Annotated in this window: 44 protein-coding genes, 2 tRNA genes and 1 pseudogene (1 of these 47 running past the window's edge); 13 read left to right on the top strand and 34 right to left on the bottom strand. The window is 44.5% G+C overall.

Annotated elements, in window-relative coordinates; genetic code table 11:
* Positions 1 to 406: 406 nt before the first annotated feature.
* The 5 genes from HMPREF1640_RS06855 to feoB all read right to left on the bottom strand — a co-directional run bounded on the left by HMPREF1640_RS06855 (position 407) and on the right by feoB (position 9,544).
* Positions 407 to 1,042, bottom strand: coding sequence for a DedA family protein (locus tag HMPREF1640_RS06855; RefSeq protein ID WP_036893495.1), 636 nt, complete (start codon positions 1,040 to 1,042; stop codon positions 407 to 409).
* 168 nt (positions 1,043 to 1,210) lie between these two features.
* Positions 1,211 to 2,926 carry a glutamine--tRNA ligase/YqeY domain fusion protein gene (locus HMPREF1640_RS06860; RefSeq protein WP_036893496.1) on the bottom strand — a complete coding sequence of 572 codons (1,716 nt, stop codon included), beginning with the start codon at positions 2,924 to 2,926 and terminating at the stop codon, positions 1,211 to 1,213.
* A 276-nt stretch (positions 2,927 to 3,202) separates the two neighbouring features.
* Positions 3,203 to 4,249 carry an endolytic transglycosylase MltG gene (mltG, locus tag HMPREF1640_RS06865; protein ID WP_369699825.1) on the bottom strand — a complete coding sequence of 349 codons (1,047 nt, stop codon included), beginning with the start codon at positions 4,247 to 4,249 and terminating at the stop codon, positions 3,203 to 3,205.
* A 225-nt stretch (positions 4,250 to 4,474) separates the two neighbouring features.
* Entirely contained in the window at positions 4,475 to 6,763 is a 2,289-nt protein-coding gene (locus tag HMPREF1640_RS06870) for an NADP-dependent malic enzyme (protein ID WP_036893498.1), read from the bottom strand.
* Between the two features lie 273 nt (positions 6,764 to 7,036).
* The gene (feoB, locus tag HMPREF1640_RS06875; protein ID WP_036893499.1) at positions 7,037 to 9,544 is read right to left on the bottom strand and encodes a ferrous iron transport protein B; all 2,508 of its coding nucleotides are present in this window, start codon (positions 9,542 to 9,544) and stop codon (positions 7,037 to 7,039) included.
* A 182-nt stretch (positions 9,545 to 9,726) separates the two neighbouring features.
* Here feoB and HMPREF1640_RS06880 point away from each other — a divergent pair, with 182 nt between their 5' ends.
* Genes HMPREF1640_RS06880 through HMPREF1640_RS06890 form a run of 3 tightly spaced genes read left to right on the top strand, consistent with a single transcriptional unit; the run spans position 9,727 to position 12,683 of the window.
* Entirely contained in the window at positions 9,727 to 10,710 is a 984-nt protein-coding gene (locus HMPREF1640_RS06880) for a Gfo/Idh/MocA family protein (RefSeq protein ID WP_036893500.1), read from the top strand.
* An 11-nt stretch (positions 10,711 to 10,721) separates the two neighbouring features.
* Positions 10,722 to 11,822, top strand: a complete 1,101-nt coding sequence (locus HMPREF1640_RS06885) for a DUF4421 domain-containing protein (protein WP_231565858.1) — start codon at positions 10,722 to 10,724, stop codon at positions 11,820 to 11,822.
* Between the two features lie 3 nt (positions 11,823 to 11,825).
* Positions 11,826 to 12,683, top strand: a complete 858-nt coding sequence (locus HMPREF1640_RS06890; RefSeq protein ID WP_036893501.1) for an N-acetylmuramoyl-L-alanine amidase-like domain-containing protein — start codon at positions 11,826 to 11,828, stop codon at positions 12,681 to 12,683.
* A gap of 1,060 nt (positions 12,684 to 13,743) precedes the next feature.
* Here the strand turns inward: HMPREF1640_RS06890 and rpsA are convergent.
* The 6 genes from rpsA to HMPREF1640_RS06920 form a co-directional block, all read right to left on the bottom strand.
* Complete coding sequence (rpsA, locus tag HMPREF1640_RS06895) at positions 13,744 to 15,513, bottom strand: 30S ribosomal protein S1 (RefSeq protein ID WP_036893502.1); 1,770 nt, start codon at positions 15,511 to 15,513, stop codon at positions 13,744 to 13,746.
* Positions 15,514 to 15,905: 392 nt separating this feature from the next.
* Positions 15,906 to 18,227, bottom strand: coding sequence for a BamA/TamA family outer membrane protein (locus tag HMPREF1640_RS06900; protein ID WP_036893503.1), 2,322 nt, complete (start codon positions 18,225 to 18,227; stop codon positions 15,906 to 15,908).
* Positions 18,224 to 22,846, bottom strand: coding sequence for a translocation/assembly module TamB domain-containing protein (locus HMPREF1640_RS06905; RefSeq protein WP_036893504.1), 4,623 nt, complete (start codon positions 22,844 to 22,846; stop codon positions 18,224 to 18,226). The genes HMPREF1640_RS06900 and HMPREF1640_RS06905 overlap by 4 nt, the downstream gene beginning before the upstream one ends.
* A gap of 87 nt (positions 22,847 to 22,933) precedes the next feature.
* Positions 22,934 to 23,608 carry an RluA family pseudouridine synthase gene (locus HMPREF1640_RS06910; RefSeq protein ID WP_036893505.1) on the bottom strand — a complete coding sequence of 225 codons (675 nt, stop codon included), beginning with the start codon at positions 23,606 to 23,608 and terminating at the stop codon, positions 22,934 to 22,936.
* Positions 23,609 to 23,632: 24 nt separating this feature from the next.
* The gene (fabG, locus tag HMPREF1640_RS06915) at positions 23,633 to 24,385 is read right to left on the bottom strand and encodes a 3-oxoacyl-[acyl-carrier-protein] reductase (protein WP_036893552.1); all 753 of its coding nucleotides are present in this window, start codon (positions 24,383 to 24,385) and stop codon (positions 23,633 to 23,635) included.
* A gap of 54 nt (positions 24,386 to 24,439) precedes the next feature.
* Positions 24,440 to 25,048, bottom strand: a complete 609-nt coding sequence (locus tag HMPREF1640_RS06920; RefSeq protein ID WP_036893553.1) for a TetR/AcrR family transcriptional regulator — start codon at positions 25,046 to 25,048, stop codon at positions 24,440 to 24,442.
* An 808-nt stretch (positions 25,049 to 25,856) separates the two neighbouring features.
* Here HMPREF1640_RS06920 and HMPREF1640_RS06930 point away from each other — a divergent pair.
* Together HMPREF1640_RS06930 and HMPREF1640_RS06935 are read left to right on the top strand one after the other, a co-directional pair.
* Complete coding sequence (locus HMPREF1640_RS06930) at positions 25,857 to 26,735, top strand: urea transporter (protein ID WP_231565859.1); 879 nt, start codon at positions 25,857 to 25,859, stop codon at positions 26,733 to 26,735.
* Between the two features lie 223 nt (positions 26,736 to 26,958).
* The gene (locus HMPREF1640_RS06935) at positions 26,959 to 27,759 is read left to right on the top strand and encodes an ADP-ribosylglycohydrolase family protein (RefSeq protein WP_036893509.1); all 801 of its coding nucleotides are present in this window, start codon (positions 26,959 to 26,961) and stop codon (positions 27,757 to 27,759) included.
* A gap of 229 nt (positions 27,760 to 27,988) precedes the next feature.
* On the opposite strand, the gene HMPREF1640_RS06945 is transcribed toward HMPREF1640_RS06935, so the two are convergent.
* Complete coding sequence (locus HMPREF1640_RS06945; protein WP_036893513.1) at positions 27,989 to 28,627, bottom strand: DUF4230 domain-containing protein; 639 nt, start codon at positions 28,625 to 28,627, stop codon at positions 27,989 to 27,991.
* A 5-nt stretch (positions 28,628 to 28,632) separates the two neighbouring features.
* Positions 28,633 to 29,262 (bottom strand): DUF4230 domain-containing protein, encoded by a 630-nt coding sequence (locus HMPREF1640_RS06950; RefSeq protein WP_231565860.1) that lies wholly within the window; start codon positions 29,260 to 29,262, stop codon positions 28,633 to 28,635.
* A 365-nt stretch (positions 29,263 to 29,627) separates the two neighbouring features.
* Between HMPREF1640_RS06950 and HMPREF1640_RS13245 the strand changes: the two genes are divergently transcribed.
* Both HMPREF1640_RS13245 and HMPREF1640_RS13250 read left to right on the top strand, forming a co-directional pair.
* Positions 29,628 to 29,795, top strand: a complete 168-nt coding sequence (locus HMPREF1640_RS13245; RefSeq protein ID WP_156098743.1) for a hypothetical protein — start codon at positions 29,628 to 29,630, stop codon at positions 29,793 to 29,795.
* Positions 29,796 to 30,360: 565 nt separating this feature from the next.
* Positions 30,361 to 30,444, top strand: a pseudogene (locus tag HMPREF1640_RS13250) (6-phosphogluconolactonase); the annotation flags it as partial.
* Positions 30,445 to 30,609: 165 nt separating this feature from the next.
* Here the strand turns inward: HMPREF1640_RS13250 and guaA are convergent.
* The 6 genes from guaA to HMPREF1640_RS06985 all read right to left on the bottom strand — a co-directional run bounded on the left by guaA (position 30,610) and on the right by HMPREF1640_RS06985 (position 37,892).
* On the bottom strand, positions 30,610 to 32,154 hold the full coding sequence (gene guaA / locus HMPREF1640_RS06960) for a glutamine-hydrolyzing GMP synthase (RefSeq protein ID WP_036893516.1): 1,545 nt from the start codon (positions 32,152 to 32,154) through the stop codon (positions 30,610 to 30,612).
* A 53-nt stretch (positions 32,155 to 32,207) separates the two neighbouring features.
* Complete coding sequence (locus tag HMPREF1640_RS06965) at positions 32,208 to 33,062, bottom strand: sugar phosphate nucleotidyltransferase (RefSeq protein WP_036893517.1); 855 nt, start codon at positions 33,060 to 33,062, stop codon at positions 32,208 to 32,210.
* Between the two features lie 230 nt (positions 33,063 to 33,292).
* The gene (locus tag HMPREF1640_RS06970) at positions 33,293 to 34,846 is read right to left on the bottom strand and encodes an RNase adapter RapZ (RefSeq protein ID WP_036893518.1); all 1,554 of its coding nucleotides are present in this window, start codon (positions 34,844 to 34,846) and stop codon (positions 33,293 to 33,295) included.
* Positions 34,847 to 35,020: 174 nt separating this feature from the next.
* Positions 35,021 to 35,257, bottom strand: a complete 237-nt coding sequence (locus HMPREF1640_RS06975; protein WP_036893520.1) for a hypothetical protein — start codon at positions 35,255 to 35,257, stop codon at positions 35,021 to 35,023.
* Between the two features lie 549 nt (positions 35,258 to 35,806).
* Entirely contained in the window at positions 35,807 to 37,429 is a 1,623-nt protein-coding gene (gene groL, locus HMPREF1640_RS06980) for a chaperonin GroEL (protein ID WP_036893521.1), read from the bottom strand.
* A gap of 190 nt (positions 37,430 to 37,619) precedes the next feature.
* Positions 37,620 to 37,892: a co-chaperone GroES gene (locus tag HMPREF1640_RS06985; RefSeq protein WP_036893554.1), complete on the bottom strand. Its 273-nt coding sequence runs from the start codon at positions 37,890 to 37,892 to the stop codon at positions 37,620 to 37,622.
* A 572-nt stretch (positions 37,893 to 38,464) separates the two neighbouring features.
* Between HMPREF1640_RS06985 and HMPREF1640_RS06990 the strand changes: the two genes are divergently transcribed.
* Together HMPREF1640_RS06990 and HMPREF1640_RS06995 are read left to right on the top strand one after the other, a co-directional pair.
* Complete coding sequence (locus tag HMPREF1640_RS06990) at positions 38,465 to 39,037, top strand: DUF4738 domain-containing protein (RefSeq protein ID WP_036893555.1); 573 nt, start codon at positions 38,465 to 38,467, stop codon at positions 39,035 to 39,037.
* Between the two features lie 128 nt (positions 39,038 to 39,165).
* A complete protein-coding gene (locus HMPREF1640_RS06995; protein ID WP_036893523.1) occupies positions 39,166 to 39,612 on the top strand; it encodes a copper resistance protein NlpE N-terminal domain-containing protein in 447 nt (148 codons plus the stop codon).
* Between the two features lie 454 nt (positions 39,613 to 40,066).
* Here the strand turns inward: HMPREF1640_RS06995 and HMPREF1640_RS07000 are convergent, their stop codons facing one another.
* From HMPREF1640_RS07000 to HMPREF1640_RS07035, 7 genes are all read right to left on the bottom strand, one after another.
* Positions 40,067 to 40,378, bottom strand: coding sequence for a winged helix-turn-helix domain-containing protein (locus HMPREF1640_RS07000; protein WP_036893525.1), 312 nt, complete (start codon positions 40,376 to 40,378; stop codon positions 40,067 to 40,069).
* Between the two features lie 192 nt (positions 40,379 to 40,570).
* A tRNA-Asp gene (locus HMPREF1640_RS07005) sits at positions 40,571 to 40,644 on the bottom strand.
* A 24-nt stretch (positions 40,645 to 40,668) separates the two neighbouring features.
* A tRNA-Asp gene (locus tag HMPREF1640_RS07010) sits at positions 40,669 to 40,742 on the bottom strand.
* Between the two features lie 87 nt (positions 40,743 to 40,829).
* The gene (locus HMPREF1640_RS07015; protein WP_036893527.1) at positions 40,830 to 41,342 is read right to left on the bottom strand and encodes a GNAT family N-acetyltransferase; all 513 of its coding nucleotides are present in this window, start codon (positions 41,340 to 41,342) and stop codon (positions 40,830 to 40,832) included.
* A gap of 5 nt (positions 41,343 to 41,347) precedes the next feature.
* On the bottom strand, positions 41,348 to 42,547 hold the full coding sequence (locus tag HMPREF1640_RS07020; protein WP_036893529.1) for a glycosyltransferase family 2 protein: 1,200 nt from the start codon (positions 42,545 to 42,547) through the stop codon (positions 41,348 to 41,350).
* A gap of 499 nt (positions 42,548 to 43,046) precedes the next feature.
* The gene (recR, locus tag HMPREF1640_RS07030; protein ID WP_036893531.1) at positions 43,047 to 43,652 is read right to left on the bottom strand and encodes a recombination mediator RecR; all 606 of its coding nucleotides are present in this window, start codon (positions 43,650 to 43,652) and stop codon (positions 43,047 to 43,049) included.
* A gap of 26 nt (positions 43,653 to 43,678) precedes the next feature.
* Positions 43,679 to 44,161, bottom strand: coding sequence for an outer membrane beta-barrel protein (locus tag HMPREF1640_RS07035; RefSeq protein WP_036893532.1), 483 nt, complete (start codon positions 44,159 to 44,161; stop codon positions 43,679 to 43,681).
* Between the two features lie 184 nt (positions 44,162 to 44,345).
* Between HMPREF1640_RS07035 and HMPREF1640_RS07040 the strand changes: the two genes are divergently transcribed.
* On the top strand, positions 44,346 to 45,968 hold the full coding sequence (locus HMPREF1640_RS07040; protein ID WP_036893533.1) for a glycoside hydrolase family 10 protein: 1,623 nt from the start codon (positions 44,346 to 44,348) through the stop codon (positions 45,966 to 45,968).
* A 218-nt stretch (positions 45,969 to 46,186) separates the two neighbouring features.
* Here the strand turns inward: HMPREF1640_RS07040 and cdd are convergent, their stop codons facing one another.
* The 8 genes from cdd to HMPREF1640_RS07080 form a co-directional block, all read right to left on the bottom strand.
* Complete coding sequence (gene cdd, locus HMPREF1640_RS07045) at positions 46,187 to 46,666, bottom strand: cytidine deaminase (protein ID WP_036893535.1); 480 nt, start codon at positions 46,664 to 46,666, stop codon at positions 46,187 to 46,189.
* A gap of 26 nt (positions 46,667 to 46,692) precedes the next feature.
* A complete protein-coding gene (locus tag HMPREF1640_RS07050) occupies positions 46,693 to 48,081 on the bottom strand; it encodes a right-handed parallel beta-helix repeat-containing protein (protein ID WP_231565861.1) in 1,389 nt (462 codons plus the stop codon).
* 144 nt (positions 48,082 to 48,225) lie between these two features.
* Positions 48,226 to 48,606 carry a fluoride efflux transporter CrcB gene (gene crcB / locus HMPREF1640_RS07055; RefSeq protein WP_036893538.1) on the bottom strand — a complete coding sequence of 127 codons (381 nt, stop codon included), beginning with the start codon at positions 48,604 to 48,606 and terminating at the stop codon, positions 48,226 to 48,228.
* An 86-nt stretch (positions 48,607 to 48,692) separates the two neighbouring features.
* Positions 48,693 to 49,250: a hypothetical protein gene (locus HMPREF1640_RS07060; protein ID WP_036893539.1), complete on the bottom strand. Its 558-nt coding sequence runs from the start codon at positions 49,248 to 49,250 to the stop codon at positions 48,693 to 48,695.
* An 80-nt stretch (positions 49,251 to 49,330) separates the two neighbouring features.
* Entirely contained in the window at positions 49,331 to 50,590 is a 1,260-nt protein-coding gene (locus HMPREF1640_RS07065) for an aminoacetone oxidase family FAD-binding enzyme (protein WP_052051756.1), read from the bottom strand.
* Between the two features lie 522 nt (positions 50,591 to 51,112).
* Positions 51,113 to 51,760 (bottom strand): MBL fold metallo-hydrolase, encoded by a 648-nt coding sequence (locus HMPREF1640_RS07070; RefSeq protein ID WP_231565862.1) that lies wholly within the window; start codon positions 51,758 to 51,760, stop codon positions 51,113 to 51,115.
* A gap of 118 nt (positions 51,761 to 51,878) precedes the next feature.
* Positions 51,879 to 52,967 carry a UDP-N-acetylmuramate dehydrogenase gene (murB, locus tag HMPREF1640_RS07075; protein ID WP_036893540.1) on the bottom strand — a complete coding sequence of 363 codons (1,089 nt, stop codon included), beginning with the start codon at positions 52,965 to 52,967 and terminating at the stop codon, positions 51,879 to 51,881.
* A gap of 40 nt (positions 52,968 to 53,007) precedes the next feature.
* Complete coding sequence (locus HMPREF1640_RS07080) at positions 53,008 to 53,862, bottom strand: DUF4348 domain-containing protein (RefSeq protein ID WP_036893541.1); 855 nt, start codon at positions 53,860 to 53,862, stop codon at positions 53,008 to 53,010.
* A 109-nt stretch (positions 53,863 to 53,971) separates the two neighbouring features.
* Between HMPREF1640_RS07080 and pheS the strand changes: the two genes are divergently transcribed.
* From pheS to HMPREF1640_RS07095, 3 genes are all read left to right on the top strand, one after another.
* Positions 53,972 to 55,009: a phenylalanine--tRNA ligase subunit alpha gene (gene pheS, locus HMPREF1640_RS07085; RefSeq protein WP_036893542.1), complete on the top strand. Its 1,038-nt coding sequence runs from the start codon at positions 53,972 to 53,974 to the stop codon at positions 55,007 to 55,009.
* A gap of 718 nt (positions 55,010 to 55,727) precedes the next feature.
* The gene (locus HMPREF1640_RS07090; RefSeq protein ID WP_036893543.1) at positions 55,728 to 56,543 is read left to right on the top strand and encodes an AAA family ATPase; all 816 of its coding nucleotides are present in this window, start codon (positions 55,728 to 55,730) and stop codon (positions 56,541 to 56,543) included.
* Positions 56,544 to 56,665: 122 nt separating this feature from the next.
* Positions 56,666 to 57,671, top strand: the 5' portion of a protein-coding gene (locus tag HMPREF1640_RS07095) for a DUF4435 domain-containing protein (protein WP_036893545.1). 11 nt of this gene lie beyond the right edge of the window; the window shows 1,006 of its 1,017 coding nt (coding positions 1–1,006); it begins with the start codon at positions 56,666 to 56,668; the stop codon falls past the right edge of the window.

The following is a 57,671-nucleotide window of genomic DNA, read 5'->3' on the forward strand; positions in this document are numbered from 1 at the left end:
AGTTGTTTTACAGTAAAATATGGTATTGGGCAAGTAGAAAAGTCATCCTGCAAACAAAAGTTCAAAATGTGATAAACGTGTTTAAGCCCTAATCGGCTTGCGTTCAAGGTCAAATGAGGCGACGATTAAAGCTCAACGGCAACGCCATTGGTGCCCAAACGGTATGTGATTGGATAGCAAACGCAGCATGACAAACAAGCCACGGTATCAAATTTTGCGAGCGATTTGAAGCAAACCGTTGTTAAACAGCACAATACGAAATACGCTCATACTTCGCGTATTTGAAAAAATATAGCCCCGGTTTGGAAACACGCGAGATACGAGCGCGATTTTGTAAGAGAAATTCAAAAGATTAAACCGTGGCTCGCGCAGTTGCTTCCCTGAGCAAAAAAAGGCTTAAAATTGACTATTCAGCGGCTGTGCGTTTTCTTTTCAGCCACCACTTGACGGCAAAGTAGAGCGCGACGACGGCCACCAAGGCTATGATGACAATCTTGATATACTCGCCATATTCCATGATCTTGTCATTGAGTTGGTCTTCGGGCACGACGGCGTGGAGGTACCAACCGAGACCGGCGAGAATGGCATGCCAGCTGCCAGCCCCTGCCGTGGTGTAGAGCAGGAATTTCCAGTAGTTCATCTTTGACAACCCGGCTGGTATGGATATGAGGTGCCTGATGCCGGGGATGAGGCGCCCGGTGATGGTGGCCACCAAGCCATGGTTGTTGAAATATCGCTCGCTGTGCTCCACTTTTTGCTGGTTGAGCAGGCACATGCGCCCCCATTTGCTGTTTGCAAACCTATAGATGACTGGGCGCCCGAGATAGTAACCGGCCAAGTAGTTGATAGAAGCGCCGCAATCCGCGCCTATCGTTGCCATGAGCACGACCATCCATACGTCCAGATTGCCAGCGGCGGCATGGTATGCGGCTGGAGCCACGACAAGTTCGGAGGGCACGGGGATGACCGTGCTCTCCAAGAGCATGAGAAAGAAAACCGTGCCGTAGTTGAGATTGCCAAGAAGCGATGAGAAAATATCCATGATGAAGATGCGAAGCCGTTACAGAACTGTCAATGGCAAATTAAGATGAAAATGATAAATGAAATGTCTATGGAAGCGCGCGCGATTGTCCGCGAAGCCTCCATGTGATAAGCCCGGCCAATACGCGGCAACGCGCCTAAGCTGGCAGCGCGCCGCCAATCGGTCTTCTTACTTGTTCTTCTTGGCCCAAGTGTCTTTCAAACCTACGGTCTTGTTGAACACAGGTTTGTCATCTTGACTGTCAAAATCGGCCATGAAATAACCCAAACGAATGAACTGCAAGTACTCGCCGGGCTTGCGCTCGGCGGCGTATCGCTCCACGTAGCAATCTCGGTTCACGCGCAGCGACTCAGGATTGAGCAATTCATGGAAGTCTCGACCATCCGCGGCGGGGTTTTCCACAAAGAACAACCTGTCGTACTCGCGAACCTCGGCCTTGACGCAATGGTCGGCGCTCACCCAGTGGAGCGTGCCTTTCACCTTGCGGTTGGCGCCCTCAAGACCACTCTTGCTCAACGCGTCGTATTCGGCCTGAACCTCCGTGATGTTTCCGTCGGCATCCTTGACGCATCCAGTGCATTTCACGATGTAAGCGTTCTTTAGGCGCACCTCGCGTCCCGGTGTCATGCGGAAAAACTTCTTCGGCGCGTCTTCCATAAAGTCGTCGCGCTCCATCCATAGCGTGCGCGAGAAGGTAATGGTGTGGCTGCCGGCGTCTTCCCGCTCAGGATTGTTCTCGGCCACGAGCTCCTCGGTTTGCCCCTCGGGATAGTTGGTGATGACAAGACGCACGGGGTTTAGCACCGCTGATACGCGCGTGGCCTTCTTGTTGAGGTCTTCTCTAACGGCCGCTTCCAACAGGGCCATGTCGTTGAGGGCGTCAAACTTGGTGTATCCGATGCTCTTGATAAAGTTGCGCACCGACTCAGGCGAGTAGCCACGGCGACGCATGCCGCACAGGGTGGGCATACGCGGGTCGTCCCATCCGTTGACAAGATGTTCCTCGACGAGCTGGTGCAGCTTGCGTTTGGACATCACGGTGTAGGTGAGATTGAGGCGGTTGAACTCGATCTGCCTGGGCCGATTGTCGCCCAATCCTTGCGCCGCCGTGCCGTCATACTCCTTGAGATAGTCGACGAACTTGTCGTAAAGTGGGCGGTGAGGCACGAACTCGAGCGTGCAGATGGAGTGTGTCACGCCCTCGAAATAGTCGCTTTGGCCATGCGCGAAATCGTACATGGGATAGCAGTGCCACGTTGTTCCGGTGCGGTGGTGTGGCGTATGGATGACGCGATAGATTACAGGGTCGCGAAAATGCATATTGGGGTTGGCCATGTCCATCTTGGCGCGCAGCACCATTGAGCCTTCCTTGGCCTCGGCAGTGTTCATAAATTGGAATAGGCGCAAGTTCTCCTCGATGGGCCTGTCGCGATATGGACTGGCCTGTCCGGGCGTGGTGGGCGTGCCTTTCTGCTGGGCTATCTGCTCGGAGGTCTGCTCGTCCACATAGGCGCGGCCCTGCCGGATCATCCAAACGGCGAAGTCCCAAAGTTTCTGAAAATAATCAGAGGCATAGTAAATATTATTCCACTTGAACCCTAACCAAGATATATCGCTGAGGATATTTTCCACATACTCGTTGTTTTCTTTTGACGGGTTTGTATCGTCGAAACGCAGATTGCATACGCCATTATATTTCTCGGCTATCCCAAAATCTATACAAATGGCCTTGGCATGGCCTATGTGGAGATATCCGTTGGGCTCTGGGGGAAACCGGGTTTGTATGCGTCCGCCGTTTTTGCCCTCGGCCAAATCTTCCTCAACAAACTGCTCCACGAAGCTCAACCCTGTCTTTTTCTCGGTGATATTCTCTTTAGTGTCCATGTTTATATATTGTTACTTTTATAGTTACGTGCAAAGTTAGGTATTTTTCAAGAATTAATATCAGGAATGTTACAAAAGAAATACAAAAAGATTTGCACTTTTCATTAAATTGTTTTAACTTTGCAATCGTTATCCTGAATACAATCTTTTTACCTTAATGAAAAGGCTAATACCTATTGAGAATAATGGCGTTCACTGTGAAGTGAGCGCCATTTTTTTGTGTACGCAAATCGGATAACCGTATGGGCGTGCCACCACCCACCTCGCATGCTCATCTCATTTGATGCCACGCTCGTTCAACGCGGTGGCGTAACGGCGCGCGTTGGCGATGTGCTCCTCGTAAGTTGTCGCGAAATTGTGCGTGCCGCTAAGATCTTCTTTGGCACACATATACAGATAGTTGTGGCGCGTCATGTTCAGCACCGCGTCTATTCCTGCCACTGTTGGTATGCGGATGGGTCCCGGTGGCAATCCGGGATACCGGTAAGTGTTGTACGGACTGTCTATGTGAAGCAGCTTGTTATAGATGCGCTTGAGGTCGAACATGTGCCATGCGAACTTGATGGTAGGGTCGGCTTGAAGTGGCATGCCCTCCGGATATTTTTCGTCGCGCAGTGTCAGCCGATTGTAATACATGCCTGCCACCATGGGTTTTTCTTTGTCGTTAGCTGTCTCTTCGTCCACAATGCTGGCCAATGTGGTGACCTCTATGGGCGTGAGTTTAAGGTGTTGGGCTTTGGACAAGCGGTCTTCGTTCCAAAATTTTTTGTTCTCCTTGCTCATGTATTCCAGCAGTTGGTCCACAGATACATTCCAATACACCTCGTAAGTGTTGGGTATGAACATCGCGGCGATGGTGAGCGTGTCGTAACCCAGCTTGCGACACACCGTTGGGTCTTTTAGCGCGTGGGCAAGCTCCACACTGTCGACCATCAGTTTGCCAGCCAATTTTCCGGCCAGGTCGTTCAAGGTTCGCACGCTTGGAACTGTGAGCTTAAGGGGCTTTTGCATGCCATTTTTGAAATGGCGAAACAAAAAGAGCGTTCCTATTTTGGGCGTTATCTCATAGCGACCGGGATGCACCTTTTGTTGCAAACTGCTATGGCGAGCCAGCGTGCAGAAAGCGTGGAAACAACGCTTGTCGGCCACAGGCTCAAGTTTTGCGAGCAAGGAGTCGTAGGTGTCGTCCGAGTCAATGTAGACATAACTTGTCTCTTTCAAGCGCGAAAAGGGCGTGAAGAAGTAATAATAGCTCATTCCGGCCAGTACCATGACGCACAACAATATTGGCACAAGGTACCGTTTCTTGATTTCTTGATTAATTTTCATATCCTACAAAATTCGGTGCAAAGATACGTTTAAATAGCAAACACAGCAAGAAATTTGTGTTTTATCTTGATGACAAAAACAATATATGAATGGAATACGGTTTTGTCGCGATATAAATGGTCTACGCGAGAGCGTGGCAACATAATGGAAATACCCAGCGAAAACATGGTTGTCATTCGCTGGGAATTGATGAAATATGCCTGTTTAATGGTGTGTCGATTACTTTTTGCGTGTCATTTTCTCCACATAAGCGTCTACCACAGCCACGGCAGTGACATTGACTACGCTCTGAACGGAGGCCTCGAAATCGGTGAAATGGATGGGCTTGTTCAGCCCCATCTGTATCGGCCCGATAATCTCCACGTCGGGATCCAACGCCTGCAACAATTTGTAGCTGCCATTGGCCGAGCTCATGTTGGGGAAAACCAACGTGTTGACGTTGCGTCCTTTCAATTTGTTAAAAGGATATTTGTCGTCGCGCAGACTTTGGTCTAACGCGAAATTGACCTGCATCTCACCATCAATGGCCAAATGCGGATATTTTTCCTGCATGCGCTCAACAGCATGATGCACCGCCAAAGGCGACCCCACGCTATCGGTCCCAAAGTTGGAGTAGCTAATCATGGCAATCACGGGCTCGGTGTTGAAGAACCTGACCGTATGAGCCGAGAGCCGCGCCACGTCGTACAAGACGTTTTGGTCGGGATGCCGATTGATAAGGGTGTCGGCTAAAAAGAAGATGCCTTTCTTGGTGTTCAAGATATGCATTGTCCCGAAAGTTTCGTACGCAGGGCGTATGCCTACGACCTCCTTGGCCACCTTGATGGTATTGCTGTATTTGGTATAGAGACCTGTAACAAAAGCGTCTGCGTCGCCCTGCTCCACCATCGACATGCCAAAATAGTTGCGTTCGTACATTTTGTCGTAGGCCTCCTCGAACGTGTAGCCTTGACGGGCGAGCCTTTCTGACAGGTGCTTGGCATAGGTGGCGCGTCGCCCTTGCTCCTTGTCGGCGCGCATGTCTATTATCTCCACGCCTGTCAAATCTATTTTCAATCGGTTGGCGATACGGCGCAATCTGTCCGGGTTGCCTAACAGGATGGGGTAGCAAATGCCCTCTTGCCGCGCTTGCACGGCGGCTTGCATCATCGTGGCATGGCCGCCTTCGGCAAACACCACACGTTGCGGATGCAATGCCGCGGTGGCGTGTAGCGCGCGCGTGAACTTGGTCTCCTGTCCCAACAACTGACGCAAACGATCTTTGTAAGCAGCCCAATCGGTGATGGTTGAACGTGCCACGCCGCTCTCGATAGCCGCTCGTGCCACCGCTGATGACACCTCGGTGATGAGCCTTGGGTCAACAGGCTTCGGTATAAAATAGTCGGGGCCAAACGTCAAGTTGTTCACGTGATAGGTTTGGTTGACAATGTCGGGTATGGGTTGCTTGGCCAAGTCGGCTATGGCATGCACGGCCGCGAGTTTCATCTCCTCATTGATGGCGCGGGCGTGGACGTCAAGCGCACCCCTGAAAATGTAGGGGAAACCAATGACATTGTTTATCTGGTTGGGATAATCGGAGCGCCCCGTGGCCATGATCACATCCGGGCGACTGGCGACGGCGTCATCGTAGCTAATCTCCGGGATGGGATTGGCGAGCGCGAAGACAATGGGCTTGTCGGCCATGGACCGCACCATGTCTTGAGTGAGAATGTTGCCTTTGGAGAGGCCCACGAACACGTCGGCTCCCTTGATGGCCTCTTCCAACGTGTGAACGTCACGGCGCGAAGTGGCAAACTCTTTCTTTTGCTCCGTGAGATTGGCCCGGTCTGAGGTGATGACGCCCTTGGAATCTAACATCACGACGTTTTCCTTGTTCACGCCCAAAGCCACATAGAGCTTCGTGCAGCTAATGGCCGCGGCGCCCGCTCCGTTCACCACAATCTTCACTTTGGCTATATCCTTGCCGGCAACCTCCAGCGCGTTTTTCAAACCGGCGGCCGAAATGATAGCCGTGCCGTGCTGGTCGTCGTGCATGACTGGTATGTCAAGCGTCTTCCTGAGTCGTTGTTCTATATAAAAACACTCTGGCGCCTTGATATCCTCGAGGTTGATGCCTCCAAAAGACGGAGCGATACGCTCCACGGCCTCGCAAAACTTCTCGGGGTCTTGCTCGTCCACTTCTATATCAAAGACATCCACTCCACCATAAATCTTAAACAGCAAGCCCTTGCCTTCCATCACCGGCTTGCCACTCATGGCGCCGATATTGCCCAATCCCAAAACAGCCGTGCCGTTGGAAATGACGGCCACCAAGTTGCCTTTGTTGGTGTATCTGTAAGCGTCGTCAGGGTTCTGTTGTATTTCAATACAAGGATAAGCCACTCCCGGCGAGTAGGCCAAACTAAGGTCTGTCTGTGTTCTGTGAGGTTTGGTTGGCTTGACCTCGATTTTCCCGGGCCTACCCTTCTCATGGTATTCGAGGGCCGCCTCTTTTGTTATCTTTACCATTGTACTACATTTTTAAAGTCTTCCACGCTGGTCATCCATCAAGCGAGGGCCGCGCGTTGCTTATAAATATATGAACAAAGTTAAAACATTTATTTATGAATAGGAAAGATTAGTGAAGGAAAATACAAGCCTTTGTACTTTTTAAACAATCGGTTAAAAGCGCAATGGCCCACTTGTTGCCACATTGTTATCCGCACATGGCAAAACATAGCTCTATACGCTTTTTTGTTTTTTCGCGTCAGATAAAGGCCACTGCGGCAGGGAATGTCCGCGCTATTGGATAAACAGGCAACCTACTTGATACACCGCGGCAGACACCACCCAAGCCAAAAGCGTGGTGTAAACAGCCCCGAAGATAGCCCATTTCCACGTTCCTGTTTCCTCCTTGATGGCGGCGATGGTGGCTACGCAGGGGAAATAGAGCAGCACAAAGAGCAAGAAGCAATAAGCCGTGAGCATGGCGAGAGGTTCCACTTCGGTCTCTGTCATACCGTGCATCCTCGCCAAGTCGGTTGTGATCTGATGGCGCAACTTGTAATATTTGTCTCTGTTGACACCGTCGGCCGCATCGGAAAAATCATCGTCGTTTACATAGAGCACGCCCAACGTGGACGCAACGATCTCTTTGGCCCCCACGCCAGCCAGAAGCCCCACGTCCAATCGCCAGTTGAAACCCTGCGCCTCGAAAACAGGCTGAATGGCCTTGCCTATCCGGCCGATGTAGCTCTGCTCCTGTTGTTGGCGAGCAGAGAGGCTGTCATCGTGTGGAAAATAGCCCAAAGCCCATACTATAACGCTGGCCACCAAGATGATGCCACCCATCTTCTTGAGGTACTGGCGACCTTTCTCCCACGTGTGCCTGAGCACAGCTTTGGTCGTGGGAAAACGGTAAGGTGGCAGCTCCATGACAAAAGGTGTGTCTTCGCCTTTCATAAAAACGCCCGTGAACAGCTTGCTGACAACGATGGCCATGAGGATGCCCAGCATATAAAGAGACAGCATGATGAGCCATTGGAATTTCAGGGCGAAAAATGTACCTATAATCATTATATAAATAGGTATGCGCGCCTCGCAACTCATGAGGGGCAAGATGAGCATCGTGACCAATCGCGAGCGGTAACTCTCAATGGTGCGCGTGGCCATGATGGCAGGAACATTGCAACCAAACCCCATGATGAGAGGGATGAATGATTTGCCATGCAAGCCTATCCGGTGCATGAGCTTGTCCATGATAAACGCCGCGCGCGACATGTAGCCGGAGTCTTCCATGAACGAGATGAAAAGGTAAAGGATAAGAATTTGGGGCAAAAAAACGATAACGGCGCCCACGCCTCCAAGTATGCCATCCACAAGCATGGCTTTGACCGGACCATCTGGCAAGACCTCGCTGATCGTGCCACCAAGCCATGCCACGCCACTTTCTATCAAGTCTTTGGGATAGGCACCAAGCGTGAACGTCACGAAAAACATTAGGCAAAGCACCGCTACGAATATAGGAAAACCTATGACTCGATGCGTCAAAATATGGTCGAGCAGATGCGTCATCCTGTATGTATCCTCCTTGGTCCCAGTGTAATAATTGGCCTCTTTGAGCGCGCCATGTATAAAACCGTACTTGGCATCGGTAATGGTGGTTTCCAAATCTTCATTGGTTTCCTCCATGACTCGGCGAGCAGTCTTGTCTCGATGGCGAAAAATCTTGTCGGCATCTGCGAATTGACGCACATATTTCTCCATCTCGCTGTCGCGCTCCAACAACTTGATGGCCATGTATCGAGTGGAATATCGCTCGCGCACATTAGGCTCTGCCTTGAGATGTTCTTGCAAGAACATGATGCCACGCTCTATCTCATGGCCATAATTGATGTGTATATGACGATAAGTTGGAGTTTGATCTTCCGTGCCTTCGTATGTATCAACTATCTTCCTAAAAAGTTCGTCCACGCCCTCGCCAGTCTTAAAAACGGTGGGTATCATGGGCACGCCAAACAGCTCGGAAAGCTTGCGGTGGTCTATATTGTCGCCCCTGCGCTGTGTCTCGTCAAACATGTTGAGAGCCACTACCATGCGCACGTGCATGTCAATGAGTTGGGTTGTAAGATAGAGGTTGCGCTCAAGATTGGACGAGTCGATGACATTGATCACCACGTCTGGCATTTTCTCCACCAGCTGTTTCCTCACATAGAGTTCCTCGGGGGAGTAAGCGGAAAGTGAATAAGTGCCCGGAAGATCCACCAACACTATGCGATAGCCCTGCCAGTTGACATACCCCTCCTTGGCATCGACCGTCACGCCAGAGTAGTTGCCCACGTTCTCATGGGCGCCTGAGACATAATTAAACAATGATGTCTTGCCGCAATTGGGGTTGCCCACCAAGGCCACGCCAATGGTGCGATGCCGCTGCATGGCAGCAGCCTCTATTTGCGCGTCGCTCAAATGGTTGGGGGCGACACCATGCGCATGGTCTTCCATGCTAGCCTTCGGCTCCATTTCCATATCGCGCACATTGGCACTGTCAGAACTTTGAGGAGAGTGGGCTCTCAAAGCTATGGCCTCTCGTTCTGTCATCACCTCTATCATGGCAGCCTCGCTGTGTCGGAGGCTCACCTCGTAGTCCATGATTTTGTATTTGACAGGATCTCTCAAAGGGGCGTTTAACAATACTTCAACCTTCTTTCCCTTGACAAATCCCATTTCGATGATGCGTTTACGAAAGCCACCATGACCATTCACCCTGACTATGATACCACTTTCGCCATTGTGCAATTCTGATAATCTCATTGAAACGTCGTTATAGTGTTGCAAAGATACGAAGTTTTCCAAAGATAGGCGTTAAGACTTGCCAAGAATACCTACAAATGGTGATGCCAAGAAAGGTGAATGGAAAATATTGATGGATATTTAGATGTCCTACGGGCGCTTTACGAGAGATTTTATTATCTTTGCAACAAAGTGAAAGATATATGAAAGAGATAAGTTGGGGCTTTATTGGCTGCGGAGAGGTAACCGAAAAAAAATCGGGACCGGCTTTTAACATAATAAAAGGTTCGCACGTGGAGGCGGTGATGTCGCGCAATGCCGAGAAAACACGCGCTTATGCGGAACGGCACCATATCAAGAAATGGTACACGGACGCACAGCAGCTCATCGGCGACCCGGACATAAACGCCATCTACATTGCCACGCCCCCATCCAGCCACGCCACATATGCGGTGATGGCCATGCGCGCGGGTAAACCTTGCTATGTGGAGAAGCCACTTGCGGCAAGCTATGACGATTGTTTGCGCATTAACAGGATTAGCGAGCGGACGGGCGTGCCATGTTTCGTGGCCTACTACAGACGCTACCTACCCTATTTTAACAAGGTGAAAGAGATCGTCAACGATGGCACGCTGGGTAAAATTCTAAACGTGCAAATACAATTCTCCGTTCCGCCTCGCGATCTCGACCGCAACGCAAACGCTCGGTTGCCTTGGCGATTGCAACCGGACATATCGGGGGGCGGCTATTTCTACGACTTGGCGCCGCACCAGCTTGACATCCTGCAAGAACTCTTCGGAGTCATTATCAGGGCGCACGGCTACCCTGCCAACCGAGGGCACTTGTACCAGGCAGAAGACACTATCAGCGCTTGCTATCTCTTTGAAAATGGCATTCCGGGCAGTGCCTCTTGGTGTTTCGTGGGGCACGAGAGCGCCAAGGAGGACAGTATCACCGTGGTGGGTGACAGGGGATCGCTGGTTTTTTCCGTTTATAACTATACGCCTATACACCTGATGACTGTGGATGGAGAGACGCATATCGACGTACCCAATCCAAAATATGTGCAATTGCCCATCATCCGATCGGTGATAGAGCATTTGCAAGGCGTAGGTTTTTGTAGTTGCACCAGCGTGAGCGCCACGCCCGTGAATTGGGTGATGGATCGCATTTTAGGTAAATTTTAATTTTCATGCGGATGAGATTGTCTTGTATAGTCATAGCTTTAACGCTATCAACTCATCTCTTCGGCGCGGTCATTGACACCACAGACATGACACGCGAGGAAAACTACCACCAAGAACATGGCTCAAAATTCCTGCACAAGATATATGAGTTGGTGAAAACATTCTCGGTCGTTGACACTGACTATGTGGAACCGCAGCACTACAATTACACGTTTATGCTGCAAAACACTAACTCTTATGAGTTATATCAGCTACGCAATGAGACTGGCGGCAAAATAGTGTTCGCACCCGAGCCAGCCTACAAACTTGGACCTTACTTCGGTTGGCGCTGGATATTTCTGGGCTATACCATCGACTTGGCTCATTTGAATGACAACAATGGCCGGTTGGATTTCAACCTCAGCCTATACAGTAACCAGATAGGCATAGACCTGTTTTATCGCAAGTCGGGCAACTCTTACCGGATAAACAGCATCACCTTTGAAAAGCCTTATGATACCTCTGCCATGAGCGGCACACGGTTTGATGGTTTCAGAACAAGCGTAAAAGGCTTTAATATATACTATATCTTTAACCATCAAAAATTCTCTTACCCAGCCGCTTACAGCCAGAGCACCGTGCAACGACGCTCGTGCGGAAGTCTAATAGCGGGCATAGGATACACCAAACATAAACTGAACATTGACTGGTTAAAATTGGATGACATGATAAAGCATCGACTGGGCGATGCCTATTCCTCGGAGATAATTGACACCACCATTGTGACATCAAAAGTGGATTACACCGACTACTCTGTATCTACAGGCTATGCTTACAACTGGGTTTTTGCGCACAATTGGCTATTGGACGTATCATTACAGTTGGGATTGGCTTACAAACATTCCAACAAAGGAACGCGGACAGCCGCCGCAGAATATCACAAAGATTTTCATTTTCGCAATTTCAACCTTGACGGCATAACAAGATTGGGGCTTGTATGGAACAACACCAAGTGGTTTGCCGGCGCCAACGCCATCTTTCACACATACAATTATCGCAAGAGCAAGTTCTCGACGAACAACACATTCGGCAACGTTAATATATATGTGGGATTTAATTTCGGAAAACGATAAGCTATGGTAACGTATAAAAATATATTCATCTCGCTGTTGTTTCTTTGTCCATGTTATGCAGGGCACGCAGCCAAACCCGACTATTGGCGCGGCGATTCCATCAAGGTGGCACAGCTGTTGAGAAAAGCCTCGCTATTAAACTCAGGTTCAAATCTTATGATTTATTTTGCGAGAGAGCTTCGCGGCTTGCCCTACATGGCTAAAACATTGGAAAGAAACAAGGAGGAGCGACTTGTCATCAATCTTCGCCAAATGGACTGTACCACATACGTTGAGACTGTATTGGCTCTAACCATGTGCGCAAAAAAAGGCCACGCCACATTCGATCAGTTTGTACGAAACTTACGAATGGTGAGATATGAGGACGGAGCGGTGACCTATCCCAAGCGTATGCACTATTTCACACATTGGATAAATGAGAACATCAAAAAAAACATCGTCGCGCCAATACCCGAACCCCAAGAGCTGTTCACGGCAACACAGACGGTAAAAGCGTACTACATGACAACCCATGCTCACCGCTACCCCATGATGGCTAAAGACAAATGGATGACGAGAGAGATACGCCAGATGGAACAACGTATCACAGGAAAGCAATATGCTTACATTCCCAAGAGCCGTTTAAATGACAGTGCCACGTTAAGACAGACCATCAAGGATGGAGATATCATTGCCATTCTTACATCGAGGGCCGGATTGGACACAAGCCATATTGGCATCGCCGTGTGGCATAGCGACGGACTGCACATGCTTAACGCCTCTTCTGTCCATCATAAAGTGGTTGAAGAACCCATGCTCCTGAAGCAATATATGATGAGACACCCCTCACAAATAGGCATTCGCGTGGTACGCCCCTTGTAATAAATTGGTTGCTGTCAATCTCCTTTTTTTTTATATTTGATGGCGGCATGGCGCTCCTTTTGGAAAAAGATGAGTTATGGGGATGACTTTGGGGCCGATGTTTTCATGGCCCTGCTGACATTTAATGTGGGCGCTAAAGGATCAGCAGGTATTTGCTTTGGGGGGACGCCGTAGGTTTCCCCTACGATTGTGATAACCATGTATAGCCGCAAACAGGATTAAAGATTGGAAGACATGATGTATGCGTAATGTTCATACGCGCAAATTTCCGCGCGCCCAGACGCTTCTTGTATCCAGTGAAGTTGTCTTCATTCCTTCTTCGCTCCCCACTCTTCTTTCCTTACTTCTTATTCTTCATTTTATAAAATAAAATTACTGTTTTTGGGTCATTGTTTTCGAGTCATCCAGGGCAAAAAAGGCTGTCTTTTTTTGTCAAAACCAAGTAGGGCGTTACAAGAAATCACAAGAGTGCCGCGATTGGCGCTTTCTCATGGCGTGATTAGGCCTTGTTGGCAGCGTGAAAGAGGCTCTATCGCGCCGCGATTGCAACCTTTTCATCATGCCATTTGGCACTCAACCGCAGACCGCGAAACAGGAGAACAAAGATTGTTTTTCAAAATACGCTGAATGTAAGCCGTTTACAAACCACCGCATATTTCGCGTATTTCGGACGAAGGCAAACTTATTTTAAAATAAGCGAAGTTGAGAGGGTTGTTTGTTCAAATAATTGACTATTTCCAATTTTTCAAGAACCGCGCTTGGACCAAGCAGGTTGTTAAAGTAAAAAACTAAAAACGCGCATACATTCCATCGCCATCTTGAAGCGCGCGCGTCCCCCACTCGCCCCCGCATATGTTGTATATGGTGAGTGTCTCATCAAAAAAACACATGGGCATTTATCGTACCAATGGGTTAATCTCAATAGCAAAATGAAACGCCATACTTTTTCCACTGAGCCGTTGTCATGTTTATCCTCGCAATCAGGATAATATCTACTAAAAACCCCTTGAAGTCGAGCAAGCTCTAACTCCAAGGGGAAAAAGTATATTGCGTAAAGGATTTACTTGTTCTCCAAGTCTGCCTTTAACTTAGCTAAAACATCGAGGTCGCCGAGTGACGTGCCCGCAGCAACATTGTTGATAGCGGGGGTGTCATTCTGCTTGCGAGCTCCACTTGTGGCACGACGAGCTTTAGGTTCTTCCTTACCCTCTTCAAACGTACGAGAGTGAGAGAGAATGATTCGGCGCGTCTCCTTGTTAAACTCTATCACCTTGAACGGAAGTTCCTCGCCCAGCTTGGCTTGACTGCCATCTTCCTTGGTGAGATGCTTGGGTGTGGCAAAGCCTTCGCCACCTTCGTCCAATGTGATCACGGCACCCTTGTCCATCAATTCGGTAATTTTTCCTTGATGGATGCTGCCTAACGTATAGATAGTTTCATACGTATCCCAAGGATTATCCTCCAACTGTTTGTGGCCAAGGCTCAAGCGACGGTTTTCCTTGTCTATTTCCAAAACAACCACTTCTATCTCAGCGCCCACGGAAGTGAAATCTGATGGATGCTTAACTTTCTTAGTCCAAGAGAGGTCAGAAATATGGATCAAACCGTCAACGCCCTCTTCAAGCTCCACGAAGATGCCAAAGTTGGTGAAATTGCGCACTTTGGCGGTGTGCTTGCTGCCAACAGGATACTTGGTCTCAATGGTTTCCCATGGATCGTCTTTAAGCTGCTTAATTCCAAGAGACATCTTGCGCTCTTGGCGATCGAGTGTCAGTATCACGGCCTCAACCTCATCGCCTACATGCAAGAACTCTTGTGCGGAACGCAAATGCTGGCTCCAAGACATCTCGCTGACGTGGATAAGGCCCTCTACGCCAGGTTGCACCTCTACAAAAGCGCCATAATCGGCGATAACGACCACCTTGCCCTTGATATGGTCGCCCACTTTGAGATTCTCGTCAAGGGCGTCCCATGGGTGCGGTGTGAGCTGTTTCAAGCCAAGCGCAATACGCTTGCGCTCCTCGTCGAAATCGAGGATAACAACCTTAATCTTGTCATCGAGTGAAACCACTTCGTGAGGATCGCTCACGCGACCCCAAGAAAGATCGGTGATATGAACCAATCCATCAACGCCGCCGAGATCGACAAATACTCCGTATGACGTGATGTTCTTGACTGTACCCTCAAGCACTTGACCTTTCTCCAAGTGAGAGATGATTTCTTTTTTCTGTGCTTCCAACTCAGCCTCAATAAGGGCTTTATGTGAAACCACTACATTGCGGAACTCTTGGTTAATCTTAACAACTTTGAATTCCATTGTCTTTCCTACGAATACGTCGTAGTCGCGAATAGGATGCACGTCAATTTGGCTGCCGGGAAGGAATGCCTCTATACCAAAAACGTCCACGATCATGCCACCCTTGGTGCGGCACTTGATATAGCCCTGTACTATCTCATCATTATCAAAGGCATTGTTAATGAGATCCCAACTCTTGGTGAGACGGGCTTTCTTGTGAGAAAGAACCAATTGGCCTTTCTTGTCTTCTTGATCTTCTACATAAACTTCAACCTTGTCGCCAACCTTTAATTCTGGATTGTAACGAAATTCTGAAGCAGGAATGATACCATCGCTTTTGTAGCCAATGTTAACGACAACTTCTTTCTTATCCAAAGAAATGACCGTGCCCTCAACTACTTCGTGTTCCTGAATCTTGTTCAGGGTTTCATCGTATGCCTTGGCAAGGGTGTCTTTTGAGCCTTGCGCGGCACCGTTTTCAAATTCATCCCAGTCGAAATTTTCTAAAGGCTGAATGTTTTCTAAATTAGACATAAATGATTAATTAAATTATTAATAAAGTTAGACTTTATGATATTGGAATATGGATATTTTTAACCCATACCCATGATTGGTTTGCAAAATTAGTGTTTTTTTGCTGTTTACTCCTATAAGACAACTACTTTCTTCTCGGCTTTTACACTGTTTAACACTTCGTGTCGATTGACCAACCACTTTGTTATCGACTTTTTTATTGGTTCCGTGAAAACGGAGCAGGTTAGTACAAATGAAAGGCGCATGAATTTAGCACGGATTAGCGGGACGAAATGTCATCACTATTAATACCACCATTATTTGAAAGACAATCTCTTGCAAGTGAATTATTCGCCATTTTTAGTATTTGGCGAAAGTGAAAAAATGAGCTTTACAATCACGTTCCAATAGGGTTAGAATGGATAACCTACCGCTAAATGAACACTCTGACTGTCTTTGAACGCTCCTACGTTGTAGAAGCCAGGCTTATAAGGCACGTGCAACCCCAAGCCCCAATCCAAGCGAATGACCATGAAGTCAAGGTCGTAACGCAAGCCGACACCGGTGCCGAAAGCTAAATCCTTAGGAACATCCTTCAATTTAAACTTGGCTCCTTTGCGTCCGGTATCTCGCGTTTCCCACACATTTCCGGCATCAAGGAACAGCGCGCCATACAGATTTCCGAATAATCGTGGGCGATATTCCAAATTAGCCAATATGCGAATGTCGCCCGTTTGGTCCAGATAAGAAATATTTTTGCTCTCCTCATTATGGTAGCTGCCAGGACCGACGAAACGAACCGTATATGCCCTGATACTGTTAGCCCCACCCACATAGAACTGCTCACTATAAGGAGCGCCGGAAGAATTTCCGTAAGACCAAATCGCGCCCGCGTCTATATGGGCTACCAAACTGCCATGTTCGTCTAAACGCCAAGTCTTGACAAACTCTGTCTCAAACTTGACAAACTGCGCATAAGGATTGAGAAATAGCTGTTTGTTCTTCTCGTTCCATTTTTTCCCGCCTATCATATTGGCCAAGGACAAAATATTTCCAGCCTCACTGACAGTGGCTTGAAACCATATAGGGCTACGGTATGAGGCAGGGCTGGTGTATGTGTAGACATATTGCATCTTGGGCACGAATTGATCGCGCATGGTATAGTACAAATATGGGTTGGCCTTCATGATAGTATCGAATGCAGCCGTGGAGCTTCGCATAAATTCGTATGAAAAGATAAAAGGACTGATTTGATGACGGCTTGTGGCGGACTGTTGGATGTTATAGGTCCACTCTCCAGAGACAACATGTCGATTGAAATAGTTGGACCTGTTAATAGCGTCTAATGACAATTTAACCATTGTGGTGGGTGATGAGACATAACGATTTCGACGGAAACGACGATAGGACCGCTGACGGAAGATATCTACCAAGGGAATGACCAACCGAGGAAACTGAAGGGAAATGTCGAATCCATACGCGTAGCTGTTGAAACCAGCTGAGGAACCTTCTTGGCTATTTGTTTGCCATTCGTAATTGCCACGCAAATTTATATCAAACAGTTCGCCGCCATGAAAAGCGTTGCGCTTGGCCAGGCCGACAACCGCGCCGGGACCAAAGCAATTATTGGTCTTGCCCGTCATGTTAGCCTTGATATAAAAATCATAAGGTTTGTCCAATAGACAATTGAGGCGCACGTCAAGCGTGTCATTGACGCCTGTAGTATCGCGAGGTGTGAAATTGAATTCCACCATACTAAAGATACCCGTGTTATTTAATCTCATAAAGCTCTCTTCGTGGTCGATATAGTTATACAGTTGACCTGGGCGCATTTTTAGGGCGTTGAAAATGACAGAGGTTCGAACAGGCGTATGCCGACCGTTGAAGCTAACCGCGTGACGACGGCGAGCGATGGTGTCATTGAGTTGCTCCATAAACTGTTTCCTCAACTCGATGTCGATTCTTCCAAGATACCATTTGCGCTTGGCCAATTCCGGTATACCATTTCTTTGTTGAAATTTGAGACGCACTTTCCCGGGCGCTACCAGCGTATCTGCTAAATAAGAAGCGTAAGACGGCTGATAAAAATAAAAACCATTGGCGCGAAACAATTTTGTAATGCGAGAGCGCTCACTTTCGAGCGTGGACACATCAAAGGGGACGCCTGGCTTGACAAGTCTATCGTCCTTGGTGCTATCCAGCAGTAATTGCTCATCGTATGAGAAGTTTTCATAAGACAGCGTGTCAACAGTGAATAGGTGCCCGGCGCTGATCTTGTAGCCAACCTTGGCTTTCTTTGGATTTTTTTGTGGTATAACTTCTGGACTCACATTTCCACGAAAATAGCCATGCGCATGCAAAACCTCCCTGCCCACAGACGCTCTCAGCTCGGGATTGACCGAACTTATGAGCACCGGCTTTGCCCCAAACGACTTGAGCAGCCATTTGTCCAAGGGATTATCGCTGCCCACAAACTCATTCCATATCCACAAGCCAATAGGAAAAGGAGACTTGATAATGCTACTGCCAAAGAGTGAGCCGTTTGGCGCAGCGGCCAAGGCAGCGTTCAATTCTTCTTGTGTAGCGTAAAAATGTTTTCCTTTTTGAGGATATATATATTCTATCTTTTTCATCCCAATGTACAGACGGTCTCCTTCTGGAATGCTCTTCGTGGTGGAGCATCCAACTATTAAGGATGAAATAATAACGCAAAGCGCTGTTCGATATATTTTCATTTCACTACTGTGTCTTTTGACAAGGAGTCGTTCATCTCCATTAAGAGTTTTTCTTTTTTATCAGAACTAAAAATGTCCTTGAAGTGACGCAATTTGCGTTTCCACATAAAGCCACCACCAAACTTGCTGACAACTCCATCCAACCAATCGTAATTATCACGCTCATAGAACAGGTTGAGATACTTGTTGGACGTGGGGCTTAACCTGTATTCAAGTGTTACATTGTCAAAAAAAGTTTCGTTTTGCATGGCAACATCCGCTCCGGAAGACAGCTTGCCACCTACTGCCACGCGCAATCGGTTGTTCCAAAATCTTTTGGCAAACTTGAAAGAATAGTCCGTATGGAAGGCTCCTTTGTCATTAATGGAATTGTCAACGCCAACACTTACATCCAATGTTTGTAACGCTTTGTTAGAAATATGATTGATCTGACTATTGAGGAAAGCGCTCAGGGCGGAGTTTACTGCAAACCCAGAGGCATTGCCTTTGTCAAGATACATGCCCGTGGTGAGCATGGTGATGGCAATCTTGCCTCGTTCCTCCTTGGACATGACCTTTAGCTGATTATGAATATTCATATCTTCAGGCGCGTCGATAATAAACTCCAGCCCCATGTCTTTTAATGTCTTGGTAACGACAACGCCGCTTAAAAACTTTACAAGACGGCCGTCGCCAGATGCCTCACCCACTGTCGCAACAGTTTCCTCGGTGGCCGTCAGGTTGAGTTTGGGGTTCATGGCGTCGCCACGAAACTCTATGTAGCTGCCATCTTGAATACTGAAAGTTTTCAATGGGATAACTGGCAACGAATATTTCATCTCGCCGTTTCCGATGGTATAACGTCCTGTAAGCCTCACGCCATTCACCATATTATATCGAAATCTCATCTCGCCACCACCAACTATATCAATATAATTAGATTTGTCAGCATTGAGATAACAATTGACATGTGCCCCCTCGTCTATATTAATTGACATGTCTACATCTACGCCTGTGATTGGCGGGCGAGAAAACACCTGCTTTGTGGTGTCTCTAAAATCCACAAAATCTACCAAACCTTCCAACTGATTGTCTGTGGAGAGTGGGGAATCTTTGAGTATATATTTCAAGTCGGATGTTCCAAGGACTTGCAACCGTCCGCGCAGTTTCATATTATCCACTACACCACGCATGTCGCCAGCAAAATTGACATACACCTGACCGTAAGCGTCAGAACGCTCTTTTTCCTTGGAATCAACAAGCAAATAGTTTTCCGCGCGCATGCGAACATTCATATACATTCGATCCAAATCCGAAAAATCAAAAAAGCCTCGGATTGTCAAAGGGCTTTCATTATGGGCGAACATCTCAAAATTCTCAAAAAGCAAGCGACTATTTTTGATAGTGACTGGATCGTTGGCACACTTCATTTCCACTCCGTAAGGCTCACTGTAAACATACGTGGAGTCAAGGTACAGCTCGCCATTGATATCCGGGGTGGATAACGTGCCCTTAATATCCAAAGCTCCATCAACATCACCCTTTAGTCCTACGATCTTGTTTGGTATAAAGCCGTTTACCAAATCCAAAGGCATATTCTCCAATGCGAGCGTGGCATCCAAGGCACCTTTGCCAGCGGAATGGTAGGTGCCATTAAGCGCCGCTATCTCGTCTCCATTGTAAGTGAGTATGCCATCAACATAATGACCACCATCGGCGCGTGGCATGTATGTAAATTCAGAACCGATATTGCCCATTTTATTACCCTCGTAAACCATGTCTGCCACATTGACAGACGACGAGACGGAAATCTCGTTATGCGTCTGTATAATATGGAAATCTCCGTTCATAACTCCGGATACATTTGGCATGTAGGGTATCATGGGCAACACTTCGCCCAAATCAAAATGGTGGGTATTTATCGTTACGTCCTGCAAAACATCCTTGTGAGCGTCATTGCTATATATCTGGACGCCCATGCCATCCTTGGCTTGCAAAACCAAATTGGCGCTAACACGCTTGTCGTCTCCAAGGTATACATAGTTACTGTCGTTCACAGAAAACTCTTTGTAGCCAATGATGGGATTTTCCCCAAACAGATGAAAGCTGAAGCCATGCGGCTCCATCACGCCTTGAAGGCCCAGGCGAACTCCAAGCGAGTCATTGGCGTCATACACTCGAGCCGTGGCATAAGTGCCTTTCTCGTTGATAGCACCGTCAAGAAACGCGTTGAACACATGGTGAGGATTATCCTTGCCATTATGTAATTGGGCAAAATAGGTCATATTGGAGCGATTGGAATCTATACGGAAGCGTACTGTGTCTATCTGGAAACTGTCAACAACAAGTGAATCGACATATAAATTTCCATTTAAACCATATGCCGAAGAGGTGGAAAAATCCATAAACACATTATTCGTCGTAAATCCATAATGTTTTAAAACACGACTTATCAAATTGTCTGGCCCTGACACAACGGATATTCGGGAATTAGGAATACAAGCGTATAACCGTTTCTGGTCAATGTATTTATTTTTGATTTGACGTTGCAGTTCTGATGCAAATTTGCCTGTATTCTTGAGCAGTTTCTCATATCCGCCAGATGCGGACAATCTCATACTTAAGTCACCGCTGTCAATATTGGCTTGTGTGGTGTCTCTACGAGTAAGCACATCAAGTGCAATGTCTTCTGGATAAAAGGACACAGAATCATTGCCAAACATGATATTATACATTGCCCCGTTGATATGGTGATTGTGTTTCAAATCGGAACTTAAATTGAGTTTGGCTCTCATTGAAAGCAAGAACGGCTCGTTTGTAACGTGGAGCGCGCGCAGATCGAGACGCTCAAAATCTCCATCGATAACGCCTTGTATCTGCTTGCCCTTGGTTGTGGCATCAATTTTAAACACGCCCTTCATGGCCCTGTTTCGGCTGTTCACAAAGGCCGAAACGCGACCATTCCTCATATTAACTTTAGCATCAATGTGATCCAAATTATATTCGCCATAACTGAATTTTTTGATTTTAGTATTTGCTACCAAATTTGTACCCGAAGACATGAAGTTAGCACCATGTCCTTTGGTTTGGATGGTTCCCGTAAACGCACTCAAATGCATATTTGGAACAAATCGTTGGATTGGGAAGGCATTAGCATTGAGATTGGCTGAATAATTCATTTGTGTGGCACTAAAATCCACTTGTCCATGTAGTTTACCTGTTCCATGCGTCGCTATAAAATTACTTGAATATTTATCACCATTAACACGAATTTTTCCTTTAACTCCAATATCGTTAGGAATGCGCACGTTTTTTCTTGTCTCTTTGTCGAGCAAATGTGTTATGAAACTTACATCATGTGTTTTAACATTCAGATCTATATTAGCTTTGAGATGCCTTGTATCTGTCATATTCTCTACCTTGCCATCTGCTTTTAACTTGAATGCTCCTGGCATACTCACGTTTAGACCTTTTATTAATGTTTTTTGGAGGTTCCCTCTAACCTCTCCAATGGCCACAAGAGGTTTATTGGGCCATCTTCGTGCCATACCGTTGGGAAGTTTTTTTTCAAGGATGGTCATCAAATCTGGTTTGGAGATTTGCCCTTTTATGTTTACGTTAAAAGTTCCAGGATTGGCATCGTCAAACGCATTCATCGCCATGTTACAATCTAATGCTATAGCGGTTCCATCCGCAGTTTTTAGATTTAGGTTAGGCAACGACAACTTGACGCTATCCATCGCAAAGGAGCCCTTTAATAAGTCTACCTGCAAACCACTCTTTTCTCGAAAGGCTCCTTCATGTATTTGCACTTTGATTTTAGATTCAACATAACTAAAATCGTTTGCTCTCAACTTCAAGTTATCCAACTCGATATGATTATAATCAAGACCATTGATTTTAGGTTCATAATTCTTGCTATATCTTATCCTGCTATTGTCACACTTGAATTGGCTTACCGCATAAAGGCCTTTGTTAAAATCAAAATGAGTGTTTCTTGCTGTCGCATGCTTAAAATAAGCATTAGCAGATAACGAATCACGATGCAGATGCAACGTGAAATCTGTATTTTCTACTTTTAAATCGGCCAGATTGACCTTCCATACATTGTTTGATTTCGTGGTGTCAGAAGTAACCGTGTCTTTGAGTTGGACATCTAATATAGCATCCTTTAATACGACATGGTTGATGTTAACGGCCGAATTACCAAAATCTATGCCATGAGCTTTTAAATCAAGGTGTCCTATACTGCCAACAAATCGAGCGGTTGGTATGAAGTGTGAGGTATTTACTTTCATACTATTGACACTCAACTCATCAACCATTATCATTTTATCAAATAATGGCCTGAATTGTATGTCTACAACGACTTTCCTAATATCAGCGACTGTATCCATGACATTACTCAACGAGTCGTTGGATTCCAATACTTGTACGTTCCCCAATGACAAATCAAGCGGAAATGCCAACTTCACCTGGCCGACATTGATTTTTAGCCCCATCTCCTCCGAAGCGTAAGCCGTTACTTGCTTTACTGCCCATTTTTGAAAAGGTGGAAAGTAAAACAAAGAACACAAAGTGGCAAAGAGAAGGATAACGACAAGAACGACTATACCGCTCCACTTGAAAATATTATTCATACATACAGGTTGATACTTGCGCTTGCAAAATAAACAAAAGAAAGGAATAAATATTTTTTTTACGAAGAAAACTGACAAAATTGTTGTTTATATATCTTTTGTCAGCTCTCTCCATAGTTTGTCATCAGGTATTGGCGAGTTTAAAATAATGTTTTTTTTTGATACTGGATGAACAAACTCCACTTTGCAAGACAATAAAGAGATACTGCCATCAGGATTGCTACGTCTGGCACCGTATTTCAAGTCGCCTTTGATGGGACAACCCATATGCGACAATTGAGCCCTGATTTGATGATGGCGACCTGTTAATAGTTCCACCTCTATTAGGCAATATCTGTCAGAACGACTTTTTAATTGATAATTAAGGATCACTTTTTTTGAATTGGAAACCTCCTTGTCATACACATAACTTTTGTTTTGTCTTTCATTGCGCCGTAGCCAACCTGTCAAGGTATCTTGCTCTACGGGAGGCGCGTTTTGGGTAATAGCCCAATATGTCTTATGTATATCACCTCGTCGAAACATATCATTAAGGCGAGCTAAAGCCTTGCTCGTTCGAGCGAAGATTACCAATCCTGACACAGGACGATCAAGACGATGAACCACTCCAAGGAACACGGCCCCTGGCTTGTGGCATTTGTCTTTGATGTACGCCTTAACCGTTTCAGAGAGAGGGGTGTCACCAGTCTTGTCGCCTTGAACGATTTCACCACTCTCTTTGTAAACAATTATTAGATGATTGTCCTCGTAGACAACTTTCATCTCTATCCTTACGTTTATATTTTCTTACATGTTCATGCCACCGTCTACCTGAATCACTTGGCCAGAAACATAATTGGATAGGTCTGATGCCAAATAGATAGCCGTATTGGCAATATCCTCTACCGTTCCACCTCGACGCAATGGTATTCTCGAAATCCAATCCTTGCGTATGTCTTCCGGCAACGCTTCTGTCATTGCGGTGTCAATAAATCCCGGGGCAATTGCGTTGGCCCGAACACCCTTGGACCCCATCTCCTGGGCAACACTTTTGGCAAGCGCTATCAGTCCAGCTTTTGAGGCAGCGTAATTAGCTTGCCCGGCATTGCCATGCACACCCACCACGCTGGCCATGTTAATAATACTTCCGCCACGTTGACGCATCATGATAGGTACGCACGCATGTATAAAGTTGAATGCGCTCTTAAGGTTTACGGCAATAACCGAATCCCACTGTTGCTCTGTCATACGCAACATCAGGCCGTCTTTCGTAATCCCGGCATTGTTAACCAAAATATCGATTGTGCCAAACTCTTCTTTAATTTTATTCACAACTTCGGCCGTCTCTTCAAAATTTGCGGCGTTCCCGGCATATCCTTTTACCTTAACGCCGATGGCAGCTATTTCTCTTTCGGTGCACATGCCGCCATGCTCTTCGTCAATAAGAAGATCGGTAAAAGCAATATTTGCCCCTTCTTGTGCAAATTTTAAAGCGATAGCTTTGCCTATACCACGCGCGGCACCAGTTATAAGTGCTGTTTTACCATTTAAAAGTCCCATATTTAACATTACATTTTAAGTGTTATACAATTATTTATCTTACATTCTTTCTTGTTATTTAGTGTCACTCTTTGATGACATGTGCTTTCCCAACGCGCCATACACCACTTTTGCCACGAGCGGCTTACTCGATTCATCTGTCAAGCCACGACCCAAACGACCATAAATATAGGGTACCTCCAAGCCTTTTATACAATAATGAGTAATGTCCGCGACAAGCTCAACGTCATCTATATCAAACTCACCTTGAGCTTTTCCCTCAGTGTACACTTTTCGAAACAGTCCGATCTCATCCTCATCAAAATTCTTACGCACTTTTTCCACCGACCAAATATTGCGAAAAAACTCCGCACGCAGATTTCCATTCCTGACCACAGTTTCACGTATAGAACTCAAATGCGTATAGATCAACTCAATTACTTTGTCTTGAGGATGTATGTTTTTTGCCGCTACCCCTTCCATTTTGTCACTTAGACGCTCCAACTCTGACTCTATGACGGCATAGTAGATATCTTCTTTTCTACTAAAATAAGTATATAGTGTACGGCGTCCTTTCCCCGATGCCAGGGCTATATCATTCATCGTAGTAGAAGCCACACCATTCTTGGCAAACAACTGTCGAGCCACATCCACCAGCTTTTGTCTCGTTTTTTTTATTGACATGTCAATTTCTCCATATGATTTTCGTTTGCGTAATAGCCCTTGCACACACTACGTTTTGTGCAAAAATAGGGTTTTTCTATGAAATAAACAAAAAACACTATAAAAAATGACTAAATTTCAATCAACACGCTGTTAAACCTAATGTAATAATTAAAAAATGAGAGAAACAATTAACTATATGACTAACATTTTTAATTGACTGATAATAAACAATTTAATATTCTTAATAATTTCAATTCGCTCAGATGGAGCGTTACTATACCCATTGCGAGCAGCCCCTACAAACCGAATTACGACCACAACAGAGCTTAGTGTATCTTCTCCCCCTACAACGCCATCACTCGCCATTATTCGCATCATGGAATGTCGCGAAGATGATGAGAAAAATGGGCTTACACATTTCATGCATTCTTTCAACAAACTCATATCGGGCACATACATCGCAAAAATAATTTTTGATAAGTGACGGAACGTTTCAATCCGTAAATTAATTAAGTTTTACTATCCAAAAATTCCTTGGCCCGGCGGCGGAAAGCAACTTAGGCATTATCTCAAAATTTTATCAAACAGCAGAATTAAGCTTGCGAGCAAAAACTTTAAGGTACATATTTTGGTTGTTCATTGTTTTTTCATAACTTTGACGCATGGATTAATTGTGTCGTCAAGAAACAGAAATGCTCAAACACTATTATAATGTTGACTGATGACTTAAAAATCAAAACCATACGATACGAAGACTATTTTCGGAGTATGGATTAATGGGTGGTTTTCAATTATTAAGGCAATACTAATGAATCCGAATAAGATCATGAAAGCCACATTTCGTGGTGTGGGACAGGTGATGTTTCAGAACAATGCACTGTCAGGAGTGTTGATGTTAATAGGTATAGGCTGTAATTCTATGACAATGTGTTTATTTGCATTGCTGGGTACCATTATCAGCACATTGACAGCAATAGCTCTTAAATATGATCGTGAAAACATTGAAAACGGCCTTTATGGCTTTAATGGGACGCTTGTGGCTATAGCCGTCCCATGTTTTATGCCAATTAATATTTGGTCAGTTTCAATCATGGTCATAGCTTCTTTAATCACAACGCTTGTGGCACACGCATTTGAGAGGCAAAAATATCTACCCCCTCTCACCGCCCCATTTGTTATAATAACTTGGATAATGTTGCTTATGAGCCGTGTTTTGCCTGTGTTGCAACAGTCCGGTGTAGCTGTGGTTGAAACAGAGGAACTTTTTTCACCGTTTCAAGCTGTGTCTTTTAATTTTGGACAGATTATGTTGCAGGGTAAAAGTGTTTTTACTGGCATATTCTTTTTCTTGGCTCTCTTGATCAATTCGCGGAAGATGGCGCTGGAATCTTTTGTAGCAAGCTTGTTGTCTTTGATGGTTCTGATCACTCCGTTTGTAGAAACTCATTCGGTAAACAGTGGAATGTATGGTTATAATGCCATTCTGACTGTTCTGGCTATAGCGAATATCCTAAATACCAAATCTTGCGTATATATCAAGGCTTTGGTTGGTTTAGGGCTTTCGATGATTATTCAATTTGTTGGCTTGAATATGGGCATTGTCACACTCACAGCGCCTTTCGTGCTTTCGGTGTGGCTTATTGCATTGTATAATTCCTTTGAGTTTTATAGAAGTAGAGCTAAAGTTGGACGGTCGAAATCATGAATCCTTGTTTTTTCTGGACTTGGGTTTTCTGCTGTACTTGACTGTCCATATTTTATGTGACATTTTTTCCCAACGCTTTTAGATATGATACGTCGCTGGCAAAATATTGCTAATTTGAAAATCATTACAGAAACGAGTAAGTTTATCTTGTCTCATTTTATTCGTATTTTGCCCTATCGGCTATACGAATAGGAAGTAAACAGGAATGTAAAATAAAAAAGAGTTGACAAAGAAAAATCTATTATTAAGTGCTGCAATTGGTGACATTGCAGGGATGCCGTACGAGTTTGAAAGGCGTACAAAAAATTATGACGCTGTCGATTTACTGCTTTCATCGAATACTTATACTGATGATACTGTCTGTACGTTTGCATGCGCGGAAGCGCTTATAAAGAATTTGGATATGGCTGAAAACCTTTGGAAAAGATGTCGCGCGGACTTCTATCGTGGATTTGGCGGACGTTTTGCAAGATGGCTTATTGCAAAAGATATTCAGCCATCTTATTACTCTTGTGGCAATGGTAGTGCCATGAGGGTTTCGTCAACAGGATTTATGGCTAAGAATGTCAAAGAATGTATAGAACTGGCCACACAGACAGCCTTGCCCACCCATAATCATCCTGAGGGTATCAAAGGAGCTGTGGCAACTGCTTTGGCAATATTCCACGCTACAAAAGGGCGAGACAAAGCATTTATTCGTGAGCATGTGCTTGACAAATACTACTCCAAATGGTCTGGCCTGACCTATGAGGATATAAAAGCGGACTATGACTTTAATGAGACCTGCCAACAGACAGTCCCTGCAGCCCTTATATGTTTTCTTAAAAGCGAAGATTATGTGGATTGTTTAAAGTTGGCCATATCCTTAGGAGGTGACGCTGACACCCTGGCTGCCATTTCAGGACCAATGGCTTACGCTTTTTTCAAGACAATACCAGAAGAGTTGATTGATAACGCAAAAGCGAAACTTCCCGAGTGGATGCTTCAAATGAATAAACAATTTGATGACTTTGTGAACAAATGACTAATGGAGGATATAACAACTACCCACTTTTCGTTGAGGTGGAGCGGATTTCACTCGCCACATTCAACTTTAAAAGAGCCATGAGCTTTCTTTGGCGTCTTATTGAAAAAGTGATTATATGGTGCTGTGGAAGACAGGAGTTACATTCTCAACACCAATTCATCCAATTAGTTTGTATGAAGAAAGCGCAATGTCTTTTTTGAGAGGTGACTATATCGATGTTTTTTGTTTATTTCTTGGCTTTCTTTTTGCAAAACCTTATCTTGGTGAAGTTAAATCCCATAGCGTGTAGCATATTGTCAAACTGAACGGATGCGTTTTGCTCCGCGGTTTTAATGTTGGCTTGCGTTAGACATCTTTCTTTCATTACGCGAGCTGCCTTTTGGGTAAGTTTCCGCTTATCCAAATCGCTCCATTTTCCATCCTCAAAAAAACATTTTGTGCGAGCTTCGTCCAAGAAATTTTCGTCAAGCAGTTTGACAGGAGGCAAAATAACATTTACAGTATCTTCATCCATTTTTATCCATCCTTCTTCTGTTTGGCTTAAGTCTATTCCCAATCTTAGTGTACCATAGTATATTCGAGACAATTCATCATCCCCAAAGAAACCGTGCCTAACAGTGTCAACGAGTTCTTCGTCACTTATAGCGAGAAACTCCCACTGACCTATGCTTTTTATTTTTGATATTTGAACAGGCGTAATACCAAACTTATTATTCGTTTTGATAGTAAAATCGCATCCTCTGACAAGATAAACCATAAAACCAGTTATGAAAATCATCAGTATAATAATAAGCAAGGTTTTATTACCCAAAAATCCCGTTAAACGACGTAACGGATAAGCGTTGTTTTTTTTATCGTACAGCATAAAATTTATTCTATATTCCTAATGATAGATGGAAAATCGCTTGGGGAAAATTTTTTCCTGAAAGTTATGGTTACTTTTTCTTTAGGATATCCCATTTGTTCCATGATGGGAATAATTTGGCGAGCGGCACTTTGGCGTGCGTTTTCAATTATTCCAAGTTTGGGCAGAGCTTTGATCATTTCGTCTCGTCCATGTTGCTGGATGCCTGTCATCTCCTCGTCTGTAAAATTATGACGCAGCAGTGACACTTTCTTTTTTATGGATTTATGATCTATTTGAGTACTCGTCATCGTCACTTCTGGGTCTGGCAGGACGATTTCCAACCGGTCACCATGACGCTTCACGTTACGTTCGGAAAATTTGTCAAACTCGACATAAGCTTTAACCGTGGCTGTCATGGGAATAGCTATTTTGCGTTTGCCCATGGGCAGCTCTATCTTGATTTTCTCATTAAATATCAATCCGTCAAAAGAAATGTCATCATCATATGTCACAATCTTACGCAATTGATATTCAGAGGTATATAGTCTTGAGCATTTTTGTATCTGCATTACCATCATTGGTATGGTGTCAACAGGAGATGTGCCATCACTTTTCTTGTTCTTATCACAACCGCCCACTAAAAAAAATGCCACGAGGCAAAGGAGCGTAAAAAGTTTAGAGTACATATGTATTTATCAAACGTATATTACAAAGTTAATCACAAATTTATATAAAAACTCGATTGTTAAGTTTTTTTTTGACTTTTCATTTAAACCTTTTCTATTTGTTATGCCTTGAACCCCAACCGGGGAAAAAAGAAAGTGACATTGGGCTATGGAAGATTGTAATGGATTGTGAAAAAAAATACGGCACGATCAAAAAAAAATCTCTAAAATTTCAGGAATTAAGATTTTGTTATATCGTATGAAATTCAATAGGTTGACAAGGTTTTAAAAAAAATAGTTATGGCCATTCTCCATGCGAATAGGGAATGCCATTTTGTCTTATCCAATCTTACATGGATCTTTACATTGCCAGCCTCGGTCTACCTCGCAGCCTACAGGCGTCTTCGGTGGCGCGCCATGTTGCGCCGGAAGTTCTTGGCCAGCATTTCCATGCCAAGGTGCCCGGCGGCAAACAGGGCGCACGTCCTCCTTCATTTTGTCAAAAATATATCATCATTTGAGCTATTTACAAAATGTTCTTTTTAGCGGTTAAAAAACCTTCTAAATATGGATGCGGACAATATTCGTATGCTTTTGCTGACTACAATCGGGCCGAAAAGATACCATTCGAACTGCGTAAAGGGTTTAATCGTCATGCCTACAAGCCCTAAATGCGACGTGATCAAGTTTTAATGGCGTCACCATTGGTACTTAAAGGCAAGCCACACCGACATTATAAAAAAACATTTATAACATTAAATTTCATAAAGTTATGTTTATAAACAAGTTGCAAAGGCAGCTGATTTTCGGCGTTTTTCGAGCTAAAGCGATGATATTTCTCTACAGGTGAATTATGGGATACATGTTGTTAAAATAATTCATGGCAAATAAAAAGTCGGCATTTGCCTAATGACATGGTCGTGTCGACTATTTACGAGCTCTCAACGAGCCATCCCGCTATCATGCGAAACAAATCGCAACTTTCGTCTCGTATTTTGATTTCATATATCATGTTTGCCTCCGTCTTGAAACATTGGGAAAATTCCAAGGTTCCGCTTTATGGTTGTCCTGCCGGAACAAGAGGGAAGCTTTGATATTGCCCTTCTTAGGGCGGGCGATGACGGGCACACATCGTCCATATTTCCCGGCCAAGAGCGCTCGCTTAACGCGCGGAGGTTTATACCGACAAGGCAGCGGTTGGACCGATATAAGCATTTGATGGTGAAAGATAGCAAAAATTACGGTTCCCTCATCATATTGAAAAAAGGCAGCCCAAACACATGAAGCCGCCTTTGTTCTTTCTTCTTGGCTTTTTCTAAAGCTGTGCAGGGACGCCTATTCCCACTCTATTGTCGAGGGTGGCTTGGACGAAATGTCATAGCAAACGCGATTGACCCCCTTCACCTTGCGTATAATTTCGTTGGACACCTCGCCCAAGAAATCATAAGGAAGATGTGCCCAATCGGCCGTCATGGCATCCATGGAGGTTACAGCGCGCAGCGCGACAGGATTCTCATAAGTGCGCTCGTCGCCCATCACCCCCACCGAACGAATTTCTGACAACAGCACTGTTCCTGCCTGCCAAACGTGGTCGTAGAGGCTCGTTCCATCGGGCATCTTGTAATTTTGCATCTTGGTGATGTAAATATCATCCGCATCTTGGAGTACGCGAACTTTCTCACGCGTGATGTCTCCAAGAATGCGCACGGCCAGTCCAGGACCCGGGAACGGATGCCTTTTGATGAGACGCTCGGGCATGCCCAATTCATATCCCACGCGGCGAACCTCATCCTTGAAAAGCCATCTCAACGGCTCACAGAGCTTTAGTCGCATATCCTTGGGCAAACCACCCACGTTATGATGGCTCTTGATAACCATGCCCGTGATGCTCAAACTCTCTATCCGGTCAGGATAAATCGTGCCCTGCGCCAGCCATTTTGCGTCGGTTATTTTGGAAGCCTCGCTATTGAACACTCCGATAAAGTCGCGACCGATGATTTTGCGTTTTTTCTCCGGGTCCTTTACGTCTGCCAAATCAGCAAAAAACTTATCAGAGGCGTCTACGCCTATCACATTAAGCCCCAAGCCTTCGTAAGCCTGCATCACGTTTTTAAACTCGTTCTTGCGTAACATACCGTGATCCACAAAGATGCAAGTGAGGTTTTTGCCAATGGCGCGGTTAAGCAACACGGCACAAACCGATGAGTCCACGCCACCCGAAAGAGCTAATATCACTCGGTCATCGCCCAATTGTTGTTTCAACTCCGAGACCGTTGTTTCCACGAACGAGGCCGGACTCCACGATTGTTCGCTGCCACAAATATCCACAACAAAATTTTTGAGAAGTTGCGTACCTTGTGTGGAATGGTATACCTCGGGGTGGAATTGGACGCACCAAACAGGCTTGGTGGAGCTGGCAAATGCGGCAAATTTCACGTCGGCGGTAGAGCCTATGACATGAAAATCTTTAGGAATGGAAGTAATGGTGTCACCATGACTCATCCATACTTGAGACCCCAAGTCGAAGCCACGAAACAGGATGTTTCCAGCGTCAAAACTTTGCAAGTTGGCTCGCCCGTACTCTCTCGTTCCTGCTTGCTCTACCGTACCGCCGCCCTCAAGGCTGATAAACTGGGCGCCATAGCATATACCTAACACAGGATATTTACCGACAATCTTGCTGAGGTCTACCTTGAAAGCCTCCTTGTCGTGCACCGAATAGGGACTTCCGCTAAGGATAACACCGATGACGGAGGGGTCGTCTTCGGGAAACTTGTTGTAGGGCAGGATCTCGCAGAAGGTGTCTAACTCGCGTACTCGACGGCCTATAAGCTGCGTGGTCTGCGAGCCAAAGTCGAGAATGATAATCTTCTGTTGCATAAATAAAAAGCTCTCGTCACTTCCATGAAGCGTAAAACGTCTGAGCTACCTAATTAAGAATGGTTATTATTGTTATTGTCTAATTCTAATTGTCGCGCGAAAGTCTCCGCGTCATCAAGCGCGTTGAGTTTCCCAACATCCATTAACCGCAAGTCATGCTTAACATAACCTTTAATTGGCACTTGTCCGCATTGACGCAAATAGAAGTCCATAATGGGAAACTTGTCAGGACATTCCTCCATGCGCGGGAACATGCGTGGCGAGAAACTGTGTATGCCACTAAAGGCATAGGCATGGTAAAGACCTGCCAACACCTGTGGCCCGGCTTCCACATTGAGAGGGAAAGAGAGCTTGCCCAAGGCCAAACTCACCTCGGGGAAAGGTGATTTCACCTCGCCGGTCTTGATGTTTACCCACCCCACCAAGTGCATTTGGTCGTTGAAAAGCAAGTATCTTTGGGTTTGACGCCAACTCACCAATAGCCGGGCGCCGGGCAAATTACCCCGCTCGTCACATTCCGAGCTATCCACTTGGGTGTCCAACGCGTAGAATTTGGCGAGGTTGACATTGCTCAAGATGTCGACGTTGTGAATGAGTATGGGATAATTTGGATCAAACAAGGAAGCCGCCTTGCGCAATCCGCCACCAGTATCAAGAAGCTGATTGGTTTCGTCACTTATCCGAATATCAAGCCCGAAGTTGTTGTTTGCCTTAAGATACTCGATGACAAGAGGGGCAAAATGATGCACATTGACGACCACGCGGGTGAACCCCGCGGCGCGAAGCCTAAGCGCTACCCGTTTAAGCAAAGGCTCGTCACCTACCCTTACCAATGCCTTGGGAATGGTATCGGTAAGCGGTTTCAGGCGAGTTCCTAAGCCCGCGGCAAAAATCATGGCTTGCTTCATGATGCAAAATTAGCAATTAAATGGCAGAAATCAAAACGAATGGCGCAATAAAAACAAGATGCCGTACACCGTAGCCCTACCCTATATCGAACGGCTCATTGATGGTATATACCTTTATCATATGTCGCGCGCCATGAATTATCCAGACAACAACCGAAGTTGTCGCGAGGGACAAAGGCATGGACGATCATCATGAGCATGCCATTGGTGTCAGCCTGACGGAAGGAAATCTATCCCTTGGGAGAAACAGCGGCGAATGTTTGGCTGATATGTTGCTCTCGATGAACCACTCTCACTTCTATACCAAACCGCTCGTGGATATGCCGCGCGAGGTGCTGCGCACTGTAAACACTTCGATGCTGACCACCCGTACAGCCAAAACAAAACATCAAATGTGTAAAACCGCGCTGTATATATCGTGCCACATGCTTGTCGGCCAAGGCATAGACATGGTTTAAGAACTCCAAGATCTCACCATCGTCCTCCAGAAATCGAACGACTGGCTCGTCAAGCCCGGTCAGTTTTTTGTATGGCTCGTATCGCCCGGGGTTATGCGTACCGCGACAATCGAACACATACCCGCCACCATTTCCAGACTCGTCCGCCGGAATTCCCTTGTGGTAAGAAAAGCTGTAAACTGTCACTTTCAACGGTCCCTTACCGTCATACTTGGAGAAAGTGGCCGGACCATCTTGCGGATGCGCGTCGTAAATGTTGCGCGCGGTGGTTTTATATCCGTCGTGGCGAGTCTGCTTCGGCATCTCACCCACGGTGAATTGAGACACCTGCGTGAGCCGCGACAAAGTTTCTCGCAGGTAAGGATAAGGCAGCAGTTCCTTGCGCAGTTTCAACAAATCGCGCAGGTTATCAATGGCCGGAGGGATACTGTCAATGAAGTGTTGTTTGCGCTCGAAGTAACCTCGAAAACCATACGCGCCCAGCACTTGAAGCGTCCTGAACAACACAAACAGTGTAAGGCGCGCTGCAAAATGGCGGATATTGGGCACCTCTACGTATTGTTTGAGAGAATCGTAATAGGCAGCTACAAGGTCCCTGCGCAGCTTATAAGGATATTTGGCGGACGCCTGCCATAAGAAAGATGCCAAATCATAATAGTAAGGTCCTTTCCTTCCGCCTTGAAAATCAATGAAATGGGGATTTCCGTTAGCGTCGAGCATGACGTTTCGGGCTTGGAAATCACGATATAAGAAATACTCGCCCGACTCCGAGGCGAGGTCCTTGGCCAAACGCCGGAAGCTGGCTTCTAACTTCAGCTCATGAAAATCAAGGTTCGACGGTTTAAGAAAACAATACTTGAAATAATTCAAATCGAACAACGCGCTGTCCTCGTTGAATTCCGGTTCGGGATAGCAATTGGACCAATCCAAGCCTAACGCGCCTCTGACTTGTATATTGGGCAACTCTCGAATCGTGCGAAAAAGCAGCTCCCTCTCTGCCACATTGTATCGTCCACCAGCCTCCCTGCCACCCTTGATGGCATCGAAAAGCGAGATGTTTCCAAGGTCTGTTTGCAAATAGCACATCTCGTCCTCGCTCACGGCCAACACCTCTGGCACGAGCAACTTTCTACGAACAAACTGCCGAGAGAGATACACGAATGCATGATTCTCGTCACGGCTTGTGCCAACAACACCGATAACGGCATTGCCGGAGACATCCGACATGCGATAATACTGCCGGTTACTACCGGCACCTATCAGTTTCTCAACCTGCCGAGGCTTCTCTCCGGCCCAGTTTGTATATAGCTGAATAAGTTGTTCCATAATTAACAGAGTGTTTGAGACATCAAAAACGCGGATGCATTAAACATGTAAACGCTGAGGTCGACGGTAATAATTTACAAAGAAACATGGCGCGACTCCTATATATTAGAATACAATGGCCCATGGCCAAGCCCCATCTTTTAATACGATTACTACGAAGTGTTGATATTCGAGCTATCTCTCGGCAGTTTTGTCATCATCCCCCTTTTCGATTTTTTGCTTTCTTAGCTCATCAAATATTTTCTTCGTTTTTTTGCGATACTCCCAGTTTGCCAACAAGCCGTCTATCACAAACAATAACAAAACAATGCCGAGTGACATCAAAATAGATTTAGTGATATAGATGAGCCCGGCAGATATTAACAGAAATATCAGCCCCTTTTTCCAATCAATATGAATTTTGGGTTTCATGCTGCAAAGGTAATGTATTTTTCGAAAGATACAAAAAAAATCGGATGTCATCACGACATCCGATTTCTAAAAACAAACTACTTAAAAACTAATCTACTAAAACAAATCAAAAAATATCTTTGAAGCCCTTGTGGGACTTTTATTCTCATCTATATATTGCAAAGTTAATAAGTTTGTATATTACATCCAAATTTTTTTGAAAAAAAAATTATGGGAATTAATAAATAAATGACATTTTTCATTTAAACACGTCACTTTTCACATTTTTCTTGCATATTCACATATCATACCGGCTTAAGCATGTTGGTGTACGAATAAGCCAAGGCGCTTTCTTCTGTCTTGTTTTTACCCATTTAGCGGTCCATCAGTGGTGGCATGACTAACTGCAATCATTTAGCAAGAAGACATTATCGACTAAAAAACTGAATTATCAATCATTGCATGCAATGCCCTGCGTTCACTGCGTTCATCCCAAACGTTAAACTAAAAAACGAGGGGATACGCCATTGTTTGGCATATCCCCCACGTCATTGGTATCATGATTGAAAATTACATCATTCCAGGCTGGGCGGCTGGCATAGCCGGAGCGGCCTCCTCGGGTTTGTCAGCTATGACACATTCGGTGGTGAGGAACATGCCAGCGATGGAAGCGGCATTCTCCAAAGCCACACGAGCCACCTTGGCCGGGTCGATAACGCCTGCCACGCGCAAATCTTCGTATACGTCCTTGCGAGCGTTATAACCGTTGTCACCTTTGCTTTCGCGCACCTTATCAACAATCACGGCGCCTTCGAGACCAGCGTTGAACACAATCTGGCGCAGCGGCTCCTCGATGGCTCGGCACACTATGTTAATACCCGTCTGCTCGTCCGCGTTGTCGCCCTTGAGGTTGACAAGCTCCTGTTGAGCGCGTATGTAAGTGGTTCCACCACCAAGCACTACACCCTCCTCGATGGCAGCGCGAGTAGCGCAGAGCGCGTCGTCCACTCGATCTTTCTTTTCTTTCATTTCGACCTCGGAGTTGGCACCTACGTAGAGCACCGCTACGCCACCTGACAATTTGGCTAAACGCTCTTGCAGTTTCTCCTTGTCATAAGAGCTGGTGCTGTTAGATATCTCGTTCTTGATTTGTGCCACACGCGCCTCAATGTTCTCCTTGGAGCCAGCGCCATCCACCACGGTGGTGCTGTCCTTAGACACGGTCACTTTCTTGGCGGTACCAAGCATCTCCAATGTGGTCTGCTCAAGTTTGAGTCCCTTTTCCTCACTGACCACAACGCCACCGGTAAGCACGGCGATGTCTTCAAGCATGGCTTTGCGACGGTCGCCGAAGCCCGGAGCCTTAACGGCGCAAATCTTCAAACCGCCACGCAGACGGTTCACCACAAGGGTAGTGAGAGCCTCGGAATCCACATCCTCGGCGATAACCAACAATGGACGACCGCTCTCGGCAGCAGGCTGCAACACAGGCAAGAACTCCTTGAGGTTGCTGATTTTCTTGTCGTAAATGAGGATATATGGATTTTCCATCACACATTCCATTTTGTCAGTGTCGGTTACAAAATAGCCCGATAAATAGCCGCGGTCAAACTGCATACCCTCTACCATGCCTATGCTGGTGTCACGCGTTTTACTCTCCTCGATAGTGATAACGCCGTCTTTTGAAACCTTGCGCATAGCATCGGCAAGCAACTTGCCAATCTCTGGATCGTTGTTTGCAGACACAGTGGCAACCTGCTCTATCTTGTCATAATTGTCGCCTACAACCTCCGCGTTCTGCTTGATATAGGCAACTACCTTGTTCACGGCCTTATCAATGCCACGTTTCAAGTCCATGGGGTTAGCGCCTGCGGCTACGTTTTTCAAGCCCTCGTTGACGATTGCCTGAGCCAATACGGTGGCTGTCGTGGTGCCATCGCCTGCGTCGTCGCCTGTCTTGCTAGCCACACTCTTTACCAACTGTGCGCCTGTATTCTCAAACTTGTCCTCCAACTCCACTTCCTTGGCTACGGTAACACCGTCTTTGGTAATCAGAGGAGAGCCATATTTCTTCTCCAAAACCACATTGCGACCTTTAGGCCCAAGGGTCACTTTCACTGCATTTGCCAACTGGTCTACGCCCTGTTTCAGCAATTCGCGGGCTTCTGTATCAAATTTAATAATCTTAGACATAGCTTATTTTAAATTATTATCCCATGTTGGTGGTGTCTTCGCATTCCCGATGTATGCCATCGTCCTATCAAACACCACTACCAATGGTAAGTTTTTGTTTATGAAATTATAGATTGTTATATCGATAAACGAACGACTATAAAAACGTTTATGCTATCGCATTTTTTTATAGACTTCGTATTGTAATGTTTTAATCCTCCACAATTGCCAAAACGTCGCTTTGACGCATCATGAGATATTTAGTTCCATCACACTCCATCTCTGTGCCTGCATATTTGCCATAGAGCACCTCGTCATTCTCTTTCAATATCATTTTCTCGTCTTTGGTGCCTTCGCCTACAGCCACGATCTTACCACGCTGTGGTTTCTCTTTAGCCGTGTCCGGAATGATAATTCCACCTACTTTCTCTTCTGCCTGTGCAGGTAGCACTAATACTCTGTCTGCTAATGGTCTTACTTTCATAATTGATTTTATTTTTATTAAACAGTTTTTACTTGTTGATATTTCATGAGGAAATTCACTTATGCAAAAGCGAAAAGTATGCCAACGGCGCATGAACATAAAAAATGACAGTTTTGACAGTGGCGGATTGACAGTTTTGGCAGTTCTTGCAACACTATGTCATCGTAACTTATCACAATCCGCCCTCGCCATCAAGGAAACGCCCTGTTACGATACAATAGGCATATATATTATTATAGGTGCGCATGAATTAACGGCGGTTGAGAAAACATAGGGTGTCATCGGAGAAGTCGTGGTGTTTGTGACAGAAATCACCGAAGCGGAATCTGTGAATTTGGTCAGGCAAATCATTGTGAATGGCAAAAGGCCGGGGTTGTTCTTAGAGCCTACGCCATGATTGCTTAGCACGCAAATCCAAAGCCAGAGCCCTATCATCGCAAGAAGGTAACCCAACATTAACCTATTGCAGAGTATTAGCTCCATGCGGAAATATTTATTTTCGTTTTTTATTCTTACAAGCTAATAATTCGAAATTTTTACCTAAATTTGCACAGTTGCAAGTACGTATGAAGATGAAGAGAATATTATCAATAAGCATGACCTTGATAGCCACCATAGTGGTGATTTCGTGCACTCAAAAAAAAACAAACACAATCATTATAACTAAAAAAAACAAACAAATATCAGCGGTTCCTAAAACTCGCAAAATGGGTGATTATACCCAAACCCGTACTGTGGAATGGGTTGGCAATAAATACATCATTGAAACGCAGCTAATGGCAGACCCTTCTTTGCCTTTGGCACATGACGGAGAGGTATGTTATTATGATAATAGAATTGCGCTGAAGATTGTTCGGGCGGATAGCTCTGTTTTTTTTGAGAAAACTTTCACTAAAAGTTTTTTTAAAGAATATGTAGACAATATGTACTTTAATGATGGCGCGTTGTTAGGTATTGTCTTTGTTCAAGCAAAGGGAAACCATTTGATTTTTGCCGCCAGCGTGGGGAGTCCTGACAAATCAAGCGACGAATACATACCACTTATCTTAAAGATTGATAATTTGGGAAACGTCACCGTGACCAAGGATAACCTGCTTGACACGAAAGATAAAAATTTAGAGGACGAAGATGCTGATGGCGAATGACACAAAAGGACACTTCCATCTATGAATTGCCGCTTTATTTACGTTGAAAAATATTTTGCAAACATATAACAAAACATGATATAAAACGTTATTATACATAGGATAAATCATACATAAAAATTAGGACAATGAAAAAAGTAACATTAATGCTCGTTGCGTGCGCAGCTTTTATAGCTTCTTGCAACAATGGAAAAAAAACAGAGCCTGCGGCAAACACCGAGGTCGCGGCAACAGATTCTACCGTATATGAGGGCTTGACCCCCGCTGCTGACACATATGGCATTCGTTATAGGCTTGCTCTTACTTCTGACTCTGCCATGAGTTTTAACCTTACGCAGAGTTATATGAAATCAGAAACAAAAGTAGAGAAGACTTACAACTATTCCGGGAAGGTTATTTCTTTGACCAAAACTGTAAACGGAGCGGAGAAAAGCTACTACCGTTTGCCCACAGAACCCAACGACACCATCAATTTCTTGGTACTTAATGATTCTACATTACGCATGGTTAACGACCAGTTTGAAGAGCCCGTTACTGCCCAAGGCATGAATTACGACCTCAAACTCGTTAAATAAGGGTTGTCTCTCTTATATATTACCAATAGAATCCCAAAGATTATCGCGACGGTTTCTTTGGGATTTTTCTATTCTAATCACCTCACATTCTTCTAATGCCTTTCACCCAATAACTTGACACGTAAAGTCAGCAATTTTGTGAAAATACAATTGCAAGAAAAGAAAAATGTATCATGATGTTGTAGTCCACCTCTACACTCTGGGAAAAATGGGTGGACGGAAATTCTCAAAAATTATTCCACTATCATAGGCGTCAATTATAAGTTGGCACTTTTCAAATGGCTCTTCGCAGGACAGAAGCCTACTCGAAAGAAAAACAAATCCACCAAATCGTCGAACAATGTCATACGAATAGGTGGATAATATCGTTAATGATACAAGGAACTTGTTTCAAACAATACTAAAACACAATTTAATCTTTGAAAAACTTTCCGCTATATCATCCCATCACACATTAGGCCAAAGCTATTTTACCTTCTTCTCCCTTAACCTTGCCTTCCTTAAGCAGCCATCCAATACCTAAAAGAATTTCCGTGTCAGTCTTCTGTGTTGCCTTGGCAAGTTCAGCTACGGACATTGCGGCGCCAGCCGCGGAGAGAGCTTGGTATACGTCTCCTGCGCGAAATCCTGCATTTTCGGCATCTACCATGATCGCCGCTTTCTTTGTGGCACATCTTTTTGCAGAGGCTGTTTTTGAAGTTGATGATTTTGCCGCTCCGGCTGACTTGGCTGTAGCGCTCTTCACTGTTGCTTTCTTTTCTGTCATGATCTAATGAATATAATAATTGATAAACAATAATAAAATTTCATTTTTTCCATTTGCAAATTTAGCTATTATATTTTATTTCAGATACTTAAACCTTAAAAAATATGGCAAAACAACGTGTTACGATATATAAAAATGTTGTTTCTTGACTTATATCAAAAAAAACTTTCGAGGCTAACCTCGAAAGTAATGCGGTGCGTACGAGACTCGAACTCGTGACCTCCTGCGTGACAGGCAGGCATTCTAACCAACTGAACTAACGCACCATGAAAGTTTTACCGATATATAAGCGGTGTGTACGAGACTCGAACTCGTGACCTCCTGCGTGACAGGCAGGCATTCTAACCAACTGAACTAACACACCATATTTAGGTCGTAAAACCAACTCTTTGTTTTTAACGGCTGCAAAGATACCGCTTTTATTTCATTGAACCAAGAAAAAAAAGGTAAATTATAAAAAAAATTGCAACAGTATAATGTCCTTGAAACCTTCACCATCATACAACCATTCTTTTAGAATAGCTTGGCGTCTGAACCCGGCCTCCTCAAACACCTTGATACACTTGGCATTGTCCTTACATACCATGACATAGAGTTGATGTATGTGCAGTATTCTTTGAGAATAGTCTATGAGTTGCTTGATGGCGGCCAAACCATACCCTTTGTCACGCCTATCCTTCCGAATAACGATGCCAACCTCGGCGCGTTGATGTTGTGGATTAAAATTGGCCAGGTCTATCATGCCTACAGTATGCCCATGCTCGTCGCATATCATTAATCTCAATTGCTGATCCACGTATATGTCTCCAGTAATATTGGCGATATATTCATGCAAGGCAAATCTTGAGTAAGGCATATTGTTATTGCCAACATTCCAAAGTTCTTGGTCGTTCTCTATATTATATAGCTCATCAAGATCTTCAGGCTCGATGGCTCGTAATGTAACTTTGGGCGTATCTTCCATTGTTCTTAGCGTATAATGTCTGCATCAGTAATGACACTCATGTTGTTTGGATTGTAAAATGCCATATACAAACGACAGTCTGTCTCATTGGACATTTGGTCAAATATTTCTTTGAATGTGTATTTGGAAATGTCGTATACCTTATATATACGTTCGGTTTCTGATGTAGAAATTTCTTTTTCTTCGCTATTATTGATAAATATCGCACGTAGTCCATGATTTTCCAACAGGGTGTTACACTTCTGCTTGTTCTCAGTTCTGACATCACACAGATATAAAACATTGTCTATGCGCTTGTTTTTCACAAATCCCAAATTGTATCTAATCTGCTCTATACACATGCCAACGAGCGCAAGCATAGCCTTAAGAAATATCCCTAAACGTATTGGTATATTCAAAAGAAAGCTTTGGTTTCCATAGTGCTTACGTAAGAAAATTAACATGGCTTGGTAGAAAACATGTACATAACGAAAATGCGTTTTTTGTGTGCTTTCTCCCTTGTAATGCAATATTTTTAGGGGTAAATACCAATTTTCCCATTTGCCTTTTAAGATGCGGAAACTCAAATCTATGTCCTCACCATACATGAAAAAATCCTCATCCAACAGCCCCACTTCATTTAGTGTCTGTCGTCGTAGCATACAAAACGCGCCACTTATGACTTCTATTTTCGCGGCAACATCCCAAGACAAGTATCCCATGTAATATTTTCCGAACACCTTGTTTTGGGGAAACCAATTACAAAGTCCCGTCATCTTGTAAAAAGACGTCATCGGAGTAGGCAGTCCTCGTCTTGACTCGCGAGCATCAGAGCCATTGGCCTGGAGCATACGCACGCCCAAACCACCAGCTCGTTCGTGTTCATCCATAAATTGTATGCATCGACGTAACACATCTTCGCCTACCACCGTGTCAGGGTTTAGCAGCAACACATAGTCACCCTTACTCTGCCTGATAGCCTTGTTGTTAGCCCTTGAAAAACCTAAATTATTTGTACTGGCAATGACCTTTATTTCTGGGAAGCGTGTAGAAATATAATCTACCGTTCCATCTTCCGAATGATTATCAATGACTATGACCTCCGCATCAATGCCCTCAACAGCACGACGGACAGACAACAAGCATTGCTCAAGGTAATACTTGACTTTATAACTTACTATGATAATGGATAGCTTCAAGTATTCTTGTTTGTTTCTTGATCGCATTTGGCCTTGGATGGATATATAAAAGCCAAGCTAAGCAAACATATAATAGCCAAGTATCCAAAAGCTACATTCATAAATTGATAATATAGAATGGTGTTGAATATCATCGGAAGTGCGATCATAAAGAGCCTGATGGCACCCCATTTACGCAAAGCTGACGCTGCGTTGGAAGTCAATTGGCGTCGCACATGTTTAAATTTAAACAAACGAAGTGAAAACGGTATCAAGCAGATGGTTAACAATTCCATGATCATTACAGTATGATATTCTGACACGCCATGTCCATTATAGTTCGCGGAAGTGAGCACGTCACATTCGTAAAGCGTCACGATGGCTAAGCCAATGGCAATCATCGCTATAAACAAAAATAACAAAAATTTTTGTGGAGATAAATTCATCGCGGCATTATGTTTATCCTTATTGAAATGAGAGCAATGCTACATGTCTGAACTATGCGTTTTGGCACGAAAACTTTCGCGGACGTGCGCCATATAGACAATTACTCCAATGGCGTACGGTTCAATATTGATCGACCAAGCGTAACCTCATCAGCATATTCCAACTCGTTTCCAACGGCAATGCCCCGAGCTATCAAACTTAATTTTACCGGATAGTCTTTCAACTTGCGTGATAGATAAAAATTGGTTGTGTCACCCTCCATAGTGGAACTCAACGCAAAGATTACCTCTTTAATCTGCCCTTGTGCCACTCGATTAACCAATGAGTCTATCTCAAGATCTGACGGAGAAACACCATCCATGGGAGAAATCACGCCACCTAAGACATGGTATAATCCATGATACTGCTGTGTGCTTTCAATAGCCATCACGTCTTGTACGTTTTCTACCACACACACCATTGACGTGTCGCGCGATTTGTCAGCACAGATAGGACAGATTTCGTTGTCACTGATATTATGGCACACTTTGCAATAGTTGATATTGTTTCTCACGAAAGAGATAGCCTCCGCAAACGTGTCAACGCTTTCAACAGGTTGCCTAAGCAGATGCAAAACAAGTCGCAAAGACGTCTTGCGTCCTATACCAGGGAGTTTGCTAAACTCGGAAACCGCCTTTTCCAAAAGAACCGAGGGTAATTGTTCCATAAAATGGTATATATATTTTCTCTGTCCTAATCTATATAAATACCAAAGCCTATCTGCAAGCCAATGGTGGAATAATCTGCGTGTTTCTTGAAACTTTGACGATAATAGATGGATGGTTCGATCGTAACCGTCCTACTTATAAAGAACGCGTAGCCTACCTCGACTTGTGGCATGAGGTCGTTGTATTTTGAAGCGTGTAGATAATTCACGCTGGCACCAAGAAAAATGCCATTTTGCTCAATATAATATCTACCACCCGCACCAGCGGAAAAAGAGTCTGGCATGTCCTTTCCGGGGTGGTTATAGGCCAGCTCCCCCAAAAGCATCAAGTCGTCATCCACCATATATCCAGCCTTGGCAGACAATCCTACACGCATTTTTTGGAGGCCGTTAAAACTCAAGTCGAGACCCGTGAGTGACGCACCGGCGTACTTCTTGTCCATTTCAAACTGTGCGTTGGCCGATACAGTCAACAACAACGCTGTCAATATCATTAAAACTTTTTTCATAAGTTATTGTTGGTTAATGTTTTAAAACTAACGCTATCATTCGCTGAAGTTTAAGTTATCAATTATTCAGCATGTGGGAATATCCCATCAAGTAGCTATCACATTGACCCTCGAATGCAAAAGTACAGTTTATTTTTGAAATAAAGAAAAATAATAACTACCTTTGTAATCAAATTTTATTCGAATGACCAAGCGAATTGTTCTCACTCTATTGATTTCATTTTCGTGGATTTCTTTTTTTGCCCAATCCACCCGACCGCCCAAGCACGAAGTTCGTGCCGTATGGCTAACCACGATAGGTGGGCTTGACTGGCCAAGCCATTACGCGCGAAACCAGTATGGCATAGAGCGTCAACGGCAAGAATTACGCACGCTCTTAGATCTTTATCAGAAAGCTGGTATCAACACCGTACTTATTCAAGCGCGCATTAGGGCCACTACCATCTATCCGTCTGCGCAAGAGCCGTGGGATGGCTGCCTCAGTGGCATCCCTGGCAAATCGCCGGGCTACGATGCCTTGAAATATGCCATCGAAGAATGTCACAAACGTGGCATGGAGTGCCATGCGTGGGTTGTCACCCTGCCCGTGGGCAAATGGAATGGAATTGGATGCAAAACATTGAGAAGAAAATTCAATTCGCTCATAAGGCGTATCGATACTGATGGATATATGAATCCCGAGGATCCACGCACCGCGACGTACCTTGCCGACATCTGTGGCGAATTGGTTTCCAACTATGATATTGATGGCATTCATTTAGATTATATTCGTTATCCAGAAAAATGGAAGCTCAAGGTGACCCGCGAACAGGGACGAAAATACATCACCAACATTGTCAGTGCCATTCACAATCGCGTCAAACTTATAAAGCCATGGGTAAAAATGAGTTGTTCGCCCATAGGTAAGTTCAAGGACCTTAGCCGTTATTGGAGTCACGGATGGAACGCCTATGAGAGAGTTTGCCAGGATGCGCAGGGCTGGTTGCGCGATGGGCTCATGGACCAACTATACCCAATGATGTATTTTAGGGACAACCAGTTTTTCCCTTTCGCTATCGATTGGGCTGAACAGAGTCATGGCAAAACGGTGGCTCCGGGTCTTGGTATCTATTTTCTCAATCCACGCGAGGGTAATTGGAAGCTGGAAGACATTACCCGCGAGATGTATGTGTTGCGCCAATATGGATTGGGGCAAACGTTTTTTCGTGGCAAGTTTCTCACGGATAATGAGCAAGGCATATACGACTTCGTATCTCGTTTCAACAGCCATCCATCCCTTGTTCCACCCATGACATGGGCTAAAAAAATAACGCCAAAGACTCCTACGGATATTCAAGTGTACCAAAATGGGCTTAAATGGACAGGTTCTTCACCTTATTATAATATATATGCAAGTCGATGTTGGCCGGTAGACACAGACGATCCTAATAACCTCGTAGCCATTCGCTATCAAAATAATATACTAAGCATGGCGACCGAAGGATTGTATTTTGCAGTCACTTCGATGAATCGATATGGCAATGAGAGTAATGCGGCACAAAGTCACCGTATGCGAGAGCCCGAAAGAATTGACGTGCCGCTTCTCCACTGCGATGGCAAGCAACTATCTTTACCCGCAAAAAACAGTGCCTTGGATGCCAGCTTGATTGTTATAGAAACTTTGCAAGGCACAATAATAGACACACGTAGCTATCAGGGAAAATCCATAAACGTGTATCGCCTACCCGAAGGCTTCTATGTCTTAAAATCCCTTAACCATAAGGGCGTGAGCCATCGGTTGGGCTTTTTTATGGTGAAAAGAGATTGAGGTAGAAATATCGCCCACAAAAAAAGCTCAACATCAGTTTAGGCTGACTTGCAATACCTGTCATATGCCTGCCAAACGCAGGCCATATGATTTGCGCTCCATGTTACCGCCCCTTCTATTTTCTATCATCAAGCTATGGCGTATAAGCGAAGCGATAGAGACATAAAGAAGCTTTTATAGCCCAGCCCCATATGGTAATTATTGAATTATCGAACTTTTCATTTCATATTAGAGTCCACAAACGAGAGCGGCAAGAGATCTTTAACGCTTTTAATCCTATAAATTCCCTTTTTACCATAGAGCAGCACTTTCACGTCGCGCTGATACCTATCCTCCATCTCAAGCATCACTTGCCGACAGCCGCCACATGGAGTCACAGGGTTGTCAAGCGGCCCCAAGTTGTTTCTTGCCGCCACGGCAATCGTTGTTATCGCTTGCCCAGGACTATTGGCTTGAGCCGAGAAGATAGCTGTACGCTCTGCGCATAACCCAGATGGAAATGCCGCGTTCTCTTGGTTAGCACCTATAAACACCTGCCCATCTTCAAGTCTTACTGCTGCGCCCACATAAAATTTACTGTATTTGGCATACGAATTTTTAGTGGCATCAATAGCCATTTGTACCAATTCTCGTTCATCACGAGCTAATTCATCCATCGAGCAGAAGTCTATGTTTATTGTTATATTGACTTGTCTCATATATTACTACGATTTAAGATGTTGTATTACATTTTTATATATTCGAAAGCTCCTATGTCGGGTTTTTTGTCACGACGATTTCCATTTAGATCAATAGGGCTGGCAGTTTTTACGTTGGCCCTGTCAATGGCCAATGATGCACTGTTCAATCTAAAGTCATATCGCAAACTCTTAGTGTCTATCTTCACAAAATGTTTAGCTCCACTTGTCGTCGTGTCTTTTACATTCTCATATATCACGTCTACATAGTGTACACTGTCAGCCGTTTGAAACTTAGGCATGCGCAAAAAGCAGTGGTCAAAATCATAATTGAATGCCAAGGTCGTATCTGGCTGCTTACACAAAAGTTGTTGTTCGGCATAACCCGTTATGAGCGTGTTGCTCACTCGCAAAGACAAAAGGGGGTGCTCCGACGTGAAACGCAACGCCACGCCACGGTTGCCGTCAAAAGGATAAAACTGCGCCAAGGTGCAATTGTTCATGGACACGTTGCCACCATTGACGTATACACAGTCGGATAGCGTGTTTGTGATTTGTGAATTGGTAACGATGATATTTGCGTTATTGGTTACCAACCCATAGCCTTGGCAGTTGTGAATGGTCGTACCTTGAAGCGTCAACTTAGGTTTCGACACGTCGGCAGAGTCAATAACAACACCGTCAAAGGCACCATGAATGTCTGTATGGCACATTTTGTTGTTATAAGACGAGGTAAAAAATCTTATTCCTTGCCATTGCCCGGGCGTGAAATCGTAAGGCAAATAGCTGAACATCCGATCAATGCGGTCACCACGAAAAACAATGTTTTTCGTAGGTGTTCCTTCTGCCAATAGCCGTCCGTACACCTTGATCCCAGAGTCATTATGAAAATAGATTGTAGTTCCTGCCGCAATGGTAAGCGTGGCAGCGCTATCCACAGTGATACCGCCATAAACGACGATAGGTTTTTCTTGCGCTTTTATCACTTCGTCTTTTGTTATATGCACGTTTTTCAATAACTCTGCATCCCATGAATGGGCGCTGAGAATTACCCGTTGCTCTACCCCGCTCTCAAGTGTGAATATTAAGTTGTCTTCTATTTTTTGAGGTCCAATGGCATGATTTTGCGGTGCTGTGAGTTCCACGAATACACGAACACTGTCATCTCGTCTCACCTCAAGGTCTGTCGAAGCATGGTTTGTGGTTTCGCCAAGGTATGCCCCATCCACGTTTACGCGAAATCCAGACCGTCCGCCACTCTCCAATTTTACCGACCGGCATCGCAATCCATCGCCCGAGTGATTGTACACCCAAAACGACCGCATGGACGAAGGCACATTGCTGAACACGGTGTCTACATTCACCGTATCTGTGGAGAATGTCAACTCGTTGGCAGCGGATGCACCGAAACTGTCATCTTCGGCGCAAGATATCATTATCAATGCCACAATCGACGGCAAAAAAAACAAAGGTTTGTATATCATTGATATATAAACGCTAAAAGAAATATTTTATTGCGACACTTCCCAGCTAAATAGATCATGATATAACTTAGGATGAGACATATACAACAATAATTTTCATCGAAGCGAATTAGCAACGGCGTGGCCTGCAAAAACAGCTATCATGCCAAGCGCCAAGCTAACGGTGATATAGATAGCAAGCGTGACGAAATCCCCGTTCTTAGCCATAGCCGAACTTTCGTGCATAAACGTGGAGAATGTAGTAAAGCCACCACAAAGCCCCGTGGTGAGCATCAATTTCATGGGAGGTGACAACCATGCGCCAGTAGCGAGCATGCCCGAAAGAAACCCTATGACCAAGCAGCCTAACACATTAACCGCGAGAGTTCCTAAAGGGAAAGACAAGATGGCGAGCGTCTGAATGCCCTTGGAGACAAGAAAACGTAGTCCTCCGCCAAAAAAACTGCCTATGCTGACTATTATCAGATCTTTAAACATCTTATAATATTTATGATACTATTTCTTAGTAACCAAAATTCTATGCAATATTGTCACAAACTTGAGCAAGCTATTTCGCTCCATCTCTACATGTCGCGCAACCTTGTCATGTGATAACCCATGCGCCTGAGTTGCATGGCCGCCCCCATTCCATACATCTCGTGTAGCGCGGCTACAAAAGCCCTAAAAGCGGGCTCTGTACCGCTTTGCAACGACAAGTGCAAGAACTGGTTGTACACGCGAGCCGCACACTCACTTACAATATCTTGCAAAAGATTAGCGCCAGCCTTGTCAAGCTGTAAAATTTCTTCTTTGATATAATCGTCAAGATGATCGTAGTCGCGTTTGTCACGCAGGTAAATATATATATTGTCAATTTGGCTATAACGTTCCCAATCAACATCCCAAAACTTGGCAACAGCCATGCCTACATACATTATCCAACCCAAAACAACTTTGGGATAGTCATTAAATTCGCGAATAGCATCAGGCAAGTAAGCCTCGCCTATTGAGGCCCATAATGCCTCAATGTCAGGAGCGTCGGGCAAAAGCTCGTCCACTTGGCTCTTTTCACGTAAATATTTGGCTATATTGTTGCGGAAAAGTGCCTCGTAATCTACCTTGTTGTCAATATTGTCTCTCATTGTATTAATTTTATTGTTGCAAAGTTACATATTTTATTTCGCTCTGATTTGTTTTTGCAAAAGTTTTGTACAGTGTGGCGTCAATCGGATACAATGCTATTTCCAACTACAAATCCCGTGGTCCACGCAGCTTGTAAATTAAACCCGCCAGTGACACCATCCACGTCGAGCACCTCGCCCGCGAAATACAGTCCATGGCAAACCTTGCTTTGCAATGTGTTAAAATCAACACCGTCAAGCGCAATACCACCACAAGTGACAAACTCGTCACGATACGTGCCCCTGCCACGGATGTCGTAAACATCGTTGGTAAGTGTCTCCAAAAGCTTGTTAAGCCCCTTGTTTCCCAACTCACGCCAGAGTCGCCCATCAGGCAGGTTGTTCTTGTGCAACATGTACAGCCACAATCTTGAGGGCAAACCGAATGGGCGTACAGTGCCCAACTGTTTTCTCGGATTGGCTTTGGCCACTTTCGAAAGCTCCCCCTCCACCACATTTCTGTCCGTTATGTTCACCCAGTTAATAGCCACTTTTGAATGATAATCCACTTCATACAAATGTCGAGCGGCTCTTGAAGACAGTTTGAGAGCTGCCGGGCCGCTTATGCCCCAATGTGTAATGAGCAACGGTCCAGATGCGCGAAATTTGGTTGTCGGGATAGTTGTTTGTACCGCATTGACGACAGTGCCCATGAGCGACAGCAAGCGCTGATCATCGATTTTAAAAGTGAACAGAGATGGTATGGGTTGCTCCATGCGTATGCCTAAATGGCAAAGACCGAGCAAGTCGGCTCGGTGTGGCATGCCGCCAGTGGCAATAGCAACACAATCAAAGCGCTCATGAATGCCATTGACCATGTTGATTAGCCAACCTCCGTCTGCGGATGGTGTCAACGACGCTATTTTCTGCTCAGTCTTGATATTCACATTGAGTTTGCGCGCCTCGTTTACAAGACAGCCCACAACACTCATGGCGTCTTGTGACTCGGGAAATACACAATGGTCGTCTTGGCTTACCAAGCGCACGCCATGACTTTCAAACCATTGCCATGTATCACGCTGATCAAAAAAATTGAACAGCCGTTTCATGAGCCTGGAACCACGTGGGTACACTTGTTTCAAGTCAGAGATATTGTCGAACGTGTTTGTAAGGTTACACCGGCCACCGCCAGTGACAGCCACCTTGGCCAAAACATCGCGAGCCTTCTCAAGGATAGTGACCTCCACAGAATCATTAGATTGCTTGGCTGAAATAGCGGCGAAAAAACCAGCCGCACCTCCGCCAATAATTGCTATTTTCTTCTTTTTTTTGTGCTGTTCTAAAAAAGTGTGAAAGCCCATATATTCTTATCTTTGTATTTGAAAAACAAAAATAACAAAATAATAATAAAAACGGATCTTGCGCAATCATAAATTTGGGGAATTATTTTCAAACACAAGCAGCAAGTGATTTTTTGTACTCTTACCATTTAAGCATCTCTCGCAGAAATTACAAATCTAACTTCGCTTTTCAGAACGATTGGCGTTCCCAAGCATTCTTTCGCGACTGGCACTACACGCTGCTGAATCATTTCGGTAAGCAGGCGGTGTTCTTCCTGTCGCAAGCTTGACTTTAGAAATACCGTTTATGCCTCCCTCACCCTTGTCATCCTTTTACGCCGAGGTGTGTGGTTGGGCGCACTATACCCATTCAGTTTTAAATGGTTGCTGCGAAGTTACAAACCTTGCCATATTTTAGCAAGCGAATTTCTCCTATATAACCCCTATCATTTTTCCGCGATTAGTAATTAAAGAATTAGTACATATAATACGATTTTAATTTCTGAAATATAAATAGTTGTGATAATTCAACAATGCATGTTATTATAGTTCCAAACTCATGCCGTCATAAGCAAAATGAATGTCTGGCGGCAGTCGGTTTTCCGCCTTGTCATGCAATCCAATGCGATGCGTAAGATGTGTTAGAAAGGTACGTTTAGCTCCTATTTTCCGAGCGAACTTGATTGCCTCTGGCACTATAAGATGGCTATGGTGCGTATCTTTCCATCGAAGCGCATTAATGATTAAGGTGTCAATACCTTGCAAATAGGTCATCTCTTCTACGGCGATAGACTTCATGTCCGTGATGTATGCGGTGGAGCCAAACCTATACCCTAATATGGGCAGTCGATCATGCAGAACCTCAATAGGTTTGACAGCTATGTCGCCAATTTTCAAATCATCGTGTTTCGCTATAGCATGAAGGCTCAATTTGGGAACCCCCGGATACAAATGCTCTGCAAAACAGTAGGGGAAACAGCGTCGCACGGCGCTCACCGTAGCGGCGTTGGCATAAATATCTATGTCGCCAAACTTGCAATATGGACGTAAATCGTCTATGCCTCCTATATGATCATAATGCTCGTGCGTGAGCAGTATGCCATTTATTTTACGAAAAGGCACACGCAAGAGTTGCATTCGAATATCAGGACCACAATCTATAAGTATGCGCGTGGTAGAATTTTCTATCATTGCGGCAGCTCGAAAACGCTTGTTTCGAACGTCCACGCTGGTACATACCTCGCAATTACAACCCAAAACTGGTACGCCATTAGAAGTTCCTGTTCCTAAAAAAGTAAGTCTCAACACATTATTTGATATTAACTTCAGGAATAATGGATACCCCGAACGTGTCAAAAACATCTTTTTGGATGGCTCTCATCAAGTTTACGACATCTTGACCGGAAGCGCCTCCATAATTCACAAGCACTAACGCTTGCTTGTCGTAGACACCAACATTTCCAACCCGTTTGCCTTTCCATCCACAATGGTCAATCATCCATCCGGCAGGAATTTTATAGACCTTCCTCCCCATGCGGTTGGTCATAGCCGCAACTTCTGCGCCCAATGTTGCCACATCCACCTCAAAATACTTGATATTCGGGAATTTTTTTTTCAAATTTTCCAATTTGTTTTTATCCACCATGGGGTTCATAAAGAAGCTTCCCGCATTGCCCAATACAGCAGGATCTGGCAATTTGGAACGTCGAATATCTATAATGATATTACGCAAAATTTGTGGCGTAAGCTCGCTTTCTGAAATACGCTGTTCGTCTAAAACCTTTTGAAGGTTTCCATAGTTAAGACATGGCGTAAATTTAGTGGACAATTTGTATGTGACGTGAGTAATGATAAACCTGTCTTTCCACTCATGCTTAAATCGGCTCTGACGGTATCCGTATTGGCAATCGACAGGCCAAATCGACACCACCTTACCTGTAGAGAGGTCAACCGCCTCTATATTGTACAACATGTCTTTTATCTCTGTTCCATAAGCGCCGATGTTTTGAACGGCAGATGCGCCACACTCGCCAGGAATCAGGCTAAGGTTTTCCATACCACAGTATCCATGCGAAACAGCGTACGCCACAACGTCATCGAAGCAAGTTCCAGCCCAGCATCTAAGGTATATGGCATTAGCTTCGTCACGCGCCAAGCTCTCTTCCACGTCAAACCGCTTGGATGGCGTTATCACCTTTCCCTTAAAATCATGTGTCAAAAGCAGGTTGCTGCCACCACCCAAAAGTAGATATTCGCATTTGTCTTCGACAGAAATGCGTTGTTCTTTTGCCAAGCTCATCGCATCGTCTATCGACTCAAATATCACAAACTCATCACATTGACAGTCAATGCCGAACGTATTGTGACGAAGTAAAGAACAGTTTTTGTATCGTTTCATAGAAAGAATACTTTTAGAAAAGGTATACGTCAATCTACTATTATCCATTAAAGCGGGTGAGTTTCCAATGTTCGCCTTTCTTTTTGAAATCCATTTCCATCTCAAAACCATTGGCGATGCCTCGGATTACGAATATCTTTCGATTTGACCTCGCGCTGTGCGGACCATACAAAATGTTATAGATCACATTTGAAGGGATAAGCCCCGGCTTGAAATCAGGCCACTGCTGGGGCATCATTATGCCTGTAATATTTCCGAAATCATCATTCGGATCAGGGGCGGAAAACTCCACCTCGTCCGCCATGCTCGCAATCTGAAAATCGGGATCCTCCGAAAAACGTTTGTAAAACTTGAGAAAATCAGCGTTTTTATTCTGCTTAATGTTTTGGTAATGGATTGACGTCAACTTCCATTCCCCATTTATTCTATCAAATTGAAAAGACTCAACCATCTGTTTGTTAAGATATATTCGCTCTATTACAACATGCTCCAGGGTAGTGTCTTTAACTATTTTCAACTGTTTCTGATTGTCTAAAATGAGCGTATAATATTCTTGAGGCATGAAGAAATGGTCAATTCTCCAATTGGCTTCTTCTATTTTTTTTGTCATCTTGTTACCCCGAAATACCGGCAATGGAAATGCAATGCGCTTACGCTGGAGCTTTTTGTTGGCTGCAAAATTGAATATAAAGTCATCAAACAGTTCGTCGGCAGCCTTGGGCATAGGCGTCTCGGCAATCACATTTTCCATAGTGTCTTGAGAGGTAGTGTCGAGTTCCGTGCTATCTGTCAAAACGCTATCCATCGACATAGGTTTCTTATTGGTACATCCATTGGAGATAAAGAAAGTCAATGTCAATAAAGACCCGAAAACAAAAACAAATTCTTTTCTCATATCAAATCGTTCATAAACATACGCAAAAGTAAGCATTATTTTTCATATTAGTTTACTTTTTCCAATAAAACTTAGTAACTTTGCATACGAATTGTTAGATCTTGATAAGATGATTTTAGATAAGATAGACGAGCTGCTCAACGAGGTGGCCAGTATGTCAGCAAAAAACGCTGACGAGATAGAGCAACTACGGTTGAAATATCTTAGCAAAAAAGGCAAGATAAACGCCGTGATGGGCGAGTTTAGAAATGTTGCTGCCGACCAAAAAAAAACGGTTGGCATTAAGATTAACGAACTTAAAAAAGTTGCGCACGACAAACTAAACGAGCTGCGCGAGCAGGTGGCCACAACCGAGACAGGGACCGAAAGCATAGACCTGACACGCACAGCGTATCCCATTCCTGTTGGAACTCGTCACCCACTAACCATTGTCAAAAACGAGATTGTCAGTATTTTCCAACGTATGGGCTTTGTGCTCTACCAAGGACCAGAGATTGATGACGACAATCATGTTTTCACCATGCTCAACTTTGCGGCCGACCATCCCGCGCGTGACATGCAAGACACGTTTTTCATTTCCAAGAATGACAACGACGTAACGCAAAATGTAATTTTGCGCTCGCACACCTCCGGTGACGAGGCTCATTTTATGGAAAGCCACCAACCGCCCATACGTATACTTTGCCCGGGCCGAGTTTATCGTAACGAGGCCATTTCGGCGCGTGCGCATTGTTTTTTTCATCAAGTGGAAGGGCTATATGTGGACAAGGGCGTGAGTTTTGCCGATCTCAAGCAAGCGTTGTTCACGTTTGCTCGTGAAATGTTTGGCACGGAAACCAAAATACGCCTTCGCCCGTCATACTTCCCATTTACGGAACCAAGTGCGGAGATGGACATATCATGCAATATTTGTGGTGGCAAGGGTTGTGGATTTTGCAAACACACAGGATGGGTGGAAATCTTGGGATGCGGCATGGTTGACCCTCATGACCTTGAGGCTTGTGGCATAGATTCGAGCGTTTATACAGGTTTTGCTTTTGGCATGGGCGTGGAGCGCATTACGAACTTGAAATATCGCGTGAGCGACCTCCGCTTATTCTCCGAGAATGACACTCGCTTCTTGGAACAGTTCAAAAGCACTTATTAAAGCATGTGTTAGACAGCGCGATTATGCTTTGAAATGTAAATCAAGAACACGGCTTTGTAATGTTGAATCTCTAAATATTTAAGATAGAATTGTATTTTTGTGTCGAGAAAAAATATTCCTCCCGAGGCAAAATAACAAATGGCACAATACAAATAACATAAAAATCTTTTCCCCATGAAGTGGCAGGGATAGGCAATTTATATCGTATCCAACGCTTATCCCTGCCATTTTTATTCTGCGGTTTCCGCTCTGTTATCTGTGGTTTTATTTCTCCGCCACGCTTGCAAGACAGCGATATGAGGCATACGGTTCAAGACACCTAATTGTCATCCTTGTCTTTCTTATTTCTTCATCGTATCGAATCCTGTTCCGCGTTCATCTTTACGCTTTTTTTATTTATCTACAAAACTTGCATTTCTTAATAGAACTAACGCTTACGACTATCAAAATCTTTGAAAAGTTTTTAGAAACAGCCAATTAAGTAACATTGGCTGAAAAAAGTTTCCCTTCTGATGTCTCCCAAACTTAAACCAAACAATATTTTTCCTTTCATTCTACCATTTGTCACAGGACTTTTCATTCTAAATCTTGATGGAAAAATACGATTTATAGAATAAATCATAAAAAAAAGGTTACAATGGTGCAAATATAATGTTTTTTGCGTGCAAAAAAGCAAGTTTTTTGCTATATTTGCCAAGAACAAAGGTGCTTGACTATCATGAAAAAATATGCAGATTATATCAAACGGATAGAGATAGACTCACTGTGGAACGACCAAAAACACATCATTTGGGACCTTGATCGACAAGTAAATATCCTTAGTGGTGTCAACGGCGTGGGCAAAACAACAATTCTCAACAAAGTGGTGAAACTGTTGGCAAGCGCCAAAGAAGACAAAAAAATTACGGTGAAAGGCGTGCGTCTGACCGTCGAGCCAGAAGACGCGACACATATCAGATTTGATATTTTTCGCAGCTTTGACCGTCCACTGATGGCATCAGACACACTTTCAAAAATTAACATGTCATTGGTCACAGAACTTGATTGGCAACTTTTTCAGCTACAACGCAAGTTTTTAGACTATCAAGTGAATATTGGCAATCGTATCATCCAGGAACTTCAAAGTGGATCGCCAGAGTCAGCGCATCGCGCGCACCTGTTGTCAGAACCTAAAGCAAAATTTCAAGACGACATTGATAACCTATTTGCAGACACTGACAAAACCATCATTCGAACTGAAAATGAGATACGTTTCTTGCAGCGGAATGAAATCCTTGAACCTTATCAACTATCAAGCGGGGAGAAACAGATACTCGCCATCTTGTTAACCGTGCTCGTGGAGGATAATCAAAACTACGTGTTTTTTATGGATGAGCCCGAGGTGAGCCTGCATGTGGAATGGCAGAAACAACTCATAGACCTTATCATCGGACTAAACCCGAACGTGCAAATCATATTGACCACACATAGTCCGGCGGTTATTATGAACGGCTGGATGGACAAAGTGACCGAGGTGAGCGACATCACCACTTAGCGACAGATACGCCTTCCATAAATCACATACCATTAAGGAGGCTCTCCCACTCTGTTTCCAATGATGGTTCCAAGTTTAAAATCAGTTTGCGCGCACGCGCGACAAGACAATCATTATAAACTATGGGCAAACGATTACATGAACATTTAAACTCTACATATTTCGAGGCGGCCAACAAGTTGAATTCCAAATCTTCTCGAAGAAAGGTCGTGGCATACGTCGAAAGCTATGACGACGTGTTTTTCTGGAGACAAATATTGAGCCAGTTTGAGACCGATGACATATATTTCGAAGTAATGTTGCCCTCTCGCGTAGAACGACTTGAGCGTGGCAAAAAAGCCGCTATCACGCAATTGTTTTCCAACAAGGTAGGACAAGACATGATTGTTTGCATCGATGCTGATTACGACTATCTTGAACAAGGCGCCACACAAACTTCGCGTGATGTCAACAATAATCCATATATTTTCCACACATACGCCTACGCCATAGAGAACATGCAGTGTTATGCGCCATCACTACACGACGTGTGCGTAGCCGTGACGCTCAATGATCATGTGATTTTTGATATTGAAAAATACCTGGCAGACTATTCCGAGGCTATCTTTCCACTATTTATTTGGAGTATATGGTATTATAGGACACCTAACTACAACGAGTTTACCATTACCAATTTTCTGCATATCATCGAAATGGGAAACTTCTCTTTTTCTCACGTCGGGGATATGTTGAAAAGGTTGAGGAGCAAGGTGGGGAAAAAAGTAAAACAGCTGCAAATTAACAATCCCAACGCGAGCGAGTCGTACGCAAAAGTCAAAGAAGAGTGCAAAAGGTTGGGAGTTACCCCCCGGACCTCCTATTTATATATACAAGGACACCACCTTTTTAACAGGGTGGTCGTGCCCATGCTCACCAAGATTTGCGAGCAACTTGTCAAAGAGAGAGAAAGAGAAATAACAACCCAAAGCTTGCATGGAACTCAACGCCGAAACGAATTGTCCTGTTACTCCAACAGTGTGGAAGAAATCATTCCGATGTTAAAAAAGAACGCAGGTTTCATGCGCTCAAACGAGTATTTGCATATCAAGCAAGATTTGGAAACATTCATGCAAAAAATAAGCGGGAGCA

The sequence above is a fragment of the Prevotella sp. S7-1-8 genome (assembly GCF_000758925.1).
Lineage (GTDB): Bacteria > Bacteroidota > Bacteroidia > Bacteroidales > Bacteroidaceae > Prevotella.

Bases quoted from the DNA above. Each gene is read 5' to 3' on its own strand.
- guaA (WP_036893516.1), bottom strand. From the start codon at position 32,154: ATGCAACAGAAGATTATCATTCTCGACTTTGGCTCGCAGACCACGCAG.
- cdd (WP_036893535.1), bottom strand. From the start codon at position 46,666: ATGAGACAAGTCAATATAACAATAAACATAGACTTCTGCTCGATGGAT.
- HMPREF1640_RS06990 (WP_036893555.1), top strand. From the start codon at position 38,465: ATGAAGAGAATATTATCAATAAGCATGACCTTGATAGCCACCATAGTG.
- rpsA (WP_036893502.1), bottom strand. From the start codon at position 15,513: ATGTCTAATTTAGAAAACATTCAGCCTTTAGAAAATTTCGACTGGGAT.
- HMPREF1640_RS07065 (WP_052051756.1), bottom strand. From the start codon at position 50,590: ATGGGCTTTCACACTTTTTTAGAACAGCACAAAAAAAAGAAGAAAATA.
- HMPREF1640_RS06885 (WP_231565858.1), top strand. From the start codon at position 10,722: ATGAGATTGTCTTGTATAGTCATAGCTTTAACGCTATCAACTCATCTC.
- HMPREF1640_RS06860 (WP_036893496.1), bottom strand. From the start codon at position 2,926: ATGGACACTAAAGAGAATATCACCGAGAAAAAGACAGGGTTGAGCTTC.
- crcB (WP_036893538.1), bottom strand. From the start codon at position 48,606: ATGTTTAAAGATCTGATAATAGTCAGCATAGGCAGTTTTTTTGGCGGA.
- HMPREF1640_RS06910 (WP_036893505.1), bottom strand. From the start codon at position 23,608: ATGAAAGTTGTCTACGAGGACAATCATCTAATAATTGTTTACAAAGAG.
- HMPREF1640_RS13245 (WP_156098743.1), top strand. From the start codon at position 29,628: ATGGATCTTTACATTGCCAGCCTCGGTCTACCTCGCAGCCTACAGGCG.
- HMPREF1640_RS06975 (WP_036893520.1), bottom strand. From the start codon at position 35,257: ATGAAACCCAAAATTCATATTGATTGGAAAAAGGGGCTGATATTTCTG.
- HMPREF1640_RS07090 (WP_036893543.1), top strand. From the start codon at position 55,728: ATGAAAAAATATGCAGATTATATCAAACGGATAGAGATAGACTCACTG.
- murB (WP_036893540.1), bottom strand. From the start codon at position 52,967: ATGAAACGATACAAAAACTGTTCTTTACTTCGTCACAATACGTTCGGC.
- HMPREF1640_RS07050 (WP_231565861.1), bottom strand. From the start codon at position 48,081: ATGATATCTTGCGCCGAAGATGACAGTTTCGGTGCATCCGCTGCCAAC.
- HMPREF1640_RS06985 (WP_036893554.1), bottom strand. From the start codon at position 37,892: ATGAAAGTAAGACCATTAGCAGACAGAGTATTAGTGCTACCTGCACAG.
- HMPREF1640_RS06945 (WP_036893513.1), bottom strand. From the start codon at position 28,627: ATGCTGTACGATAAAAAAAACAACGCTTATCCGTTACGTCGTTTAACG.
- HMPREF1640_RS07080 (WP_036893541.1), bottom strand. From the start codon at position 53,862: ATGAGAAAAGAATTTGTTTTTGTTTTCGGGTCTTTATTGACATTGACT.
- groL (WP_036893521.1), bottom strand. From the start codon at position 37,429: ATGTCTAAGATTATTAAATTTGATACAGAAGCCCGCGAATTGCTGAAA.
- feoB (WP_036893499.1), bottom strand. From the start codon at position 9,544: ATGAGATTATCAGAATTGCACAATGGCGAAAGTGGTATCATAGTCAGG.
- HMPREF1640_RS07015 (WP_036893527.1), bottom strand. From the start codon at position 41,342: ATGGAAGATACGCCCAAAGTTACATTACGAGCCATCGAGCCTGAAGAT.
- HMPREF1640_RS07035 (WP_036893532.1), bottom strand. From the start codon at position 44,161: ATGAAAAAAGTTTTAATGATATTGACAGCGTTGTTGTTGACTGTATCG.
- HMPREF1640_RS06900 (WP_036893503.1), bottom strand. From the start codon at position 18,227: ATGAAAATATATCGAACAGCGCTTTGCGTTATTATTTCATCCTTAATA.
- pheS (WP_036893542.1), top strand. From the start codon at position 53,972: ATGATTTTAGATAAGATAGACGAGCTGCTCAACGAGGTGGCCAGTATG.
- HMPREF1640_RS06890 (WP_036893501.1), top strand. From the start codon at position 11,826: ATGGTAACGTATAAAAATATATTCATCTCGCTGTTGTTTCTTTGTCCA.
- HMPREF1640_RS06905 (WP_036893504.1), bottom strand. From the start codon at position 22,846: ATGAATAATATTTTCAAGTGGAGCGGTATAGTCGTTCTTGTCGTTATC.
- HMPREF1640_RS07070 (WP_231565862.1), bottom strand. From the start codon at position 51,760: ATGATAGAAAATTCTACCACGCGCATACTTATAGATTGTGGTCCTGAT.
- HMPREF1640_RS07040 (WP_036893533.1), top strand. From the start codon at position 44,346: ATGACCAAGCGAATTGTTCTCACTCTATTGATTTCATTTTCGTGGATT.
- HMPREF1640_RS06880 (WP_036893500.1), top strand. From the start codon at position 9,727: ATGAAAGAGATAAGTTGGGGCTTTATTGGCTGCGGAGAGGTAACCGAA.
- recR (WP_036893531.1), bottom strand. From the start codon at position 43,652: ATGGAACAATTACCCTCGGTTCTTTTGGAAAAGGCGGTTTCCGAGTTT.
- HMPREF1640_RS07060 (WP_036893539.1), bottom strand. From the start codon at position 49,250: ATGAGAGACAATATTGACAACAAGGTAGATTACGAGGCACTTTTCCGC.
- fabG (WP_036893552.1), bottom strand. From the start codon at position 24,385: ATGGGACTTTTAAATGGTAAAACAGCACTTATAACTGGTGCCGCGCGT.
- HMPREF1640_RS07000 (WP_036893525.1), bottom strand. From the start codon at position 40,378: ATGACAGAAAAGAAAGCAACAGTGAAGAGCGCTACAGCCAAGTCAGCC.
- HMPREF1640_RS06920 (WP_036893553.1), bottom strand. From the start codon at position 25,048: ATGTCAATAAAAAAAACGAGACAAAAGCTGGTGGATGTGGCTCGACAG.
- HMPREF1640_RS06965 (WP_036893517.1), bottom strand. From the start codon at position 33,062: ATGAAGCAAGCCATGATTTTTGCCGCGGGCTTAGGAACTCGCCTGAAA.
- HMPREF1640_RS06970 (WP_036893518.1), bottom strand. From the start codon at position 34,846: ATGGAACAACTTATTCAGCTATATACAAACTGGGCCGGAGAGAAGCCT.
- HMPREF1640_RS06930 (WP_231565859.1), top strand. From the start codon at position 25,857: ATGAAAGCCACATTTCGTGGTGTGGGACAGGTGATGTTTCAGAACAAT.
- HMPREF1640_RS07020 (WP_036893529.1), bottom strand. From the start codon at position 42,547: ATGCGATCAAGAAACAAACAAGAATACTTGAAGCTATCCATTATCATA.
- HMPREF1640_RS06855 (WP_036893495.1), bottom strand. From the start codon at position 1,042: ATGGATATTTTCTCATCGCTTCTTGGCAATCTCAACTACGGCACGGTT.
- HMPREF1640_RS06870 (WP_036893498.1), bottom strand. From the start codon at position 6,763: ATGGTAAAGATAACAAAAGAGGCGGCCCTCGAATACCATGAGAAGGGT.
- HMPREF1640_RS06995 (WP_036893523.1), top strand. From the start codon at position 39,166: ATGAAAAAAGTAACATTAATGCTCGTTGCGTGCGCAGCTTTTATAGCT.